The following is a 44,380-nucleotide window of genomic DNA, read 5'->3' as shown; positions in this document are numbered from 1 at the left end:
GGGCGGAAAGGTGACTTCGAGTCGCTATCGTAAATGGATATGCTTATATCTATAGATACCCACTTAACTTTGACTTTGACTTTCAAAGTATTGGCATTGAAATTCGTGAACATATCCATTCGCGATGGCGGCGCTGACTCACCTTTTCGCCTTTACGGCGACCTTCTTTTGCACGCGGGCAAAAGAAGGCAAAAACCGCTGGCTCCATTCATACGGCCCCTACGCTTCGCTCCGGGGTTCCCTCACTCCGGCCTTGCTCCCGCGTGGACGCACTGAAGGGCCATCCATGGCCCATCAGTGCTCGACGGGCATCCATGCCCGTCGCCCCGCTACGCAAGTCCTACGTTCGGCCTCCTGAAGTCGCATTTGGCGGCGCCTGAAATATCGCGCACTTAAAAGCAAGATCAAGATCAAGATCAAGATCAAGATCAAGATCAAGATCAAGATCAAGATCAAGATCAAGAAATTTGAAGTTAGTTGTCAGACTAGTAGTTATCTATTGGTCATTCCGGCCCATTCGCGGGCAAGCCCGCCCCCACAGGAACTATGCACGTCCTGTGGGAGCGGGCTTGCCCGCGAATGAAAAGACTAAGTTCAACGCGCCGGAGCGAGCTTGCCCTTGTCATCGGAGAAGACGATCTCGACCCGACGGTTCTGCGCCCTGCCCCGCTCCGAGGCATTGGCCTCCACCGGATACTGGTCGCCATACCCCTCAACCTGGATACGCTTCTCGTCGACCCCAAGGTCGACCAGCATGTCGGCAACCGACTGAGCACGATCACGGGACAGCTTGAGATTATCTTCCGGGTTGCCAGTGCTGTCGGTGTAACCCTCGATACGCACCACCCGACGCGGATTGAGCTGCAGGAACTGCACCAGCTTGAGCACGGTTCGGCTGGCAGAGTTCTTCAGATCCGCCTCCCCCGTGTCGAACAGCACATCACCGAGGGTCATCACCAAGCCACGGTCAGTCTGTTCGGATGCCAGCGCAACAATCTGCGCCTCGACCCATTTGCCCTGCTGCTGAACACTGGCGAGCTTGGCTTCGCGCAAGCCCAACTGCAGACGCTGGCGCTCGAGGTCGAGCTTGGCCAGGCGCTCCTGGTTCAGCGCCAGCTTGGCATGCTCACCGGCAATTTCGCTGTAGCGCTGGCTCAGGTAGGCATAGTGACGCACGTCGCTGCCCGTGCCGATATAACCGGCCAGGCGCTCCGCACGCCCCAGCGACTCACCTGCGCGAATCACATCGCGCGGTGCGCTGCGCAGTACATTGGAATCGTCCTTGACCTTCTGGAACGCTGTGCTGGCGTCATCCAGCGCCGACTCGCTGCGCTGACTGGCGCAGCCCTGCAGTCCGACCAGCGCCAGCAAGGCCAGCGCAGCCATGGGCTTCAGACGGTTCATGGCTGCACCTCCAGCTGCTTGCGCAAACGCTTGATCCGCGACTGCATCACCTGCAACTGCTCCTCGCTCTTCTGGGTCAGCACACGAGCCTCGGCCAGACGCGCGTCCAGCTCAGCCTGCTCGGCGCGCATGCGCGCATCCCGGTAGCTGTCGGTGGCCATGTTGGCCTTGGCCCGCGCCAGCTTGTCTTCGGCCAGTTTGTACTCAGGCACCTGGTCAGTGGCACCGACTGCCTTGGCCTGTTCCAATGCCTGCTCGGAAAGACGCAGTTGCTCATGGGGCGCCGGGTCGTTGGCGCAGCCGGCCAGGCCGAACACGACCAGGGCAAGAATAAGAGGTTGGATTCTCACGCAATCTTCCTACTGTTTAGGGGCGTCCAGCGGCGCCTGCATCTGTGCCTTCCAGCGCTCGACATTGCGCTGCAGCACGGCCTCGGTCGCCCCGGAGATCGGCAATTCTGTCAGTTTTTTCGCCAGTTGTCCGCGCAACCAGCTGTCGTTGCAGGCCGAGTTGTGCGACACCGCCAGATACAGGCCTGGGCGGTCTACTGGCAGGCCACGGGCGACCAAGTCTTTACCCACGCCCAGGCTCTGGGCCATGGCCATGCCCGAGTACCGGCCCGCCAATACATAGTCGACCTGGCCGAGCACCAGCTTCTGGAATGCCTGGGTGAGATTCTGCGCTGGCTCCAGCTTCAGCTGAGCCTTGGCGAACGCCTCGAAAGCCGGGGTCAACCGGGCCTTTTCCGATAAGCTGCCCCGATAATGCGCCAAGTCCGCTGGCCCTTCGAACGTCAGCGTCGCGTCATGCCGCGTCCACACCAGGTATTCATTGAGCTGCAACGCCGGGTGGATATAGTCCAAGGCTGTCAGTTGGGCGACCTGCATGGGCGTGTCGAGCAGCAGGTCCATGCGCCCGCTGCGCACTTCCTCCAGCGCCTGGTCACGCCGACCGGCATGCAGTACCTCCACCTTCACCCCCAGCTCGCTCGCAGCCTGGCGCAGCAAGTCGACGTTGGCGCCGATCAGGTGCTTCGGATCGCTCGGGTCCTGCCAGGAATATGGCGGCGCATCCGGGCTGCCCGTGGCCACCAGACGCTCGCATTTGCCCACCGCCCACACCGAGGTCGATAGCAGCGCCAGCGCACAGGCCAGCATCCCCTTGCTCGAGCGCAACGCCATGAAACACTCCTTGCATCCATAAAAAAAGCCCGGCCCTCATGATGAGGGCCGGGCTTCTTTATAAGTGAAGCCGCCGGATCAGACCAGCTTTTCCAGCTCCGGAACCGCTTCGAACAGGTCGGCGACCAGGCCGTAGTCGGCTACCTGGAAGATCGGCGCCTCCTCGTCCTTGTTGATCGCGACGATCACTTTCGAGTCCTTCATGCCGGCCAGGTGCTGGATCGCGCCGGAAATACCGACGGCGATGTACAGTTGTGGCGCGACGATCTTGCCGGTCTGGCCGACCTGCATGTCGTTCGGCACGAAGCCGGCATCGACCGCGGCGCGCGAGGCGCCGACTGCGGCGCCGAGCTTGTCTGCCAGGGCGTACAGGTGCTTGAAGTTGTCACCGTTGCCCATGCCGCGGCCACCGGAAACGACGATCTTGGCGGCGGTCAGCTCAGGGCGGTCGGACTTGGCCAGCTCTTCGTTGACGAAGGCCGACTTGCCGGCATCGTGAGCGGCAGCGACCGCTTCGACCGCGGCCGAACCACCTTCGGCGGCCACGGCGTCAAAGCCGGTGGTACGCACGGTGATGACCTTGACCGCGGCGCTCGATTGCACGGTGGCAATGGCGTTGCCGGCGTAGATCGGGCGCTTGAAGGTGTCGGCGGATTCGACCGCGATGATCTCGGAGATCTGGTCGACATCCAGCAGCGCGGCGACGCGCGGCAGGATGTTCTTGCCGTTGGTGGTGGCCGGAGCCAGCACGTGGCTGTAACCCTTGGCCAGCTCGGTTACCAACGGCGCGACGTTTTCCGGCAGGGCGTGGGCGTAGGCCGCGTTGTCCGCGACCAGCACTTTGGCCACGCCGGCGATCTTGGCGGCGGATTCGGCGACGCCACCGACGTTCTGGCCAGCGACCAGCACGTGCACATCACCACCAATCTTGGCGGCGGCAGCGACAGTGTTCAGGGTGGCCGGAGCTACGGCACCGTTTTCGTGTTCAGCGACAACCAGGATAGTCATTTAGATTACCTTCGCTTCGTTCTTCAGCTTCTCGACCAGTTCGGCCACCGACTTGACCTTGATACCCGCGCTGCGGGCGGCAGGCGCTTCGACCTTGAGGGTCTTGCTGGTGGAGGCGAGGGAAACGCCCAGCGCGTCTGGAGTGACGGTCTCCAGCGGCTTCTTCTTGGCCTTCATGATGTTCGGCAGCGACGCGTAGCGTGGCTCGTTCAGGCGCAGGTCGGTGGTGACGATGGCTGGCAGGTTCAGCGCAACGGTCTGCAGGCCGCCATCGATTTCACGGGTGACGTTGACCTTGTCACCGGCGACTTCGACCTTGGAGGCGAAGGTACCCTGGGCGTAGCCAGTCAGCGCCGCCAGCATCTGGCCGGTCTGGTTGTTGTCACTGTCGATGGCTTGCTTGCCGAGGATGACCAGCTGTGGCTGCTCTTTATCGACAACGGCTTTCAGCGCCTTGGCCACGGCCAGGGAGCTCAGTTCGTCAGCGGCTTCGACCAGGATGGCGCGGTCGGCACCCAGGGCCAGGGCGGTACGCAGTTGTTCCTGCGCAGCGGTCGGGCCGATGCTGACGACGACGATTTCGCTCGCCACGCCCTTCTCTTTCAGGCGGACGGCTTCTTCCACGGCGATTTCGCAGAAGGGGTTCATGGACATCTTGACGTTTGCAAGGTCAACGCCGGAGTTGTCCGCCTTGACGCGAACCTTGACGTTGTAGTCGACCACTCGTTTGACAGCTACAAGAACCTTCATGGATTCCTCGTTACTCTCCGGTGAAAAGAAGATCGCCTGGGGGCTGCCCGGCGAATGCGCGTGGGTACAAGGGCACCTCTAAAAACGTTCCGGGGCGGGAAAATTTCAAGTGACCGATCAGTCCTGTCGCGACCTTGGGTTCGAAAACCCTCGGGTCATTTTCTGTCGTGGCGTGTAGACTCCACTACAAAGCCTGATTCGGCCCGCAAACCCTGCTCCACGCCTGGTCTTTAGGGGTGCACCTGCGCCCGACGGTCAGCCTACGGCGAGCGTAAAAGCGCTCGTATCTTGACCGTAACACCCAATCCGGTCAATACGGCAAATTGGCCACCCTCCAGCCGCGTACCTTTGATTTTACTGGGCTCCGGCAAATTCAAACAAACGTTTGTATTGGACCCGCCAAGTGGTGTAGATATAATGCGCGGCCAAGACAAGACGGTGTAGTCCGTCATCCACGAAGCTACAGCAGCCGCACGCCGTGCATGACCGTCAAGCACCCATAAGACAAGCAACAGCGATGAGCCTTGAGTAGGAGAGAACCAGTGGAACGCGAATACATGGAATTCGACGTGGTCATCGTCGGCGCAGGCCCGGCGGGCCTGTCCGCCGCCTGCCGCCTGAAGCAGAAGGCCGCCGAAGCCGGTAGCGAGATCAGCGTCTGCGTGGTCGAGAAAGGCTCCGAAGTCGGCGCCCACATCCTCTCCGGCGCGGTGTTCGAACCCCGCGCCCTGAACGAACTGTTCCCAGACTGGAAAGAACTTGGCGCGCCGCTGAACACCGAAGTGAAGCGCGACGACATCTATGTGCTCAAGGATGCCGGCAGCTCGACCAAGGTCCCCGACCTGTTCGTGCCCAAGACCATGCACAACCAGGGCAACTACATCATCTCCCTGGGCAACCTGTGCCGCTGGCTGGCCCAGCAGGCCGAGAACCTGGGCGTGGAGATCTACCCGGGCTTCGCCGCGCAAGAGGCGCTGTTCGATGAAAACGGCGTAGTCCGCGGCATCGTCACCGGCGACCTGGGTGTCGACCGCGAAGGCCACCCGAAGGACGGCCTGTACACCCCGGGCATGGAGCTGCGCGCCAAGTACACCCTGTTCGCCGAAGGCTGCCGTGGCCATATCGGCAAGCAGCTGATCAAGCGCTTCGACCTGGACAATGAGTCCGACGTCCAGCACTACGGTATCGGCCTCAAGGAAATCTGGGAAATCGACCCGGCCAAGCACGAGCAAGGCCTGGTGGTGCACACCGCCGGCTGGCCGCTGGACGTGATCAGCAAGGACAACACCGGTGGTTCGTTCCTCTATCACCTGGAGAACAACCAGGTGGTGGTCGGCCTGATCGTCGACCTCTCCTACGCCAACCCGTACCTGTCGCCGTTCGACGAGTTCCAGCGCCTCAAGCACCACCCGGTGATGGCCCAGTACCTCGAAGGCGGCAAGCGCATCAGCTACGGTGCCCGTGCCATCTGCAAGGGCGGCCTGAACTCGCTACCCAAGATGGTGTTCAATGGCGGCGCACTGATTGGTTGCGACCTGGGCACCCTGAACTTCTCCAAGATCAAGGGCAGCCACACCGCGATGAAGTCCGGCATGCTCGCCGCCGAAGCGGTGGCCGACGCACTGATCGCCGGCAGCGAGGGTGGCGACCAGCTCAATGGCTATGTCAGCGCCTTCAAGGCCAGTTGGCTGCATGAAGAACTGTTCGCCAGCCGTAACTTCGGTCCGGCCCTGCACAAGTTCGGCCCGCTGTTCGGCGGCGCGTTCAACTACGTCGACCAGAACTGGTTCGGCGGCAAGCTGCCGTTCACCCTGCATGACACCAAGCCGGACTACGCCTGCCTGAAGCTGGCGGCGGACTCGAAAAAGATCGACTACCCGAAACCGGACGGCAAGCTCAGCTTCGACAAGCTCAGCTCGGTATTCCTCTCCAGCACCAACCATGAAGAGGAACAGCCCTGCCACCTGAAGCTGACCGACCCGAGCATCCCGATCGCCAGCAACCTGCCGCTGTACGACGAACCGGCACAGCGTTACTGCCCGGCCGGCGTGTACGAAGTGGTCACCCAGGAAGACGGCAACAAGCGCTTCCAGATCAACGCGCAGAACTGCGTGCACTGCAAGACCTGCGACATCAAGGACCCAGCCCAGAACATCACCTGGGTCACCCCTGAAGGCGCGGGTGGGCCGAACTACCCGAACATGTAAGCGTCGTCCTGATGGCAACAAGAAGCCCCCTGGCCCGTGAGGCCGGGGGGCTTTTTCATGTCCGGGGCTCCGGCTTCATGACTTGTACATAACCTTGGTATCCGTGGTGTCCAACCCTAGTTGTTCAAGCCGCTCGAGGACATGCCCAAGGCACTGCCCACCATCCGGCTTGTAATGACCCGAGGCATCGTTGACCAGACCCAGGATGTCGCTCACCGCATTGCTGGTGGTCATTCTGTCGATCCGCATCTCACCCGCACATACCACCGGCTGACCACCACCTAACTGACTGTGCCTGGTATAGCCCGAGCGATCCAGGGATTGGTCCCAGTACTTGACGAGGATGCTTTTCTGCGGGGTATAGACCCAAGTGTAAGAGTCCTCGGGACCATTGGGCCGCAAGTGAACCAACCTGCCACTCTTGAGTTCATAGGCCAGTACCTGCCCCCTCTCCTCACCAATCAGCTGGCAGACACCTTCGATGGTTTCAGGCTGATAGCTGCGCCACTTCAGCACATCGATCAACCATTGTTGCAACTGTACTGGATAGGTGTAGCCGGAAAAATCCAGCGGCACCCTGGAATCAGCTGTGTGCCAGTCCAGCCAGTTCACCCTGCCCTGCCATGCCACACCTTTCTTCGCCTCGATCCAGCGGTTGTCGCTGCCCATCACACGGTTGCCCAGCTCACCATTGACCTCAAGCCCCAGCAACTGCATCTTCCAGGCCGGCCCATACCCACCAGCACTGGCCTGATAGAGTTCGACCGTGTGCAGCTCATCGGCATAGATCACTTGGCTCTGGAACATCTTCGCCAGGTCGACTTCGACGGTGAAGTGCGCCCCGCGCTCAAAATTGGCGGCCAGTGGCTGACGGTACTGGCCGCCATTGATCGAAAAGGAAATGCTATCGCCCGTTCCGGCGCTGAAAGCATCTGAGACCGAGAGGCGCACGATCAGCTTGTTGACGGCCATGCTGGGGGACCGCCCACGCTTGGGAGTTTGCGGCAACTGCACTCGCCAGCTATCGGATGGCTGTTCGACGCCAGGTTGTTGAAGCCAGACCTCATTCGAGGTCTGCGCACTATGTAACGTACGGGTTCCGTCGCCATAGAGGAGCTCACCGGAAGCAGACAGGCACCAACGGTCATCTTGCGCGGCAACCACCTTGCCACATACCCCCAGCCCCAGCACCTGCCCCGTAGTGACATTGACCAACTGGCCATCCTTGAAGGTCCACAGCATCGCCTTGGGGTCCGGGTTGACCGCCATGCAGACACCCTCCTGATCTGCCATCAGGAAGTCATGTCCATTGGTCAACGCGAAGGGGATTCCACTGGGCAGCCCGTTCACGGGCGCGTCCCCGCCAGCACTCCCGTCCAGCGATTCCAGCAGCGTGAACTCGACCGTCTGCTCACGTCTCGAACGATCGATCAAGTGAAAGGCGTGGTTATTGGCAGCCACCTTTATATCGCTGATATGACGAAAGTCATGTAGAGGGTGCACGCCGGTAAGCTGCTTGCCATCACCATAAACCACGACCCAGGCTTGATCGTGGTGGCGCAAGGGTTCCAACACACACGCCAGGCTGCGCCCCCAGCGGATAACCGGTGTCATGGCTTTAGCGCTGGGGGCTGATTCTGAGTGATCCGAAGCGGAAAAAAACATTTGCGGTGGAAGCGCCGGCAGCTCGGCCTGCGTCATCCAGACAATATTGAAACTGGACATGAAAAGCGTCTCCTGACTGTATGAACGGAAGGCTCCGTCCACGATCAGTCGAAACTACGCGCTCTTCGCTGAGGGATGCTGCAGGCGAACGGAACTGCAAGCATTCAACATTTCAGTCAATTGCGTAGGACAACCGACGACCCCCGATATGTCAGGCAGCCTTGACCTCCTCGAACAACCCTGGATGTCGATCGAGCAGTTTGAACATTTTGATCAAGGCCAGTGGTGGCTTGGTCTTGCCGTTCTCGTAACGGGAAAAGGCATTGACGCCGCCGCCAAAAATCTCACCGGCTTCACGCTGATCGAGGCCGAATTTCCGGCGAACAGTGGCAATGAAACCGGGGTCTACAGCCATGGCATTGACGCGTTGATTGAATGCGCGCATTTCAGCGTTCACTCGTCGGGCCACCGGCACCGTCATGATTGCTTCGTCGCATGCCGAGCAGAACCCGGCCCTCAGCCCTACACCACCCTTACGGCCTCATTTGTCACCACACATGATCGGCATCGACTCCGCACCGAACACCAACGGTTCCCGACGCCCGAAATACAACGCCGTCAGCAACCCCACCACGCCCATGGCAAGACAAAAACCGACACACACCCACGGGCTCCACGGCATCAGCGCAATCAAAGCCAGCGGCGTGGTGCTCGCCCACAGCGCATAAGCGACGTTGTAGGTGAAAGAAATCCCCGACACCCGAATTTCAGCCGGGAACAACCCGACCATCACCGACGGCACCACCCCCACCACGCCACAGGACAACCCGGCCAGGGCATAGGCCAGCCAGGTCACACCCCACTGCTCCACCAGGCTGGCATAGAGCGCAGCAATCCCCAGCGGCAGCAGCAGGCTGTAGATCATCAGCGCACGCCAGGCGCCGATACGGTCGACCAGCAAACCAGCCAGCACGCAACCGACATTAAGGAAGACGATACCCACGCTGCTGAGGGCGAAGGTGTGCCCGGCGCTCATGCCGAAACGCTGCTGCATCACCGTCGGGGTGATCACCACCAGCACCACCACCGCCGACGTCAGCACGCAGGTCAGCAGCGCCGCGGGGATCAACGACCGGCGATGCTCGCCCAACACCTTGCGTAACGGGAATGCCACCGGACGCGCCTGACGCTCGCGCAGGGCCAGGAACACCGGTGTCTCGCTGAGCCAGCGGCGCAGCCAGACACCGATCACACCGAACACGCCACCCAGCAGGAACGGATAACGCCAGGCGTAATCGAGAATTTCCTGGGGCGTGTAGAGCTGCGCCAGCAAGGTCGCCGTCAGTGCCCCCAGCAGGTAACCGAAGGTCAGCCCGGCTTGCAGGAAGCCCAGCGCATAGCCGCGCCGTCCAGCCGGAGCATGCTCGGCGACGAAGGTCCAGGCGCTGGGTACCTCGCCACCCACGGCGGCGCCCTGGAGGATACGCAGCGCCAGCAGGATCAGCGGCGCGGCATAACCGATGTCGGCGTAGGTGGGCATCACGCCGATCAGCAGGCAGGGCAGCGCCATCATCAGGATGCTCAGGCTGAACACCCGCTTGCGCCCCAGATGATCGGCGAAGTGGGCCATCAGGATCCCGCCCAGCGGCCGCGCCAGGTAACCCGTGACAAAGATTCCGAAACTCTGCAGCAGGCGCAGCCACTCCGGCATCTCGGGCGGAAAGAACAGCTGGCTGAGGGTCAGGGCGAAGAACACGAAGATGATGAAATCATAGATTTCCAGGGCTCCGCCCAGCGCCGCCAGGCCCAGGGTCCGGTGGTCGCCGCGGCTGAACCGGGGCGCACGGGCGGTATCGATGGCAGTCATGACAGGTTCCGAAACTTGGCAAAAGGCCAGAGGATAGCAAATGCCGAGGGCATGGAACCGCAGGATGGCTCAGGACGGACGGCCAAACACTGTCTGGGCGAAGTTCATTCGGCGCTTGGGGTAACCGTTGCCACCGGCCAGGCTCGGCGGCAATGGTATCTCACCCACCCGTAGCGGCATGTCGATAATCGCCATGAAGGTTTCCATGGCTTGGTTGTCGGGCACACCGGGCAGGCTGATGCTCACGGCCTGGCGCTCGCCCGCCGGCACGGCAGGAATCTTCAGTTTCAGGGAGTGGTAGAGCAAGGCATGCTGGATCTGCGCACTGACCCGGCAGAAACGCGCCAGGTCGACACCCGCGTGGCTGGCCAGCTCGATGTTGCCGACCAGCAGATTGAACGGCTGCAGGGCACTGTGCACCAGACGCTGCAGGTCGTCGAAGCTCTCCACCGGGGCGATGCGGTAGTAGCCCAGGCCATTGAGCAGTTTCTCCAGCTGCAGCCGCTGGTCGGGGTGCTCATCCGCGATGAGGATGCGCAAGGTCTTGTTCGGCATCGTCCGGGCCCAGCCAGCAAGGTTATGAATGAGGCTCCATGACCGAACTGCGCCCGTGAAGGCAAACGTCAGGCGCAGCGCCTGAGCGGGGTCTTTATTGATAGTTGCCTTGAAACATCCAGAAATCAAGTTGCCACTACAGGAAATTTTCACCCGTGCTTCACGGGCTGTTCAGGATTCCCAGAGACGCATGCGCACGCGGCAGTGCTTCATGGCATTGACGATGTGCTTTTCCACCAGGCTGCGAGAGATACCCAGGCGCTCGGCGATCTGCTGGTGGGACAGACCGTCGATCTTGCGCAGCAGGAAGCTGTCGCGGCATTGCACACTCAACTCATTCAGGGCGCGCTGCATCAAGGCCAGACGCTGGTCGAGCTGCATGCCCTGTACAGGGGCCGGGCTGTGCCAGCGCTCGTCGCTGTCGAGTATTTCCAGCGGCTCGGCCTGGCGGATCTGCTGACGGCGATGGCGATCGACCACCAGGTTCAGGGCCGTGCGGTAGAGGAAAGCGCGCGGATGTTCGATCTGCTCGCCTGCGCTACGCTCCAGCACCCGCAGGTAGGCGTCATGGGCGACATCCTCCGCGGCCTGGCGATTGCCCAGGCGTGCGGAAAGGAAGCTCACCAATTCGCGATAGTAATGTTCCACGACGGCACCTGGCGTTTCCCTGCACACGCACTGACCTGCAGGGCGCGGGTCTGGATGATATCAACGTGCGATCTTACAAATTATAATTATTCTCAGCAACACGGAGTTCAGCCACCACCGCCGTTAAATCGCCCTGCCCGGCATTCGTTTAACTGGCACCCCCGGGAACGTGCCCCTGCCGTCCTCGGCCACTCCCTCCGGCTGGAAGTCCGCATGACTCGCACATCCAACACCCGCCGCCTGGTCTGCGCCACACTGGGCCTGCTCGGCCTGGGCAGCCTGCTGGCCTGGAAGGCCCTGCCCTTCGGCGGCGCCCCCGTCAGCACCGTGCCGGTGACCCGCGCCGACATCGAAAGCAGCGTCACGGCATTGGGCACCCTGCAACCCCGGCGCTATGTCGATGTCGGCGCCCAGGCGTCCGGACAGATCCGCAAGCTGCATGTGGAAGCCGGCGATGAAGTGCGCCAAGGCCAGTTGCTGGTCGAGATCGACCCCTCCACGCAGCAGGCCAAGCTGGACGCCGGACGCTTCTCGATCGAAAACCTCAAGGCCCAGCTCGCCGAGCAACGCGCCCAGTTCGTCCTCGCCCAACAGCAGTACCAGCGCCAGCACGACCTGGCCGCCGCCGGCGCCACACGCCAGGAAGACCTGCAGGCAGCCCAGGCACAGCTGAAAGTGACCCAGGCGCGTATCGACATGTACCAGGCCCAGATCCGCCAGGCCCAGGCCAGCCTGCGCAGCGACGAGGCGGAGTTGGGCTACACCCGCATCTATGCCCCAATGGACGGCACCGTGGTGGCGGTGGACGCCCGCGAGGGGCAAACCCTCAACGCCCAGCAGCAGACGCCCTTGATCCTGCGCATCGCCAGACTGTCGCCGATGACCGTCTGGGCCCAGGTCTCCGAGGCGGACATCGGCAAGGTCAAACCCGGAATGACCGCCTACTTCACGACACTGGCCGGCGGCAAGCGGCGCTGGAGCAGCACCGTCAGGCAGATCCTGCCGATCCCGCCCAAGCCACTGGAGCAGTCCAGCCAGGGCAGCGGCAGCCCGGCCAGCGCCACGGCCGGCACCAGCGCCAGCAAGGTGGTGCAATACACCGTGCTGCTGGATGTCGAGAACCCCGACGGCGCCCTGATGGCCGAAATGACCACCCAGGTGTTCTTCGTTGCCGGCCAGGCCAGCCAGGTGCTCAGTGCCCCGCTGGCGGCACTCGACGAAACGCCCGGCAGCGAACTGCGCCTGGCCCAGGTGCTGAACGCCGACGGCAAGGTCGAGGCGCGCCAGGTGCGCACCGGGCTGAGCGACCGGCTGCGCGTGCAGATCCTCGACGGCCTGCGCGAAGGCGAACGCCTGGTCATCGGCGCGCCTACCGCCAGCGGAGGCTGACATGAGTGCCCCCCTGATCGAGCTGAGCGATATCCGCAAGGCATATGGCGGTATCGATTCGCCCAAGGTGGAAGTGCTGCGTGGCATCAGCCTGAGCATCCACCCCGGCGAATTCGTCGCCATCGTCGGCGCCTCGGGCTCCGGCAAGTCCACGCTGATGAACATCCTCGGCTGCCTCGACCGCCCTACGTCCGGCAGCTACCGTTTCGCCGGCCGCGATGTGGCGGAGCTGGACAGCGACGAACTGGCCTGGCTGCGCCGCGAGGCGTTCGGCTTCGTGTTCCAGGGCTACCACCTGATCCCCTCGGGCTCGGCCCAGGAGAACGTCGAGATGCCGGCCATCTACGCCGGCACGCCACCCGCCGAGCGCCACGCTCGCGCCCTCGGCCTGCTCGAGCGCCTGGGCCTGGCCAGCCGCACCGGCAACCGCCCGCACCAGCTTTCCGGCGGCCAGCAACAGCGCGTGTCGATTGCCCGGGCCTTGATGAACGGCGGCCATATCATTCTCGCCGACGAACCCACCGGCGCCCTGGACAGCCACAGTGGCGCCGAGGTCATGACCCTGCTCGACGAACTGGCCAGCCAGGGCCACGTGATCATCCTCATTACCCACGACCGTGAAGTGGCGGCGCGCGCGCAACGCATCATCGAGATCCGCGACGGCCAGATGGTCAGCGATTCGGCCGCCGCGCAACCCGCGCCGACGCGACCCGAGCAATTGCAGGCCAACGACCTGCGCCAGCGCCTGGACCGCGGCGCCAACCTCGAGGGCGCCTGGAAAGGCGAGATGATCGAAGCCCTGCAGGCCGCCTGGCGGGTCATGTGGATCAACCGCTTCCGCACCGCCCTGACCCTGCTCGGCATCATCATCGGCGTGGCCTCGGTGGTGGTCATGCTGGCGGTGGGTGAAGGCAGCAAGCGCCAGGTGATGGCGCAGATGGCGGCGTTCGGCTCCAACATTCTCTACCTCAACGGCAAGCGTGCCACCACGCAGGAGCCAGGCGGCATCGTCACCCTCGACGATGTCGCGGCCATCGGCGAACTGCCACAAGTCCTGCATGTCATGCCGGTGATCGGTGGCCAGTTGATGGTTCGCCAGGGCAATAGCAGCCAACGCTTCTATGTCGGCGGTAACAACACCTGGTTCCCCGCCATCTTCAACTGGCCGGTGGTCGAAGGCACGTTCTTCAGCGAGGCCGACGAAGCCAGCGGCGCGGCAGTGGCGGTAATCGGCCAGAAGGTGCGCAACAAGATGTTCGGCGAAGGCAGCAACCCGCTGGGGCAGTACCTGCTGATCGGCAACGTGCCGTTCCAGGTGGTCGGCATCCTCGCGGCCAAGGGCGCCAGTTCCGGCAGCGAGGACAGCGACGAGCGCATCGTCGTGCCCTACTCCGCCGCCTCCATTCGTCTGTTTGGCAGCCAAGACCCGGAATACGTGGCCATCGCCGCCATCGATTCGCGCCGGGTGAACGAGACCGAAGCCGCCATCGACCGCCTGCTGCGCCAGCGCCACCAGGGCAAGCACGACTTCGAACTGACCAACGACGCCGCGCTGATCCAGGCCGAGGCCCGCACCCAGAACAGCCTGTCGCTGATGCTCGGGGCGATCGCCGCGATCTCGCTGCTGGTCGGCGGCATCGGGGTGATGAACATCATGCTCATGACCGTGCGTGAACGCACCCGCGAGATCGGCATCCGCATGGCCACCGGCGCCCGTCAGCGCGACATCCTGCGCCAGTTCCTCACCGAGGCGGTGATGCTGTCGATGGTCGGCGGCGTCACTGGCATCGGCATCGCCCTGCTCGTTGGCGGCGGCTTGCTGCTGGCCGACATCGCCGTGGCCTTCGCCCTGCCCGCCATCCTCGGCGCCTTCGCCTGCGCGGTGATCACCGGCGTGGTGTTCGGCTTCATGCCGGCGCGCAAGGCCGCCCGCCTCGACCCGGTCAAAGCCCTTACCAGCGAATAGCCCATGACAATTCCCAGCCGTATCAGCCTGCTGAGCCTCAGCCTTTGCCTCGCCGCCTGCAGCACTCCACCGCCACCTGCGACGGGCATCGACGCTCCGCCTACCTGGCAAGGCATGACCGACCCGACGCAGCCCTTGCCGGATCAGCAATGGTGGCAGGCGTTCGCCAGTGCCGAACTGGATCGCCTGGTCGAGCGCGCCCGCCAGAACAGCCACGACCTTGCCGCCGCAGCGGCGCGGGTGCGCCAGGCCCAGGCCAGCGCGGTGATCGCCGGGGCACCACTGTTGCCCGAAGTGCAGTCAGGCCTGGATGGCTCCCGCCAGCGCTTGTTGCGTGGCGAAGGCAACGACCAGCTCGACGCCAGCAGCCGCGAGCGCACCAGCACCTCGTTCGGTGCTCGGTTAAGCGCCAGTTACGAAATCGATTTCTGGGGCGGCCTGCGCGCTGCCCGTGACAGTGCCCTGCGCAACCTCGACGCCAGCCGTTTCGATCGCCAGACCGTGGAGCTGACACTGGTCGGTGCCGTGGCCGACAGTTACTTGCAGGGCCTGGCCCTGGAGGAGCAACTGCGCATCGCCCGCCTTAACTTGGAAAACGCCCGGGATGTACTCGGGCTGGTCGAGGCCCGTGAACGCTCGGGCTCGGCCACACGCCTGGAGCTGGCCCAGCAACGCAGCCTGGTGGCAGCCCAGGAACGCCAGGTCCCGCTGCTCGAGCAACGCCGTCAGGACAACCGGGTGACCCTGGCCACACTGCTGGGTGATCCGGTGCAAGCCCTGCCCACCAGTGCCGAGACGATCGACGCGCTGCGCTGGCCCGGCATCGGCAGCGGCGTGCCCAGCGAACTGCTCGGGCGACGCCCGGACATCGCCGCCGCCGAGGCGCGCCTGGCGGCGGCCAGCGCCAACGTCCAAGTGGCCAGGGCCGCCATGCTGCCGCGCCTGGTGCTAGGGGCGACCCTTGGCAGCGGCGCACGCACCTTCGCCAACCTCGGCGACAGCCCGTACTACACCCTCACCGCCGGCCTCACCGCGCCCATCTTCAACAATGGCCGGTTGAGCGCGGCCCGTGACCTGGCCCGCGCCGAACAAGAAGCGCTGCTTGAGACGTACCGAACCAGCATCCTGGCGGGCTTCGCCGATGTGGAAAAAGCCCTGAACGCCATCGGTGGCGTAGAGCGCCAGCGCCAGTGGCAGGATCAGGAAGTGGAGCAGGCGCGCCTGGCCTTCGACCTGGCCCAACGACGCTATGCAGCCGGGGCCGAGACCCTGCTGACAGTCCTCGAGACCCAGCGCACGCTCTACCTGGCACAGGATCAGCAGGCACAACTGCGCCTGGCGCGACTACAGGGGAGCGTGGCGTTGTACAAGGCGCTGGGGGGAGGATGGCAGGCGCCGAAGGCGTGAGAATCCGCAGCGCCCCTCTGTGAGGGCATCGCCCTCTTGCACAGCCGGGCTACCGATGTTCGCCGGCAAGCCGGCGCCTACGGGGATCTGTAGGAGCCGGCTTGCCGGCGAATGGGCCCTCAGGAAAGGATGTTCTTCATCGACAGGTGGCGCGCATACCAAGGCCGCTGCGGCACCTTGCGCAGGAACCCGTCGATCTTGTCGTCCTCGCCAAAGGTGATGCGCAAAGCCAGCTTCATGGTCTCGACGTCCATCTCCACCGACTTGCCCGGGCGCATGCCGGGCTGGGTGCTGCAACCATGGGTGTCCGGCCCCAGCCAAGGGTCGTCGACCTCCACCCAGCGCCCCGGCGCGAACCAGGGCACGCCATTGACCTCCTGCCGGCGTACCTGGCCTGGGTGATAGCGCTCGTGAGCACGGAACCAGTCGTCGATACGGTCGTCGATCCAGCCGTGGAAGCCCCAGAACACCGGGTTTACATGGGACGAGAACGGGTCGCCGAGGAAGTCATTCTCAGGCCCGAACCAGCGCGCGGCGAAGTCCGCCTGGTCGCGGGCAAACGGCACGGGCGCGGCATTGTTCGGATCGCGCGGCACCGACGCCCAGCACATGTGCAACCAGTCGTGCAGGGTCATCTCCAGCTCGGAACCGAACGCCCCCAGCGACAGCTTCGACAGGTACACCGGGTCCTGGTACTGCGACTCCCAGACCTGGAAGTTGCCGCAAAACGTCTCGTTCGCCTTGATTGCCGATACCCACTGGCCATAGGCATCGTCGCCCGGCGCCTGCCAGGCCGGCGGCACGCAATAGCCATCGTGGTTGTCGTGGTAACGGGCAAAGCCCTGGCGATCGAACTCGACATTGGGTTGCGGCAGCGGAAAGCGCGGCCAGGAAGGCAAATCCTGCAAGGTACGCGCGTACATCAGCATGTGCCGGTGCATGAACAGGAAGTCGATGCCGGAACCATTGCGGTGCTTGCGCGGGCCACGGGCGTCACGCTCGCGATCCCTTGGGCCGGGCTGCCAGCCCAGGCCGCGCAGGGCATTCTGTTTCTGGTCCGACAGGCGATGCCATTTGTCCCGGGTCGCGTGCCACAGCTGGTGGAACAACCGGTGCTCGGCACCGATCACCCAGGCCTGCATCTGCGGGTTGTAGACGATGCGCTCGCGGGCCTCGGGGAACAGGCGCTTGACCGCGACGAAGCGGTTGTCCAGCAGGGGCATGGTCAACGGGCGGTCCAGGCGCTGCAAGCGCCCGCTCAAGGTGCCCGTGCCGGCATTGGCGAAACGGCCCCACACCTCGTCCAGGCTGGCCACGCATTCGTAGACCGAGCGGCCGCGCGTGTCGACCAGGCGCCAGCGCACTTCACCCGAGCTGGCGCCGACCAGGTCGCCCAGCACGCGGTAGGCCGGCTCCCCGTCACCGCGCAGACGCTCACCGGTATCGACGTAACCGCGCAGGCCACGCCCCTTGGTGGCCACATCGAAAAACACCTCCAGGCCCTTGGCGGGCAACCCCTCCATGCCGGCGTCGGCGCCTTCGAGGCGCAGGTCCCAAACGCCACGCAAGCGATCCGCCAGCACTTGGCCGGAATAGTCGGCCAGCTCGACGCTCGCCTCGCCGGGCGTGACGATGTCGTCCTCCGGGTCATGGGTCAGCTTCTTGTGCGCGTAGTAGGCAGCCGTGCCCGTGGCGCCCGCCACGGCCAGGCCCGCGATGAATCCTCGTCGAGAAATTGTCATTGCGCCTCAGTCCATTCCCGCCATGCTGCGGTGTCTATCCAAGCTAGGACGTAGGCTGGGGCGGAAAATTTAGCGCCAGCCGGGCAAGCCTAATTCAAGCCCGCGCGGACTCGTCTGATCAGTACCCCCTACCGACAGAGGTACGACCATGACCTCCCTGCTTTCCCGGTTGATTCGCCCCACCAAGGCGACCCCCTACCGGATCTTCGATGTCGACCTGAAAGCCATCGAGCCCCTGACCCCATCCCTGTGCCGCTTCATCTTCAGCGGCCCGGAGGTGGCGCAGATGAACACCCTGGCCCCGGACCAGCGCATCAAGCTGTTCTTCCCGACACCCGCCGGGCAACCGCCATGCCTGCCCAAGAATGGCCAGTGGCAACAGGCGCGTCGCGACCTTGCACCTCAAGACACACCCCCCATGCGCACCTACACCATCCGTGCCCTGCGCCGTGAAGCCTGCGAGGTGGACGTGGATTTCGTGCTGCATGGGGTGAACGGGCCGGCGTCGGCCTGGGCGACCCAGGCCAGGGTCGGTGATCGCCTGCAGATGGTCGCCCCGAACCTGGCGTATATGGAGGATCCTGGAGGGTATGAGTGGAAGCCGCCGCGCAGTGCCCAACGCATCCTGCTGGTGGGTGACGAAACCGCCCTGCCAGCCATTGCAGGCATCCTCGAGCACTTGGCGCAGGACGCCGCGGACCTGCCCGTGGAAGCGTTCATCGAGGTGCCGCTGGAAGAGGACTGCCTTGCCCTTTGCCACGGCCCTGCCACCCGCCTGCACTGGCTGCCCCGCGATCTGCTGCGCTGCGACCACGGTCAGGCGATGCGCCATGCCGTGCGCGAACTGGCCAGCCTGCCCGGCGTCCGCGCCAGTGGTTCGGTGGAGTTGGAGGATGTGGATATCGACCAGCGTATTCTCTGGGAGCTGGCCAGTGGTGAAGGCAGCGATTTCTACGCCTGGATCGCCGGCGAGTCGGCGACGGTGATGGATATTCGCCGCTTCTTGATCAAGGAGCGCGGCCTGCCACGGGAAAGCCTGACACTGATGGGCTACTGGCGCGACGGCCGCACGTTCGATTGATGCACCTTCCTGTAGGAGCCAGCCTTGCTGGCGAACGGGAACACCGCCGTTCGCCAGCAAGGCTGGCTCCTACAGATTGCATGCAATCAGCCGACCGCGGCAGCCACGGCCTCGGCAAACCGCCCGGCGACCTCGTCGACCTGCTCGGCACTGATGATCAGCGGCGGCAGGAAACGCACCACCGCGCCATGCCGCCCGCCCAGTTCAAGAATCAACCCGCGCCGCAAGCACTCACGCTGCACCTTGGGCGCCAATGTCCTGCAAGCCGGTGGATGGCCCAACGCATCGACCTCGCCTGCCGGATCGACCAGTTCGACACCGAGCATCAACCCACGCCCACGGATATCCCCCAGTTGCGGGTAATCCCGCTGCAAGTGCTGCAGGTGCCCACGCAGTCGCTGCCCCATGGCTTCGGCATGCTCGCAGAGGCGGTGTTCAACCAGGTAGTTCATCACCGCCGACCCCGCCGCCATGGCCATCTGGTTGCCCCGGAACGTACCCGCATGGGCACCCGGCGACCATTTGTCCAACCAGTCGCGGTAGACCATCACCGCCAGCGGCAGGCTGCCACCGATGGCCTTGGACAACGTGACCACGTCCGGCACGATCCCGGCATGCTCGAAGGCGAACATTTTCCCGGTACGGGCGAAACCACTCTGGATCTCGTCGACGATCAGTGCCACGCCGGCCTGCTCGGTGATCCGCCGCAGGCCGCGCAGCCATTCGATATCGGCCGGGATCACGCCACCCTCGCCCTGCACCACCTCGACGATCACCGCCGCCGGCAAGGCCACGCCGGCCTCGGGGTCGTTCAGCAGGTTCTCCAGGTAGTGCAGGTTGGCACGCACGCCCGCCTCGCCGCCCAGGCCGAACGGGCAACGATAATCGTAGGGGTACGGCAGGAACTGCACGCCATTGCTCAACAACGCCCCCAACGGCTTCTTCGGCCCCAGGCTGCCCATCAGGCTCAGGGCGCCCTGGGTCATGCCGTGGTAGCCGCCCTGGAACGCCAGCACGGTGCTGCGCCCAGTGGCGGTGCGCACCAGCTTGAGCGCCGCTTCCACGGCATCGGTGCCGGTGGGGCCACAGAACTGGATCTTCGCCTCGCGGCGCAGGGGTTCGGGCAGCAGGCCGAACAGGTCCTGGACGAACTGATCCTTGACCGGCGTGGTCAGGTCCAGGGTGTGCAGCGGCAGCTCATCGGCCAGCACGCGCTGGATCGCCTCGACCACCACCGGGTGGTTGTGCCCCAGGGCCAAGGTCCCGGCGCCGGCCAGGCAGTCGATGAACTGACGGCCCTCGACATCCTCCACGTGAATGCCCCGGGCGCGCTTGAGCGCCAGCGGGATACGCCGGGGGTAGCTGCGGGCATTGGACTCCTGTTGCTGCTGGCGCAGCAGCAGCGGCGAGTCCGCGAATTCGTACAGGGCCTGGGGCGCGGAGGCCGGCAGCGCCTGGGCAAGGCTGGAAACGGTCGACATCGGAAAAGTCCTCGCAAGCAAGCGAAAGTGCCCGCCACGCGCCCTGGAACCGGATGTGTGTCGGGTAGTCATCGCTTGGAAAACGCTTCAGCGAGGAAAGGATTTAGCGGCTGGCGCAGGATTTGTGATGCCTTTGACCGGGTGCCTGGCGCCAGACCTGTAGGAGCCGGCTTGCCGGCGAAAGGGCCAGAGCAGGCTACACCGCTCAAGCGCCCGAACGCGCCGGCACCTGCAACCTCACCCGCAAACCATCGACCTGGCTGTCGAAGCGCAGGCTTCCCGCGCAACGCTGGACGATTGCCTGGACAATCGCCAACCCCAGCCCGCAACCACCACTCTGGCCATTGCGCCAGAAACGCTCGGTCAGGTGCTGCAGGTCCTCCTGCGCGATGCCTGGCCCATGGTCACGCACCAGGAAGTCCACCTGCCCCTCCAATGCCTGCACCTCCAGCTCCACCGCCGCATCGCCACCATGGCGCAAGGCGTTGTCCAGCAGGTTGCGCAAGGCCGCCACTGCCAGCGGCGCCGGCATCCCCAGGTAGACCTTGGCGGCATCCTCCGGCAAGCGCAGCAGAATGCGCCGGTTGTCACCCCCACCGGCATCCTGAATCGCCTGCAACGCCACCTGCTCGGCGCTGCACTGCACGCCATCGTCGAACGACAGGCTGCCCTCGACCCGCGCCAGCATCAGCAACTGCTCCAGCGTGCGGTGCATGCGATCTGCCCCCTGCTCGGCATGCTCCAGGGCCTGCTCGCGCACCGTGCCGTCGGTCATCCTCGCCACTTGCAGGTGGGTCTTGATCGCGGTCAGCGGGCTGCGCAGCTCGTGGGCGGCATCGTCGGTGAGGCGGCGCTCGCGCTCGATGGTCTGGGCGATGCGCAGGAACAGCTGGTTCTGGGTATCGAGCAGCGGTTGCAGCTCGCTGGGCAGGCCGGCCACCTGCAACGGCTCGACACTGTCCGCGCGCCGCCTGCGCAAGGCGTCACGCATGCGGTTCAGCGGCTCCAGGCCCTTGCCCAGGCCAATCCACAACAGCCCCAGGCTGCCCAGCAGGGCCATCAGCACCGGTGCCGACGCCGCCAGCAGGATCGACTGGTTCAGCGCCTCGCGCTCCTGGTGGCGGTCGGCGGTGGTGATGCGCACATCGCCGTGGTTGTAGGTGAAGGTTCGCCATGAGGCCCCGTCGATGGTCTGGTCGCGGAAACCGCTGCGCTGGTCGTCCATCGTGCCGTCATGCTTGTGGTTGCTGGCCAGGATCTCACCGCGCAGGGAGCTCACCTGGCAGGCCATGCCATCCGGCACGCTGAACTGGTCCGCAGAGAAATGCGCGTCCTGCCCCTTGGCCGTCAAGGGTTGCGGCAACTGATCGATCAGCCCGGCGACCATGCGCGCCGACGCCACCAGGCGTTGGTCGAGGGAGAACATCATCTGCTGGCGCAGGTCGCGCAGCATCCACGCCGCCGCCAGCACCCAGATAATGATGAAGGCGCTACCCAGGATCAGCGACAGACGAACGCGCAAGCTCACGACGACGCCTCCTGCGGCGCCTGCGCCGGCCCCAGCCGGTAGCCCAGGCCACGCACGGTCTCGACGATGCCGTTACCGAGCTTGCGGCGCAGGTGGTGGATATGCACGTTGAGGGCGTTGCTCTCGACCTCGTCGCTGAAGCCGTACACGCAATCTTTCAATTGCTCGCTGGACAGCACCCGCCCCGGATTCTGCAGCAGCGCCTGGAGCAGCGCCTGCTCGCGCCGCGACAAGTCCACCGGCGCGCCGGCCAAGGTTGCCACGCAACTGCTCGGGTCGTAGCACAGCGGCCCATGCTCGATCACATTGACCGCCCGCCCCGCCACCCGTCGCAGCAAGGTGTGCAGGCGCGCCGCCAGTTCGCGCAGGTCGAACGGTTTGAGCAGGTAGTCATCGGCCCCCGCCTGCAACCCGTCGACTCGGTCGGTGACCGCGTCGCGCGCGGTCAGCACCAGCACCGGCAGGGTCTCGCCCTGCTGGCGCAGGCGGCGCAACAGTTTCAGGCCATCCTCGTCGGGTAGCCCCAGGTCAAGGATCATCACGTCGAACTGCGCGGCCTGGAGCATCTGCCGCGCCTGCGACGCGCTCGCCACCCGGTCCACGGTCAGGCCCTGGGCCGAAAGCCCGGCGCAGATGCCGCTGGCGATCAGGTCGTCGTCCTCGCAGAGCAGAACGTGCATGGGGAAGTCTCCTGGGGTGGGGAAGCTGGCATTGCACAGGATGGTGATTAAGGGGGGATTATGACCCTTGGCGCGGGATTCGTCGTGGGGGGTGCCGTATTGGCGCACTGTAGCCTTGCAGCGCGGTTGGGATCGAGCGCCGCTGCGCGGATGAATCCGCTCCTACACACAGGGCATGATTGTCCGCCTTGTTGGTACAACGCTATATTTCGAGCTGGCAACCCTGGCCTGTAGGAGCGGATTCATCCGCGATGCGCCGCGCAGCGGCGCTCAATCTCAACCGCGCCACAACCGCTTCGTCGAGCCCCTCGCAAGCGCCATGCTCAAGGCTGGAAATGATCAAATGAGCGATATCTATCAAGGCAGCTGCCTGTGCGCGGCGGTACGCTATGAATTGCAGACCGCGCCAAAGGCGGTGAGCCATTGCCACTGCAGCCAGTGCCGCAAGGGCCATGGTGCGCTGTTTGCCACTTACGGCAGCGTTCCCCGTAGCACGTTGCAGATACTTGAAGGGGCTGACTGCCTCACCGAATACCCCTCTTCCGAGTCAGTACTGCGCACATTCTGCGCACGTTGCGGATCGTCCTTGTTCTGGTCGTGCTCACAGGGCGAGTTCGCCGACTGGATTTGCGTGGCGTTGGCTACGCTCGATACACCGTTCACGCCGCAGAAGGAGAAACACATTCATCTCGACTCAGCGGTTCACTGGTACCCACACACCTGAGCGCACGTCACCGGACAAGGATGAACGACATGGTTTCGCTGACCCACGAGCGGGTATTGGAAATCGCCCTGGAGAACACCACCAACCGCGCGTTGCTCGCGCTGCTGCCTGTGCTGGACCTGCCCAACTGCATGCTCACGGCGGGCTGCCTGTTCCAGACGTTCTGGAACGTCCGCTCGGGTCAAGCAACTGATTGGGGCATCAAGGACTACGACATCGCCTACTTCGATGAAGACCTGTCGTGGGAAGCCGAGGACCGGGTGATCGCCCGGGTTCGTGACGCTTGCGAACACCTTGGGGTCAATGTGGAAGTGCGCAACCAGGCCAGGGTTCATCTCTGGTATGAAGCCAAGTTCGGAGCGCACTATTCGCCGTTGAAATCGGTGACCGAGGGGATAGACCGCTACCTCATCCGTTCGACTTGCCTCGGCGTGGATGTGGGTACTGGTGAGTTGTACAGCACTCACGCCCTCGATGACCTGCAGGATGATGTGTTGAGCATGAACGATCGCAACCCGCAGCCGGTACTGTTCAGGAACAAGGCCGACAGCTATCGGAAACGGTGGCCTTGGCTGAAGATCGCCAGCTAGGCCAATACCTGGCCTTGCCAGATTCCCTTCGCTGTCAGCGCCTCACACAAATAGGCCAGCGCCCGCTGAAAGACGGGATGACAGTCCGCGTAGGGCAACTGGCCGAGTGGTGCCCAGAAAAACTCGAAAACGTGGCCATGGTCGTCCAGGGTCTGATGAGACCATTGCTCGGGCAGTCCCGCCTGCGCCTGGCACAGTTGGAACGACCAGATCTGATCGAGGTGTCCGGACGCCCAGCAACCCAGGTCGTCCTTGATCATTGCGGCATCGATACCCGACTCCTCCGCCAACTCGCGCAACGCGGCCTCATTTGGTGTCTCGCCCTGTTCGATGGTGCCCTTTACCAGCTGCACCCCGGCCAAAGGATGGCGAAACAGCAGTATTCGGGGCTGTGGGGTGGATGAGAGCACTACGGCACAAGCCTTGTCTGGCAGCATGGCGACGCCCTTTTCGGCAATGATGGCCGGCCATCATACGTCCCAGCGCGCAAGCCGACCTGTAACCCTGGATGGATGCCACGAGCGAGCCACTGCCAAGCACTCGATATCACTGTAGAATCTCGCCCTTTTGGCAGACCGCCAGACGATTTGCCGGCGCTCCGGAAGGTACCCATGAGCAAAACCCAGCACTCCCCCGCTTCAAGTGGCTTCAGGACCGACATCAATGGCTTGAGAGCCTGGGCTGTCGTCGCCGTGATGTTCTACCACTTTGGCGTGTCCGGCTTTGAAGGTGGTTTCGTCGGCGTCGATATCTTTTTCGTGATATCCGGATTCCTGATGACCTCGATCATCGTGTCCGGCCTGGAAAGCCGTGACGGGTTCTCGCTGTTGAAGTTCTACCTCGCTCGGGCAAAGCGAATACTCCCGGCGCTGATAGTGCTCTGCGCCTCGCTGCTGGTGTTTGGCTGGTTCTTCCTGGTACCGGGCGACTACAAGACCTTGGCGTACCACACGGTTTCGGCACTGACCTTCAGCTCCAATTCGAGATTCTGGCAGGAGGCCGGGTATTTCGATGTGGCATCGTATGACAAATGGTTGTTGCACACGTGGTCACTCTCGGTCGAGTGGCAGTTCTACCTGATATTGCCGCTGCTCCTGTTGGCGGTATGGAAAATACGCCCCGGGCGCCTCGGCATACTGGTTGTGCTCTCGACAGTACTGGCAGGCTCACTGGCTGCCTCCCTTGTTTTTTCACCCCTCTTCCCTTCAGCCTCTTTCTACCTGCTCCCCATGCGGGCATGGGAAATGCTGTTCGGCAGCCTGGTGTTCCTGATCGGAGCACAATTCCCTATCGGCCTGCGAACTGCAAAGTATCTCGAGCGTGCCGGGTTTGTGCTCATTCTCTACTCGATTACCTTGATCGACCCCAGCGTAACCTGGCCAGGCTGGCATGCGCTCATTCCGGTGCTGGGAACATCGTTCATCATTGCTGCCGCCAATCAAGGCTCGCTGTTCACGCGGAGCAAGGCCTGCCAATGGCTTGGTGATCGCTCGTACTCTCTTTACCTCTGGCACTGGCCCATCGTTGCGGCCCTGGTATTCCTTGAGCTGCGCCAGGATGTCGTGGCCACCGCGACAGGCTTGAGTATCACCCTGCTGCTGGGTCACCTGTCGTACGTTGCAGTAGAACAGCCATCCAGAACGCTTTTCACCCACCTGGGCACAGCCAAGGCCTACCTGGCCATTTTCGCGCTCTTGCTGCTAACCGCGATCCCGAGCCAGCTCATCAAGCATGAAGAAGGCGTGCCGAGCAGGGCGCTTGCCCAGCGGGTCGATAGCATCATGCGGGAAAGCGCGGTCAGGAACCCAAGGCTCACCGAGTGTTTTGTCAACGCCACCAAAAACAAGGTGACCAACGCCCAATGCACCTATGGCGGAAACGAACTGGGCGCCATTGTTATCGGCGACAGCCATGCCGCTTCAATTGTCCGCGCGGTGGAACGATCACTCCCGTCCAAGAACCTGAACGTGCTGGATTGGGAGCTGCACAGTTGTGCAACTATCCTGGGGCTCAAGCTCTCCACCGACCCGAACAATACGTGCAGTGAATTCTTGGCCCTGGCGCTGGACAAGCAGAAGACGCTACCTGCGAACGTCCCCCTCATCATTGTCAATCGGCAGTCTGTCTATCTGTTTGGTCCGAATGAACCTGACAGACAGGGTGAGGTCGCTGTCCCGCTTTTCTACATCGACAAACCGTACCCATCGGTGTCCCCTGAGTTCCTGGCCCACATGCGAGAAGGGATGATCAATACCGCCTGTGAGTTTGCCAAGACTCGACCGGTTTATTGGGTGCGTCCAATCCCGGAGCTGAAGATCGACGTACCGAAAACCATGGTCCGGCGAACGATCATTCCGGGTGGAGAAAAACGCGTATCCATCAGCCTCGATGAATACATGCAGCGCAACGCGTTCGTGTGGGAGGCACAGGATGCAGCCAGCAAGCAATGCGGTGTCAAAATCCTGGATCCGCTTCCCTACCTGTGCAGCGATGGAAGGTGTTTTGGTGACCACGAAGGCATGCCGATCTACGTCGATGACGATCATTTGAACGAACATGGCGGCGACGTCTTGATCCCCATGTTCTCTGAAGCGCTCAAGCCCCACACTGAGCAGCAGATGGCCACACACCCTTGATGCAACCACCGTGTTTTTTCGATGAAGCAGATGACCTTCGCTGACGCCGAGTACCCAGGCAAGCGCAAGCAGACTCTCAAAGAGTTGTTCTTGATCGGGATGGATCAGATGGTGCCGTGGAACGGCTTGATCAAACTGGTCGAGCCGTTCTACCCCGAAGGGTGAAGGTGGTCGTCCGGCTTGTCCGTTGGTGACGATGCTGCGTGTACATTTGATGCAGAACTGGTTCGATTACAATGATCCGGCGATGGTGGAAGCGCTGTACGAGACTGCCATCCTGCGGCAGTTCGCCGGGCTGAACCTGGAGCGCATTCCCGACGAAACCACCATCCTCCACATCCGCCGACTGCTGGAGAAACACGAACCAGGAAACCTCCAAGCAACTTGCCATCACCGTACGGTAAATTGCTCGAAGATCCTTTAACAGCACAAGCACAAGTTTTTACTAATACTAGTCGTTGACTGTAAGCTCTTGAGCTCACCCGGGGGGGCTTGAATATAAATTCCTTCGAGTAACTACTGATGCCCGGATCAGTATTTTCTTTGCCGCGAAGTCAATCTTCCCTTCCCCAGGCTTCAAGCGTATTAATAGCTACCCCCTCATCGAAAATCAAACTGGAACCGGGCTCCCAGCTATCATATCCTACTGCGTACGGATAGCCTTTAACCTTGGCTTGCCCGTCCATTTCCCTACGATACACCTCGTTAGTCCTATGAAGTTTGTGTTCATCTTCTAGACGGCGCCCCCGATAAAGGTATCGCTAACTGTTATACGATCAGAAAACTTTACCTTGCCGTCTCTTTCCCCGATCGCCATATCTGACCAAAGAGCGTTAGCCTTTGCTACATCGTCAGTGCGCTTTGGTCGCCGAGCAAGATTAGAGTGATATAGGTTGTTACTGTGTCCATCCAGCTCCCGCCAACCGACTTCTGTTCTGACGGGCGTCAGATCAACAGAGGGATTTTCTTTCAGTCGCGCAGCCGACTTCTGGGCATCAGGCTCGAATTCGGGCAACACATAACTCGGGATGCCGAGCGCTTGCGCCTCACGCAGTTCACTTAAAGTTACATTACCGCCGCCCAAAGCATGGAAAGTACCATTTTCTTTAGCCACATACGTCATGTAGGAAGCGCCTGCGTCATCAAGCACCTTCCAGCTTCCTGTAGGGTCCGGCACGTAAACAACGTTCCGGTAATCGGGTGAGATGCCGCAGGTGGAGCCTCGGACGTTGCATTAAGCCGTTATGTCGTGAGTTGTCTGGGCGGGCCCTGTTCGCCGGCAAGGCCGGCTCCTACCTGGGGCGCGATTTGCCTGTAGGAGCCCGCGTTGCCGGCGAATAGGCCAGGCCAGGCACCGAAGATTTCAGGGAGATTGAGCCATGAGCACAGACGACACCACGCCCCACACCACCGTGGGCAAGACCAAGTTCTACCAAGGTGCAAAGCACACCGACCCGCTGTTCTGCATCGAACCCGGCATCCCTTGCCAGCACGCACGGGAACAGGCTTCGGAGTTGATGGGCTACGTGTGCGACCTGACCATCACCGGGATCATGGAGGACAAGCCTCAGCTGATCTGGGCGTCGTATTACCTGAGCGCGCTCGCCAAGGCGCTGATGGATGATGCGGAGTTGGGGATGAAGCATTAAGGGGTTGTTCTTTCGAGGGTTTGACGGAAGGGTTGCAGCGCCTGGGAGATTGAGCGCCGCCCGCGCGGCGCATCGCGGATGAATCCGCTCCTACACCGGTTGCAACGTGCCGCATCTGTCAGGTCATGGTTGCCTGCCTTGGCGCCAGCCGAAAAATCGCGTCGTACAAACAAGGCGAACATCCATAGCCTATCAGGCATAGGCACGTTGCAACGAATGTAGGAGCGGATTCATCCGCGATGCGCCGCGCGGGCGGCGCTTGGTCTTGAATGCGGTACATGGCTACCGCCCTGCACCTGACTGCCAACACACGATCAAAAACACTTCACCCCCGGCCGGCACCTTAATCGCCGATCGGACCGGACGAATCCCACCATGCTTGGTAAACTGGCGCCCATCAACCTATCCATCGCCTGCCAGCGTGACTCTGCGCCTGGCTTCGCTGAGTTCGTGCCCCAGACTTATGCATCCTAACGCCACTTCATCCACAGCCTTGCACCCCGAGCCATCCCGCCGCTTCAGCGTTGCGCCGATGATGGATTGGACAGACCGCCACTGCCGCTTCTTCCTGCGCCTGCTCTCCAAGCACGCCCTGCTCTACACCGAAATGGTCACCACCGGCGCCCTGCTGCACAACGACGCCCACCGCTTCCTGCGCCACGACGACAGCGAGCACCCGCTGGCCCTGCAACTGGGCGGCAGCGTGCCGGCGGACCTGGCGGCCTGCGCGCGCCTGGCACAGGAGGCCGGCTACGATGAGGTCAACCTCAACGTCGGCTGCCCCAGCGACCGGGTGCAGAACAACATGATCGGCGCCTGCCTGATGGGCCATCCGGCGCTGGTGGCCGATTGCGTCAAGGCGATGCAGGATGCCGTGAGCATTCCGGTAACGGTCAAGCACCGCATCGGCATCAACGGCCGCGACAGCTACGCCGAACTGTGCGACTTCGTCGGCCAGGTGCGCGACGCGGGCTGCCGCAGCTTCACCGTGCATGCACGCATCGCCATTCTCGAAGGGCTGTCGCCCAAGGAGAACCGCGAGATCCCACCGCTGCGCTACGACGTGGCGGCACAGTTGAAGGCGGACTTCCCGGACCTGGAGCTGGTGCTCAACGGCGGGATCAAGACCCTCGAGGAGTGCCGCACGCACCTGGAGACGTTCGATGGCGTGATGCTGGGGCGCGAGGCGTATCACAACCCTTACCTGCTGGCCGAGGTCGACCAGCAGTTGTTCGGCAGCAGCGAGCCTGTGATCAGCCGTGCCGAGGCGATGGCCAAGCTGCGCCCATATATCGTCGCGCACATGGAAAGTGGCGGCGCGATGCATCACATTACCCGGCATATCCTTGGCCTGGGCCAGGGTTTCCCGGGGGCGCGGCGCTTCCGTCAGCTGTTGTCGGCGGACATCCACAAGGCCGACCAGCCGTTGGCGGTACTGGACCAGGCTGCGGAGTTGCTGCAAGGACGCTGATGCCTGTAGGAGCGGCCTTGTGCCGCGAAAGGGCCGCAAAGCGGCCCCAATGATGTTGCGCCAAGGCAGAAATCCCGGGACCGCCTTGCGGTCCTTTCGCGGCACAAGGCCGCTCCTACAGGGGTGCACGTAAAATCCGAGCACCCGGCAGGCCAGTTGCCCCTGGCGCCCATCGTGCGGGTTACTCGGCGTACTCGGGAACCTCCACCGCGCATTCGACTCGAACCCTCACCTTCCACGCAGCCCCACACGTGTCAGGCCCGTTGCCGGGCCGCCGGGGCTCGGGTAATGTCGAGTCATTGCACAGGACAGAGCACGCCCATGACCTCCAAGCTGGAACAACTCAAGCAGTTCACCACCGTGGTCGCCGACACCGGCGACCTGGACGCCATCACCCGCCTCAAGCCGGTCGACGCCACCACCAACCCGTCGCTGCTGCTCAAGGCCGCCGCCATCCCGGGCTATGCCGACCTGCTCAAGCAGGTCAAGGCCGATAGCAAAGGCAATGTCGACCTGGCCTGCGACAAGTTCGCGGTCTCGGTGGGCGCGGGCATTCTCAAGGTCATTCCAGGCCGGATTTCCACCGAAGTGGATGCGCGCCTGTCGTTCGACGAGCCGGCGCTGTTGAAGAAGGCCCGCCAGCTGATCGAGCTGTACGAAGCCGCCGGGATCAAACGCGATCGCGTGCTGATCAAGCTGGCTTCCACCTGGGAAGGTATCCGCGCCGCCGAGAAGCTGGAAAAGGAAGGCATCCAGACCAACCTCACCCTGCTGTTCTCCTTCGCCCAGGCCCAGGCCTGCGCCGATGCCGGGGTGTTCCTGATCTCGCCGTTCGTAGGGCGTATCTACGACTGGTACAAGAAAAGCACCGGCAAGGACTACGTCGGTGCCGAAGACCCCGGCGTGCAGTCGGTCACGCGCATCTACGACTACTACAAGACCAATGGCTACAACACCGTGGTCATGGGCGCGAGCTTCCGCAACATCGGCCAGATCGAGCAACTGGCCGGCTGCGACCGCCTGACCATCAGCCCGGAGTTGCTGCTGCAACTGTCCGATGACCACGGCGAGCTGCCGCGCATCCTCAAGCCGGGCAATGCCGGCGAGGCGAAGCAGCAGCTGAACGAAAGCCAGTTCCGCTGGGCGATGAACGAGGATGCCATGGCCACCGAGAAACTGGCCGAAGGTATTCGCCAGTTCGCTCGGGACCAGGAGAAGCTCGAAGCCTTGATGACTGACAAAGCCTGATACATATTTGGGTTGATCAACGGGCGGTTAATGCAGAGCATTTGCCGCCCGTTTTCGTTGGGGCGGCCGATGACGCTATCGCGGGGCAAGCCCGCTCCCACGATGGCGTTACTCGCCACACCCGATAGAGCCGAGCCTTAGATGACCCCCAGCGCCACCCTCCCCCTCGTCCTCGCCGGCCCTGTACTCCGCCGCCTGGAGCCCCAGCGCCTGGCCATCTGGCTAGTCGGCTCGCAACCGCTGCGCCCCGAGTTCATCCTCGAACATGCAGGCATCAACGCCCAGATAACCGTTGAAGTGATCCCAGTCGGCGCGCACGCCTTCATCCATCTGCTGGACATCCACTTCGACAACCCACTGCCCAGCAATACAGCCCTCGAATACGACCTGCGCCTGGACAACGGCCAAGGCATCGCCGACTGGGCGCCGCACCTGCTCTACCCCGGCGCCAGCCGCCCCAGCTTCGTGCTGCGCGACCGCCTCGACCAACTGCTCCACGGCTCCTGCCGCAAGCCCCACCACCCGGCCACCGACGGCCTGCTCTGCGCAGACCGCCTGCTTTTGGCGGGCCCGCGACCCGAAGAGCGCCCGGCCATGCTGCTGATGACCGGCGACCAGGTTTACGCTGATGACGTTGCCGGCCCCATGCTGCGCGCCATCCACGAGTTGATCGAGTGCCTCGGCCTGTTCGACGAAACTTTGGAGGGTGCCGTGGTAGACAGTGGCGCGGCGCTCTACCGCCACCCAGCCTGCTACTACCACCGCGCCGACCTGCTACCGGCCCAGGAAAGCAACGAAAGCCTGCGTGAGCGCTTCTTCGGCGGCAAGCGCAAGCCGATCTTCTCTTCCAGCAACGCCGACAACCACCTGGTGACCTTTGCCGAAGTCATGGCCATGTACCTGCTGGTCTGGTCGCCCATACCGTGGGCGCTGGTGCGCATGGAGATTCCACCCGGTTTGACCGACAAGCATCAGGCCCGCTATCGCCATGAGCTGCCGCTGATCGAAGCCTTCCGCGCAGGGCTCGGCCAGGTGGCCCGGGCGATGGCCCACCTGCCCTGCCTGATGATCTTCGACGACCACGACATCACCGACGACTGGAACCTGTCGGCGCAGTGGGAGCAGACTGCCTACGGCCACCCGTTCTCCCGGCGCATCATTGGCAATGCGCTGGTGGGCTACCTGCTGTGCCAGGGTTGGGGGAACGACCCGGATGCCTGCGCGGCGCTGGTCGGCCGTTGTCGGCAGTTGGCCGAGGCGCGGGACGAACTGATCGGCGAACTGCTACGCTTCCAGGGCTGGCAATACGCATTGCCCACCGAGCCGCCACTGCTGGTGCTGGATACCCGCACTCGGCGCTGGCGCAGCGAAAACAGCCTGCAGAAGCCCTCCGGCCTGCTCGACTGGGAAGCCCTGTGCGAACTGCAACAGGCGCTGCTGGACCACCCTTCGGCGATCATCGTGTCACCGGCGCCGATCTTCGGGGTCAAACTGATCGAAACGGTGCAACGGGTGTTCAGCGCACTGGGCTATCCGCTGCTGGTGGATGCCGAGAACTGGATGGCTCACCGGGGCGCGGCGCAGGTGATCCTGAATATTTTCCGTCATTCGCGCACGCCGGGGCACTACGTGATCCTTTCCGGGGATGTGCATTATTCGTTCGTCTACGAGGTGCTGATCCGCCATCGCCAGCGCAGCCCGCACCTGTGGCAGGTGACCAGCAGCGGGATCAAGAATGAGTTTCCAAGGCGCCTGCTGGATGTGCTGGACCGGCTCAACCGCTGGTTGTACTCACCACGCTCACCACTCAACTGGTTCACCCAGCGTCGGCAGATGGAGGTGGTGCCGCGCACGCCCAGCCATAGCAAGGCGGGTGAGCGACTCTGGAACAGTGCGGGGTTGGGCTGGGTGTTCTTCGATGGCGAAGGGCGGCCGGAGCGGGTGTATCAGCTGAACGCCGACGGCCGAGAGACAACCGAGTTTGCTCGGCGAATGGGTGCTGGTGGTTAGGGCTTGTGTTGGCTTTCCGGGTCGCGGGTAAACCCGCTCCTACAGGGCTTTCATCAGCCTGTAGAGCGGCGTAACACCCGCAAATTGCAAAGGTCAGGAACGCTCTAGCGCGCTCACCAGGTCATGGAAGGCTTCGCGGTTGGAGTCGTTCAGCCCCATCAGGATCTTGTGCGCCTCCAGCACCTTGGAGCGCACCACGCTCTCGTCTTGATCTTGCGATGGCAGGTCGGTCAGGCACTCCGGGCAGGGTACCGGGCGATCGACGATGTTGAACACCTGGTCGAAACCCATGGACTGCAGCAACCGGGAAATATCCGGATTAGTGGTGACGACTGTCGGCAGCAGGCCGACTTTCTGCCGGGACAGGATCGACAGCTTGGCCAGCAGACCCAGCGTGGTGCTGTCGATGCTTTCGGTCTCTGTCAGGTCGATGACGATGGCCGAGAAGTTCAGCGCGGTGAAAATCTTCTCGATCGTCGCATCCAGCGCCGAACACAGGGTCAGGCGCACTTCACCGACGAATTTCAGAACGAAGGTCCCGCTCTGTTCGGCGAACTGGATTCTACCGGTACTCATTCAAGGTTCCTGCTCAACACCAATAGGGCGATATCATCCGGCATCTCCCCAAGCGTAGCCAATTCGAAACGTTGGCGCAGCCCTTCCAGGCTGCCCCCTGCTTCCTTGACGATCTCCGGCAAGGACGCTTCCTTATCTTTGAGTGTGCCCCCCGGCAAAAGGTCCAGAATGCCATCGGACATCAGGGTGAGGCTGAACTGCGCCGGCAGCTCCAGCTCCTGGTCCTGGTAGCTGGCCTCATCGAACAGCCCCACCGGCAGGCCACGGCCTTCCAGATAACGTGCCTGGCCGTTGGTGTACAGCACAGGCAATGGCAAGTGGCCACCCACGCTGTAGGTGAGCAGGCCGGTGTCCTCATCGATGACACCGCCGACCATGGTCACATGCTTGCCCAGCTTGCAGTTGATCAGCCCGCGGTTGATGTGGCTGAGCACCTGCGAAGGCTTGAACTCGCGCATTCTGCCGCTGCGTTTGATTTCGAACAGCAGGCGCGTGGTCATGAACTTGAGCAGTACCGTGACGAACGCCGAGGAGGCACCATGGCCGGACACGTCCGCCAGGTAGAAGGCAATGCGCCGCTCGTCCACGCGGAAGTAATCGGCAAAATCACCCGACAGGTACAACGACGGGATGATCTGGTGTTCGAATGCGTATCCACCGGCCTTCCAGGGGCTCTCCGGGAGCATGTTCATCTGCACCTGGCGCCCGGCGTTCTGGTCTTCCTGCAGCAGGTGCAGGCTAGCCTCGAGCTCGCGGTTGGCTGCCTCGAGCTTGTCGCGATAACGTTGGTTCTCAAGCACCAGCCGGGAACGGTCAAGGGCACGACGCACCGAGTGCTCAAGCACCGCAAGGTCTTCCAGGGGCTTGATCAGGTAGTCTGCGGCGCCCAGGCGCAAGGCTTCGACCGCATCGCTCATGACACCTGCGCCGGACACCACGATCACCGGCAACTGCGGCGCGCGCTCGCTGACCCGGCGGATCAGTTCGAGGCCGCCCATCTGCGGCATGCGCAGATCGCAGATCACGAGGTCGGGCTGGTGTTCTTCGAAGACCTGGAGGCCCTGCTGACCGTTGGCGGCCTGGAGGACGCTGAAACCGCTGTCTTCCAGATAGGCGGCGAGGCTTGCACGGACCACGTCGTCGTCATCGATGATCAGCAGCGTTGCACTGGTTTTCTGCATGTGGGCGAACGGCGCCAGATTTGGGTTGGCGTAGCGGCTGCGGATACCCCGCCAGACGCTACTGGAATGCTCTCTAGCCACTCTCTATTTGAGTTGTAGGACAAGAAGACTGGTCCGGCAAATAGTAGAGGTGCCCTGTAAGGCGCTGACGGTACTCCCATCCGCCTGGCGTTTCAAGCGTGGGAAGGTAGACTTCCCTGCACTTTACAGGGCAAATCACCTGGCGTTATAAGAAAGCCGACCCGTGCGATCCGATGAAAGGAAGCAGCCATGTCCCAGCCCCCCGTGAACTACAGCGAAAAACGCGATTTCATCCGCATGCGCATAGACACCGAGGTCAGCCTGCTGCATGCCGGCCAGGTGATCGCCGCCGTTTGCCTCGACCTGTCCAGCAGTGGCATGCAGGTGCAGGCACCGCACCGGTTCCAGGTTGGCGATCGCCTCGAGGTGCGCATCGATTCCGAACTCCCTGCACTCAAGGGCCTGCACGCCAGTACCGAGGTGGTGTGGATTGCCGACCAGCCTGGTGGCGAGCAGAAGCTCGGCCTGCGCATCCTGGCCATGCACTGAGCCCGACGGTGTTACAGGATAAAAAAAGGCGACCCGAAGGTCGCCTTTTTCACTCGCCGAATCAGAAGTCGTCTTCGACAGCGCCGTCCTTGACCTTGAACTCGCGGTTCTGCAGGTAGGCGTTGCGCAGGAAGATGTACTTGTCACCCTGGATCAGCTTTTCAGCCTGCAGCAGGCTGGCACGGGTGTCGATCACGTCCAGGGCGAAGATCGAGTTGCGCGTGGGCACGTGGTCGATATAACGGTAGGGTTCGGTGTAGGTGTCCGGGTACTTGGCCAGGCCGTCACGTACGGTGCTGGGGCCAAGCAGCGGGATGACCACGTACGGGCCGCTGGGCACGCCCCAGTAGCCGAGGGTCTGGCCGAAGTCCTCGTCATTGCGCTGCAGGCCCATCTTGGTGCCGACGTCGAAGAAACCGCCGAGGCCGAAGGTGGTGTTGACGATCAGGCGCGCGGTGTCGACACCGGCAGCATGCGGCTTGAGCTGAAGCACGTCGTTGGCCAGGTTGGTGACATCACCCAGGTTGCGGAAGATGTTGTGGATACCATCCTCGAGGAACTGAGGCGTCACAGCCTGGTAGCCCTTGGCCAGAGGTTTGAGGGCATAGGTGTCCAGTGCATCGTTGAACTTGAAGATCGGTCGGTTGACCGCCTCCCAAGGGTCTTCTTCTGTGGCCGCCTGAGTAGCCGCCACAGGCGCCAGCAACAGGCTGGCACAGACACAGGCCTGGGTGATTCGCTCGATCACTCCGGCACCGATCCTACGCATAGATGTCTCTCCATCGGATTTCACGGCGGCAACGGCCTTTGGCGCGCTGCTGAATTAGGCGCCAGTATAATGGCTTGCTGGCTTAGGGATAGTCTTACATATCTCTGTCAAGATTTTGTGAACACGAGTCATCGTCATCGAGAGGTCATAAAGGCGGGCTAGCCTGCGGAGTATTTCAGGGAAGTTGCCATGCAAGACGCCCCCTCCTTCACCGCCGTGTTGTTCGGACTGCGCGGCTGCCTGGTCCAGAGTTCGGATGGCAATCACTTGCCCGCGCCCGGCGCACTGGACTCCCTCGAGCGCCTGCGCAAACAGCAGGTACCTTGCATCTGGCTCGACGAGCTCGATGCCGCTCATGGCCGGCAGCTCACCCGCGCACTCCCCGATTGGTTGCCCGGCCATGCAGTCAACGAGGGCACCTGGCCGGCGCCCGACGCTTGCTGGCAAGCGCTGATGACCCTGGAAAGCCAACGGCTGGAAGGTTGCGTTCTGGTCAGCGGCGAACCGCTGTTGCTGCAATCGGCGCTCAACGCAGGCCTGTGGACTGTCGGCCTGGCGGCTTGCAACCCTTCGTGCGACCTGAGCTCCAGCCAATGGCAAGGCATGACGCGGCAAGAACAGGAACTGGCCCGCGGCAAGGCCACCCTCGCACTGTTCGGCATGGGTGTGCATTCAGTCATCGACCACCTCGAGGCGCTCGACACCTGCCTGGCCGACATCGCCCAACGCCGGCACAAGGGCGAGAAACCCTGATACATCACAGTTGATGCGAGTCATGCAAAGCGCCGGCAGGTGGATTACGCTAGAAGGCAGGCAAGAACCTTTGGCGCTTCACCGAGGTCCATGCCTTGCCAAGCCATTGATGGAGTATGACCAATGCCCGCCCGCGAACTGCAAGAGCAACTCGATAGCCTGCGCGAGCAACTGGACCGCAATCCACCGCTCTCGCTGGAAGAGCGCGACCACCTGCGCGAACTGATGCAACAGATCGAAGCCCAGATCAAGCTCGAAGAAGCCACCCCGGACAACAACGTCGTCGATGGCGTGAATCTCGCCATCGAACGCTTCGAGGCCGATCACCCCGACCTGACAGCCACCCTGCGCAGCATCGTCAACTCGTTGCACAGCATGGGCATCTGACCCCTCTGAATACGATTGGGGCTGCGTTGCAGCCCATCGCCGGCAAAGCCGGCTCCTACAGGGATTGGCGTTTGCCAGGTAGGAGCCGGCGTTGCCGGCGATGGGCCGCAACGCGGCCCCAATTGCCTTACTGACGCACCAGACGCTGGTTGTTCGGCGAAATCGCGCCGGTGCTGCGATACGGGTTGATATCCAGCCCGCCACGGCGCACATAGCGCGCATACACCGTCAGGTGCTCAGGCTGCAGCAGATTTTTCAGGTCAAGGTAGATGCGCTCCACGCACTGCTCGTGGAAATCGGCATGCTGACGGAAGCTGATCAGGTAGGTGAGCAGGCTGGCATGATCCAGCGCACGCCCTTTGTACTCGACCACCACGCTGCCCCAGTCCGGCTGGCCTGTGACCGGGCAGTTGGACTTGAGCAAGTGGCTGTGGACTGTCTCTTCCACCACACGCTCGGTTGAGCAACTCAGCAGCTCGGGTTGTGGCTGCTCGTAGTTATCGATTGCCACGTCCAGCGCGTCGATGCACTGCCCCGGCAAGGCGGTGACACCTTGAGCCTCGATATCGGCCAGAGTGCTGACCTTGACCGCCACCGGCTTGCCCGCAGCAGTGGAAAGATCCTTCACCAGGCACGCCTGCAACTGCGCCACCGACTCGAACTTCGTCTGGTTCAGCGAGTTGAGGTACAGCTTGAACGACTTGGACTCGATGATGTTCGGCGAGTCGCACGGGATGGCGAATTCACCAATGGCCACCACCGGCTTGCCCGACGGCAGCAGCCAGGACAGCTCGAAGCAGTTCCAGTAATCCACGCCCTGCCAGGGCAGGGCGTCACCGCTGACGCCCAGTTCGGCCCACTTGGCCAGGCGTGGAATCGGGAACAGCAGCGAGGGCGTGTAGGTGGCGATGTATTCGCTGGACTTGCCCAGCGGAGAGTGTTCGGCGGCGGGATGCATGGAAACTGACCTGAGGGTTCGAAATTGCCCTTAGTCTACCGGTTTTGCACCCCGCCTTGGGGCGCTTGTTACTCGATGGTCAGCGGCCCGACCATACCGGCTTGATAGTGCCCCGGCACGTTGCAGGCAAACTCGATAGGCGCGGACTTGCGGAAGGTCCAGGTCAACTCGGCACGCTGGCCGGGCTGGACCAGCACGGTATTGCCTGCCCCGTGAGCATGCGCATCCATGTTCATCTGACCGTGATCCATGCCCTCATGGTTCATGCCGGCGGTGAACAGCTTGCCCTGCATCGCCACCATCTCCTTCTGGTGCTCGACATGCATGGCCTTGTCACCCAGGTTGAACTCGTGGGGCAGCTTGCCTTCGTTGATCAGCACGAAGCGCACGGTTTCGCCAGCCTTGACCTTGAGGCTCTTGGGCTCGAAGGCGATATCCTTGAGCACCACCTCGACGGTACGGCTGGCCTTGGCCGCTGGAGCTGGCTCACCGAAGGCGAAGGTCTTCGACTCGTCGGCGAAGGTGGGCAGGCTGAGCAGCGCGAGCGCGGCGGCGACAAACAGGTGTTTCATCAGTGGCTCCGAAGGGTGCGGGGAGAATGTGGTCATTCTCGAAAAGGCTGGCTGGCAACTGGCTGACGGGAAGATTACAACTTTGTCAGCTTGGGCGAGGCGGCGGATCGTCACGTATGATTTCAGGCACCATCCTTGGGGGGCGGGTTTACCCGCGAATGCTGCCGTGAATGCCCCAACATTTTTCGCGGATGAATCCGCTCCTACAAGGCTCGCGTGAACTTCCGGAATTGTGAACGCCCATGAAACTACTGATCGTCGAAGACCAGGCCAAGACTGGCCAATACCTGTGCCAGGGCCTGAGCGAGGCCGGTTTCGCCACGGAACTGGCCACCGACGGCGACACCGGCCAGCACCTGGCGCTGACCGGGGACCACGACCTGTTGATCCTCGACGTTATGTTGCCGGGGCGCAACGGCTGGCAGATTCTCCAGGCCGTACGCCAGGCCGGGCTGGATACACCCGTGCTGTTCCTCACCGCCCGCGACGCCGTCGAGGACCGCGTGCACGGCCTCGAGCTGGGGGCCGACGACTATCTGGTCAAGCCATTCGCCTTCTCTGAACTGCTGGCACGGGTGCGCAGCCTGCTGCGCCGAGGCGCCAACGCCAGCCAGGACACCAACCTGGCGCTCGCCGACCTGCGCCTGGACCTGATCCGCCGCCGCGCCGAGCGCAGCGGCCAACGCATCGACCTGACCGCCAAGGAGTTCGCCCTGCTCGAACTGCTGCTGCGCCGCCAGGGCGAAGTGCTGCCCAAGTCGCTGATCGCCTCGCAGGTGTGGGACATGAATTTCGACAGCGACACCAACGTGATCGAAGTGGCCATCCGCCGCCTGCGCCTGAAGATCGACGACAGCCATCCGACCAAGCTGATCCACACCGTGCGCGGCATGGGCTACGTGCTCGAGGAGCGCCAGGACTGATGCGCCGCCTGTCCCTCGGTGGCCGCCTGGCCCTGCTGTTCGCCGCCTGTACCGCGACCGTTTCGCTGACAGCCGGACTGCTGTTCAACCGCGCCAGCGAACGTCACTTCGTCGAGCTCGACCAGCAACTGCTCAGCGGCCGCCTGTCACTGATGCGCAGCCTGCTCGACGGCGTGGTCACCCCTGAACAACTGAGCGCACGCCTGCCTGATCTGAGCAACGAACTGAGCCATCAGTCCGACCTGGCCCTGCGCGTACGCGGCATCGATGGCACGATCTGGTTCGACAGCCGCGAAGGCCTGCCGGACGACCTGCGCCAGGCCGGCCTGGCCACCCTGCATGCCAGCGGCGTCGACTACCGCAGCCTGAGCGTCCCGCTCAGCGATAACCAACCTGCGTCACCGCAGCTCACCCTGTTCCTCGACATCACCCACCATCAGCATTTCCTCCAAGGCATGCAGCGCCTGATCTGGCTCACCGTGGGCTTGTCGGCCTTGGCCACCGCACTGCTGGGCGCCTGGGCCGCACGCCGGGGCCTGAAGCCGTTGCGACGGATGGGCAAGGTCGCCGCCAGCGTCAATGCCCGGTCGCTGACCACTCGCCTGCCTGTGGCACAGATGCCCGAAGAACTGGCGGAGCTGGCGAGCACGGTCAATGCCATGCTGCAGCGCCTGGACGACGCCTTCCAGCGCCTGTCGGCATTTTCCGCCGACATCGCCCACGAATTGCGTACGCCGCTGTCCAATCTGCTCACGCACACCCAGGTCACCCTCACTCGCCCGCGCAGCCTCGAGGAATACCGCGAGGCCCTGCATGGCAACCTGGAGGAACTGCAGTGGATGGCCCAGCTGGTCAACGACATGCTTTATCTGGCCAAGGCCGATCACGGTTTGCTGATGCCCAATCGCCAGCCGCTGGACCTGGCCGTGGAAGTCGATGCGCTGCTGGAGTACTACGCCCCGCTGGCCGAGGAAGCCGAGGTGCGGCTGTCACGCGCGGGCGAAGCGCGCACCGAAGGGGACAGGCACATGCTGCGCCGGGCCCTGTCCAACCTGCTGGATAACGCATTGCGCTTCACACCGGCCGGCGGTGAGATCCGCGTGACACTGGAGCCAGGATTATGCGTCAGCGTGACCAATACCGGGCCGGCCATTGCCCCACACCTGCTGGAGCGGCTGTTTGACCGGTTCTATCGCGCGGATCCGGCTCGCCAGGAAGGCAACAGCGAACACGCCGGACTGGGGCTTGCGATCACCCGCTCGATCGTGCAGGCGCATGGGGGAAGCATCAGGGCGAAGTGTGAGAATGGCTGGACGTGGTTCGTGATCGAGCTGCCTGAACGGCAGTGAAAAGGGGCCGCTTTGCGGCCCATCGCCAGCAAGGTTGGCTCCTACCAGCGCACACAGCGCCTGTAGGAGCCAGCCTTGCTGGCGAATTGCGCTACTCGTAGCGCAAGGCCATCGCCGGTTCGATCTGCGAGGCCCGGTAGGCCGGGTAGATGGTCGCCAGGAAGCTCATTACCAAACCCGCCACGCAGATGATTGCCACGTCGCCCCACTGCAATTCGGACGGCAGGCTGCTGATGAAGTAGATGTCGGACGTGAAGATGTGCTGGCCACTGACCCGCTCGACCCAACCGACGATGGCGCTGACGTTGAACGCAGCGACCACCCCCAATACGCCACCGATCAGCGTGCCGACGATACCGATCAAGCTGCCCTGGACCATGAACGTGCCCATGATCTGCGCCGGCGTGGCGCCGATGGTGCGCAGGATGGCGATGTCCGCGCCTTTGTCGTTCACCACCATCACCAGGGTGGCGATGATGTTGAACGCCGCCACCGCGATGATCATCATCAACAGCAGACCGATCATGGTCTTTTCCATCTTCATCGCGCTGAACAGGCTGCCCTGGGTGTGCGACCAATCATCGGCGCGGTAACCCTCGCCCAGGCCAGCGGCGATCGCTTTCGACACCTGTGGCGCGGCATACAGATCTTGCAGCTTCAGACGCACGCCCTGCACCTGGCCCGGCGCCCAACGCTGCATCTCACCGGCATCGGCGACATGGATGTAGGCCTGGGAGCCATCCAGCTCGGCACCGACCTTGAAGATGCCGACCACCGTCAAACGCTGCATGCGTGGGGTGATGCCGCCGGGTTCCTTGCTGATCTCGGGGACGATCAGGGTCAGCTTGTCGCCGGTGTTCAGGCGGAAGCGTCGGGCCGTCAGCTCACCGATGACCACGCCGTACTCGCCAGGCACGAGGTCCTGCAAGCTACCTTGGACGATATGCTGGGTGACGATGGAGACCTTGCCCTCTTCGGCCGGGTCGATACCCGCCACCTGAATCGGCTGCATGGCACCTTTGTACGACAGCATGCCTTCCAGTTCGGTAAGCGGCGCGGCGGCCAGCACCGCCGGGTTGCCTTCGGCGGCACTGGCCACCTGGCGCCAGTCGTCCAGCGGCTGCACGCCGAGGATGCTGGCGTGGGGCACCAGGCCCAGCACGCGCGAGCTCATCTCGCGCTGGAAGCCGTTCATCACCGACAGCACCACGATCATCGCCAGCACGCCGAGCGACAGGCCGATCATCGAGGTCATCGAGATGAACGAGATGAAATGGTTGCGGCGCTTGGCACGGGTGTAACGAGCACCGATGAACAAGGGCAAGGGTCTGAACATGAACGGCAACACCTAAGAAGAAAGTGAACCGGGGCGCGCTTCATGGCGCCCCGCGCAAGCGACTCAGATCGCCACCAGGTGCCCGTCTTCCAGGCGCAGCACACGGTCCATCTGGCGCGCCAGGTTGAGGTCGTGGGTGACCACCAGGAACGCGGTCTGCGAGTGGCTGGACAGCTCCTGCATCAGTTCCTGGATGCCCTGGGCGGTGTGGTGGTCGAGGTTGCCAGTTGGCTCGTCGAGCATCACCAGGCCCGGGCGGTTGACCAGGGCGCGGGCGATCGCCACGCGCTGGCGCTCACCACCGGACAGCTCGGCCGGCTTGTGATTCAGCCGATGGCCCAGGCCAACCCGCTTGAGCAGCGCCTCGGCGCGCTCGCGGGCCTCTGGAATAGGCGTCTTGCCAATCAGCAGGGGCATGCAGGCGTTTTCCAGGGCGGTGAACTCCGGCAGCAGGTGGTGGAACTGGTAGACGAAGCCCAGCGCGCGGTTGCGCAGCAGCCCACGCGCCCGCTCGCCCAGCGCCGACAGTTCTTCGCCGGCCAGCCAGACGCTGCCTTGGGTCGGTGTATCCAGGCCACCCAGCAGGTTGAGCAAGGTACTCTTGCCCGAGCCGGAGCTGCCGACGATGGCCACCCGCTCGCCCGGCTGCAGTTCCAGGTTCAACCCGGACAGCACCTGCACCGACTCCGGGCCCTCTTCGTAGCTCTTGCCCAGGTTGCGGCAACTCAACACGGCTTTATCACTCATGCGCGACTCACTCATAACGTAGCGCCTCTGCAGGCTGGGTGCGCGAGGCGCGCCAGGCCGGGTACAGGGTGGCGAAGAAACTCAGGACCAGCGCCGCGCCGCAGACCATCCACACGTCCTGGGCCTGGAGTTGCGAGGGCAGGTAATCGATGAAATACACGTCGGCGTTGAGGAACTTGTGCCCGATCAGCGTCTCGATGCCGGCGATCGCCGCGCTCACATTGAGCGCGCCGAAAATGCCCAGCACGGCGCCGACCAGGGTGCCGACCACGCCGATCACCGTGCCCTGGACCATGAAGATGGCCATGATCTGCGCGGGGGTCGCGCCCAGGGTGCGGAGGATGGCGATGTCGCCACGCTTGTCGTTGACCACCATCACCAGGGTGGAAATGATGTTGAACGCCGCCACCGCCACGATCAGCAGCAACAGCAGGCCGATCATGGACTTCTCCATGCGAATCGCCTGGTACAGGTTGCCGTGGGTGCGGGTCCAGTCACGTGGGTAGAACTGCTGCTCGCCCAGCTGCTGGGCGATGTCCCAGGCCGCGCGCGGCGCCTGGAACAGGTCGTCGAACTTCAGGCGCAGGCCCTGGACTTGATCCGCTTTCCAGCGGTGCAGGCGCGACAGGTCGGAGAGGTTGGTCAACCCAAGATAGCCGTCGATCTCGCCGGCACCGACGTGGAAGGTGCCGACCACGGTGAAGCGCTTCATGCGCGGGAACATGCCGGCCGGGGTGACACTGACCTCCGGGGCGACGAAGGTCAGCTTGTCGCCGACAGCCACGCCCAGCTTCTGCGCGGCCTTGTCGCCGATCATGATGCCCCACTCGCCCGGCGCCAGCTTGTCAAGGCTGCCGTCGAGCACGAACTTGTCGATGATCGACACCTCGCGCTCGCGGGCCGGGTCGACGCCGTTGAGCAGCACCTTCTGCACCTTGCCCTCGTGCGTCAGCAAACCCTGCATCTGGGTGAACGGCGCAACCGCCAGCACCTGCGGATTCTGCTTTACTTTAGAGGCGAGGGCCTGCCAGTCATCGATGGGCTGGCCGGTTTCCAGGGTGGCATGAGGGATCATCCCCAGCACGCGGGTACGCATCTCGTGGTCGAAACCGTTCATTACCGAGAGCACCACGATCATCACCACCACGCCCAGGGCGAGGCCGATCATCGAGGTGAGCGAAATGAACGAGACGAAGTGATTGCGACGCTTGGCACGGGTGTAGCGCGTACCAATGAATACGAAAAGAGGTCTGAACATGTCGGGGCTTGTTCGGATGAAAGGGAACGTCCTTGTGGCGAGGCGCCTACGGCGGCTTTACACTCGGACAACCGCCGTAACCTTGGGTTCGCCATGACGACATTAGACGAAGAA

40 protein-coding genes and 2 pseudogenes are annotated in these 44,380 nt (G+C 63.1%); 18 read left to right on the top strand and 24 right to left on the bottom strand.

All coding sequences use genetic code 11. The features are described from left to right. Positions 1-594 precede the first annotated feature (594 nt). From P5705_RS20665 to P5705_RS20645, 5 genes are all read right to left on the bottom strand, one after another. Positions 595-1,404, bottom strand: coding sequence for an OmpA family protein (locus P5705_RS20665; protein WP_213657604.1), 810 nt, complete (start codon positions 1,402-1,404; stop codon positions 595-597). Continuing rightward, complete coding sequence (locus tag P5705_RS20660; RefSeq protein ID WP_277462771.1) at positions 1,401-1,754, bottom strand: DUF4398 domain-containing protein; 354 nt, start codon at positions 1,752-1,754, stop codon at positions 1,401-1,403. The genes P5705_RS20665 and P5705_RS20660 overlap by 4 nt, the downstream gene beginning before the upstream one ends. 9 nt (positions 1,755-1,763) lie before the next feature. Further along, positions 1,764-2,585 (bottom strand): substrate-binding periplasmic protein, encoded by an 822-nt coding sequence (locus P5705_RS20655; protein ID WP_277462770.1) that lies wholly within the window; start codon positions 2,583-2,585, stop codon positions 1,764-1,766. Between the two features lie 78 nt (positions 2,586-2,663). After that, positions 2,664-3,593, bottom strand: a complete 930-nt coding sequence (locus tag P5705_RS20650) for an electron transfer flavoprotein subunit alpha/FixB family protein (RefSeq protein ID WP_277462769.1) — start codon at positions 3,591-3,593, stop codon at positions 2,664-2,666. After that, entirely contained in the window at positions 3,594-4,343 is a 750-nt protein-coding gene (locus tag P5705_RS20645) for an electron transfer flavoprotein subunit beta/FixA family protein (protein WP_011534765.1), read from the bottom strand. Positions 4,344-4,885: 542 nt separating this feature from the next. Here P5705_RS20645 and P5705_RS20640 point away from each other — a divergent pair. Continuing rightward, entirely contained in the window at positions 4,886-6,550 is a 1,665-nt protein-coding gene (locus P5705_RS20640; RefSeq protein WP_277462768.1) for an electron transfer flavoprotein-ubiquinone oxidoreductase, read from the top strand. 75 nt (positions 6,551-6,625) lie between these two features. Here P5705_RS20640 and P5705_RS20635 read toward each other — a convergent pair whose 3' ends face one another. The 5 genes and pseudogenes from P5705_RS20635 to P5705_RS20615 all read right to left on the bottom strand — a co-directional run bounded on the left by P5705_RS20635 (position 6,626) and on the right by P5705_RS20615 (position 11,285). Beyond that, positions 6,626-8,275 (bottom strand): hypothetical protein, encoded by a 1,650-nt coding sequence (locus P5705_RS20635; RefSeq protein WP_277462767.1) that lies wholly within the window; start codon positions 8,273-8,275, stop codon positions 6,626-6,628. 151 nt (positions 8,276-8,426) lie between these two features. Beyond that, positions 8,427-8,738 (bottom strand): annotated as a pseudogene (locus P5705_RS20630) (type II TA system antitoxin MqsA family protein); the annotation flags it as partial. A gap of 18 nt (positions 8,739-8,756) precedes the next feature. Then, positions 8,757-10,082 (bottom strand): MFS transporter, encoded by a 1,326-nt coding sequence (locus P5705_RS20625; protein WP_277462766.1) that lies wholly within the window; start codon positions 10,080-10,082, stop codon positions 8,757-8,759. Between the two features lie 69 nt (positions 10,083-10,151). Then, positions 10,152-10,637, bottom strand: coding sequence for a histidine kinase (locus P5705_RS20620; RefSeq protein ID WP_277462765.1), 486 nt, complete (start codon positions 10,635-10,637; stop codon positions 10,152-10,154). A gap of 171 nt (positions 10,638-10,808) precedes the next feature. Then, the gene (locus P5705_RS20615; RefSeq protein WP_277462764.1) at positions 10,809-11,285 is read right to left on the bottom strand and encodes a sigma-70 family RNA polymerase sigma factor; all 477 of its coding nucleotides are present in this window, start codon (positions 11,283-11,285) and stop codon (positions 10,809-10,811) included. 213 nt (positions 11,286-11,498) lie between these two features. Here P5705_RS20615 and P5705_RS20610 point away from each other — a divergent pair, with 213 nt between their 5' ends. Genes P5705_RS20610 through P5705_RS20600 form a run of 3 tightly spaced genes read left to right on the top strand, consistent with a single transcriptional unit; the run spans position 11,499 to position 16,047 of the window. Continuing rightward, positions 11,499-12,674, top strand: coding sequence for an efflux RND transporter periplasmic adaptor subunit (locus tag P5705_RS20610; RefSeq protein ID WP_277462763.1), 1,176 nt, complete (start codon positions 11,499-11,501; stop codon positions 12,672-12,674). Position 12,675: 1 nt separating this feature from the next. Beyond that, positions 12,676-14,640: a MacB family efflux pump subunit gene (locus P5705_RS20605; protein WP_277462762.1), complete on the top strand. Its 1,965-nt coding sequence runs from the start codon at positions 12,676-12,678 to the stop codon at positions 14,638-14,640. Positions 14,641-14,643: 3 nt separating this feature from the next. Then, complete coding sequence (locus tag P5705_RS20600) at positions 14,644-16,047, top strand: efflux transporter outer membrane subunit (RefSeq protein ID WP_277462761.1); 1,404 nt, start codon at positions 14,644-14,646, stop codon at positions 16,045-16,047. Positions 16,048-16,166: 119 nt separating this feature from the next. Here P5705_RS20600 and P5705_RS20595 read toward each other — a convergent pair whose 3' ends face one another. Continuing rightward, positions 16,167-17,789 (bottom strand): twin-arginine translocation signal domain-containing protein, encoded by a 1,623-nt coding sequence (locus P5705_RS20595; RefSeq protein ID WP_277462760.1) that lies wholly within the window; start codon positions 17,787-17,789, stop codon positions 16,167-16,169. A 148-nt stretch (positions 17,790-17,937) separates the two neighbouring features. Between P5705_RS20595 and P5705_RS20590 the strand changes: the two genes are divergently transcribed. Continuing rightward, on the top strand, positions 17,938-18,870 hold the full coding sequence (locus P5705_RS20590) for a siderophore-interacting protein (RefSeq protein ID WP_277462759.1): 933 nt from the start codon (positions 17,938-17,940) through the stop codon (positions 18,868-18,870). An 86-nt stretch (positions 18,871-18,956) separates the two neighbouring features. Here the strand turns inward: P5705_RS20590 and P5705_RS20585 are convergent, their stop codons facing one another. The 3 genes from P5705_RS20585 to P5705_RS20575 all read right to left on the bottom strand — a co-directional run bounded on the left by P5705_RS20585 (position 18,957) and on the right by P5705_RS20575 (position 22,559). Beyond that, complete coding sequence (locus tag P5705_RS20585; RefSeq protein WP_277462758.1) at positions 18,957-20,351, bottom strand: aspartate aminotransferase family protein; 1,395 nt, start codon at positions 20,349-20,351, stop codon at positions 18,957-18,959. A 205-nt stretch (positions 20,352-20,556) separates the two neighbouring features. Beyond that, entirely contained in the window at positions 20,557-21,879 is a 1,323-nt protein-coding gene (locus P5705_RS20580) for an ATP-binding protein (RefSeq protein WP_277462757.1), read from the bottom strand. After that, a complete protein-coding gene (locus P5705_RS20575; RefSeq protein WP_213657619.1) occupies positions 21,876-22,559 on the bottom strand; it encodes a response regulator in 684 nt (227 codons plus the stop codon). The genes P5705_RS20580 and P5705_RS20575 overlap by 4 nt, the downstream gene beginning before the upstream one ends. A gap of 343 nt (positions 22,560-22,902) precedes the next feature. On the opposite strand from P5705_RS20575, the gene P5705_RS20570 reads away from it, so the two are divergent. Together P5705_RS20570 and P5705_RS20565 are read left to right on the top strand one after the other, a co-directional pair. After that, on the top strand, positions 22,903-23,283 hold the full coding sequence (locus P5705_RS20570) for a GFA family protein (protein ID WP_277462756.1): 381 nt from the start codon (positions 22,903-22,905) through the stop codon (positions 23,281-23,283). 29 nt (positions 23,284-23,312) lie between these two features. Further along, a complete protein-coding gene (locus tag P5705_RS20565; protein ID WP_277462755.1) occupies positions 23,313-23,873 on the top strand; it encodes a nucleotidyltransferase family protein in 561 nt (186 codons plus the stop codon). Here P5705_RS20565 and P5705_RS20560 read toward each other — a convergent pair. Continuing rightward, entirely contained in the window at positions 23,870-24,310 is a 441-nt protein-coding gene (locus P5705_RS20560) for an NUDIX hydrolase (RefSeq protein WP_277462754.1), read from the bottom strand. The genes P5705_RS20565 and P5705_RS20560 overlap by 4 nt on opposite strands. Before the next feature lie 174 nt (positions 24,311-24,484). On the opposite strand from P5705_RS20560, the gene P5705_RS20555 reads away from it, so the two are divergent. Together P5705_RS20555 and P5705_RS20550 are read left to right on the top strand one after the other, a co-directional pair. After that, the gene (locus tag P5705_RS20555; RefSeq protein ID WP_277462753.1) at positions 24,485-26,509 is read left to right on the top strand and encodes an acyltransferase family protein; all 2,025 of its coding nucleotides are present in this window, start codon (positions 24,485-24,487) and stop codon (positions 26,507-26,509) included. A 21-nt stretch (positions 26,510-26,530) separates the two neighbouring features. Next, positions 26,531-26,873: pseudogene (locus P5705_RS20550) on the top strand (transposase); the annotation flags it as partial. Positions 26,874-27,242: 369 nt separating this feature from the next. Here the strand turns inward: P5705_RS20550 and P5705_RS20545 are convergent. Next, positions 27,243-27,659, bottom strand: coding sequence for a hypothetical protein (locus P5705_RS20545; protein ID WP_277462752.1), 417 nt, complete (start codon positions 27,657-27,659; stop codon positions 27,243-27,245). 229 nt (positions 27,660-27,888) lie between these two features. Between P5705_RS20545 and P5705_RS20540 the strand changes: the two genes are divergently transcribed. From P5705_RS20540 to P5705_RS20525, 4 genes are all read left to right on the top strand, one after another. After that, entirely contained in the window at positions 27,889-28,158 is a 270-nt protein-coding gene (locus P5705_RS20540; protein WP_277462751.1) for a DUF3077 domain-containing protein, read from the top strand. 463 nt (positions 28,159-28,621) lie between these two features. Beyond that, positions 28,622-29,629, top strand: coding sequence for a tRNA dihydrouridine(20/20a) synthase DusA (gene dusA / locus P5705_RS20535; protein WP_277462750.1), 1,008 nt, complete (start codon positions 28,622-28,624; stop codon positions 29,627-29,629). 321 nt (positions 29,630-29,950) lie between these two features. After that, on the top strand, positions 29,951-30,877 hold the full coding sequence (tal, locus tag P5705_RS20530; RefSeq protein WP_277462749.1) for a transaldolase: 927 nt from the start codon (positions 29,951-29,953) through the stop codon (positions 30,875-30,877). 141 nt (positions 30,878-31,018) lie between these two features. Continuing rightward, the gene (locus tag P5705_RS20525; protein ID WP_277462748.1) at positions 31,019-32,887 is read left to right on the top strand and encodes an alkaline phosphatase D family protein; all 1,869 of its coding nucleotides are present in this window, start codon (positions 31,019-31,021) and stop codon (positions 32,885-32,887) included. A gap of 93 nt (positions 32,888-32,980) precedes the next feature. Here P5705_RS20525 and rssC read toward each other — a convergent pair whose 3' ends face one another. Then, positions 32,981-33,463: an anti-sigma factor antagonist RssC gene (gene rssC / locus P5705_RS20520; protein ID WP_023631332.1), complete on the bottom strand. Its 483-nt coding sequence runs from the start codon at positions 33,461-33,463 to the stop codon at positions 32,981-32,983. Beyond that, positions 33,460-34,644, bottom strand: coding sequence for a two-component system response regulator RssB (gene rssB, locus P5705_RS20515; protein WP_277462747.1), 1,185 nt, complete (start codon positions 34,642-34,644; stop codon positions 33,460-33,462). Before rssB ends, rssC begins: the two co-directional genes overlap by 4 nt. Positions 34,645-34,914: 270 nt before the next feature. Between rssB and P5705_RS20510 the strand changes: the two genes are divergently transcribed. Continuing rightward, positions 34,915-35,214 carry a PilZ domain-containing protein gene (locus tag P5705_RS20510; RefSeq protein ID WP_277462746.1) on the top strand — a complete coding sequence of 100 codons (300 nt, stop codon included), beginning with the start codon at positions 34,915-34,917 and terminating at the stop codon, positions 35,212-35,214. 61 nt (positions 35,215-35,275) lie between these two features. Here P5705_RS20510 and P5705_RS20505 read toward each other — a convergent pair whose 3' ends face one another. Next, positions 35,276-35,983, bottom strand: coding sequence for an MlaA family lipoprotein (locus P5705_RS20505; protein ID WP_213657632.1), 708 nt, complete (start codon positions 35,981-35,983; stop codon positions 35,276-35,278). 189 nt (positions 35,984-36,172) lie between these two features. Between P5705_RS20505 and P5705_RS20500 the strand changes: the two genes are divergently transcribed. Together P5705_RS20500 and P5705_RS20495 are read left to right on the top strand one after the other, a co-directional pair. Continuing rightward, positions 36,173-36,736, top strand: coding sequence for a phosphonoacetaldehyde phosphonohydrolase-related protein (locus P5705_RS20500; RefSeq protein WP_277462745.1), 564 nt, complete (start codon positions 36,173-36,175; stop codon positions 36,734-36,736). A gap of 123 nt (positions 36,737-36,859) precedes the next feature. Further along, positions 36,860-37,123 (top strand): DUF4404 family protein, encoded by a 264-nt coding sequence (locus P5705_RS20495; protein ID WP_277462744.1) that lies wholly within the window; start codon positions 36,860-36,862, stop codon positions 37,121-37,123. Between the two features lie 127 nt (positions 37,124-37,250). On the opposite strand, the gene queF is transcribed toward P5705_RS20495, so the two are convergent. Next, positions 37,251-38,081, bottom strand: coding sequence for an NADPH-dependent 7-cyano-7-deazaguanine reductase QueF (gene queF, locus P5705_RS20490; RefSeq protein WP_277462743.1), 831 nt, complete (start codon positions 38,079-38,081; stop codon positions 37,251-37,253). Positions 38,082-38,149: 68 nt separating this feature from the next. After that, positions 38,150-38,653, bottom strand: coding sequence for a cupredoxin domain-containing protein (locus P5705_RS20485; protein ID WP_277462742.1), 504 nt, complete (start codon positions 38,651-38,653; stop codon positions 38,150-38,152). Positions 38,654-38,895: 242 nt separating this feature from the next. Here P5705_RS20485 and P5705_RS20480 point away from each other — a divergent pair, with 242 nt between their 5' ends. Both P5705_RS20480 and P5705_RS20475 read left to right on the top strand, forming a co-directional pair. Next, complete coding sequence (locus tag P5705_RS20480) at positions 38,896-39,576, top strand: heavy metal response regulator transcription factor (protein ID WP_240065378.1); 681 nt, start codon at positions 38,896-38,898, stop codon at positions 39,574-39,576. Beyond that, on the top strand, positions 39,576-40,925 hold the full coding sequence (locus P5705_RS20475) for a heavy metal sensor histidine kinase (protein WP_277462741.1): 1,350 nt from the start codon (positions 39,576-39,578) through the stop codon (positions 40,923-40,925). The genes P5705_RS20480 and P5705_RS20475 overlap by 1 nt, the downstream gene beginning before the upstream one ends. Positions 40,926-41,016: 91 nt before the next feature. Here the strand turns inward: P5705_RS20475 and P5705_RS20470 are convergent, their stop codons facing one another. The 3 genes from P5705_RS20470 to P5705_RS20460 all read right to left on the bottom strand — a co-directional run bounded on the left by P5705_RS20470 (position 41,017) and on the right by P5705_RS20460 (position 44,266). Next, positions 41,017-42,261 (bottom strand): lipoprotein-releasing ABC transporter permease subunit, encoded by a 1,245-nt coding sequence (locus tag P5705_RS20470; RefSeq protein ID WP_277462740.1) that lies wholly within the window; start codon positions 42,259-42,261, stop codon positions 41,017-41,019. A gap of 63 nt (positions 42,262-42,324) precedes the next feature. Further along, positions 42,325-43,008: a lipoprotein-releasing ABC transporter ATP-binding protein LolD gene (gene lolD / locus P5705_RS20465; protein WP_193383909.1), complete on the bottom strand. Its 684-nt coding sequence runs from the start codon at positions 43,006-43,008 to the stop codon at positions 42,325-42,327. A 7-nt stretch (positions 43,009-43,015) separates the two neighbouring features. Further along, positions 43,016-44,266 carry a lipoprotein-releasing ABC transporter permease subunit gene (locus P5705_RS20460; RefSeq protein WP_277462739.1) on the bottom strand — a complete coding sequence of 417 codons (1,251 nt, stop codon included), beginning with the start codon at positions 44,264-44,266 and terminating at the stop codon, positions 43,016-43,018. Positions 44,267-44,380 lie beyond the last annotated feature (114 nt).

Origin of the sequence: Pseudomonas entomophila, assembly GCF_029478665.1 — a bacterium.
GTDB classification, from domain to species: Bacteria; Pseudomonadota; Gammaproteobacteria; order Pseudomonadales; family Pseudomonadaceae; genus Aquipseudomonas; species Aquipseudomonas entomophila_F.
The sequence above is the reverse complement of the archived record's forward strand: the minus strand, read 5'-3'. Positions and strand labels throughout refer to the sequence as shown.

Bases quoted from the DNA above. Each gene is read 5' to 3' on its own strand.
- P5705_RS20665 (WP_213657604.1), bottom strand. From the start codon at position 1,404: ATGAACCGTCTGAAGCCCATGGCTGCGCTGGCCTTGCTGGCGCTGGTC.
- P5705_RS20655 (WP_277462770.1), bottom strand. From the start codon at position 2,585: ATGGCGTTGCGCTCGAGCAAGGGGATGCTGGCCTGTGCGCTGGCGCTG.
- P5705_RS20650 (WP_277462769.1), bottom strand. From the start codon at position 3,593: ATGACTATCCTGGTTGTCGCTGAACACGAAAACGGTGCCGTAGCTCCG.
- P5705_RS20645 (WP_011534765.1), bottom strand. From the start codon at position 4,343: ATGAAGGTTCTTGTAGCTGTCAAACGAGTGGTCGACTACAACGTCAAG.
- P5705_RS20635 (WP_277462767.1), bottom strand. From the start codon at position 8,275: ATGTCCAGTTTCAATATTGTCTGGATGACGCAGGCCGAGCTGCCGGCG.
- P5705_RS20625 (WP_277462766.1), bottom strand. From the start codon at position 10,082: ATGACTGCCATCGATACCGCCCGTGCGCCCCGGTTCAGCCGCGGCGAC.
- P5705_RS20620 (WP_277462765.1), bottom strand. From the start codon at position 10,637: ATGCCGAACAAGACCTTGCGCATCCTCATCGCGGATGAGCACCCCGAC.
- P5705_RS20610 (WP_277462763.1), top strand. From the start codon at position 11,499: ATGACTCGCACATCCAACACCCGCCGCCTGGTCTGCGCCACACTGGGC.
- P5705_RS20605 (WP_277462762.1), top strand. From the start codon at position 12,676: ATGAGTGCCCCCCTGATCGAGCTGAGCGATATCCGCAAGGCATATGGC.
- P5705_RS20600 (WP_277462761.1), top strand. From the start codon at position 14,644: ATGACAATTCCCAGCCGTATCAGCCTGCTGAGCCTCAGCCTTTGCCTC.
- P5705_RS20595 (WP_277462760.1), bottom strand. From the start codon at position 17,789: ATGACAATTTCTCGACGAGGATTCATCGCGGGCCTGGCCGTGGCGGGC.
- P5705_RS20590 (WP_277462759.1), top strand. From the start codon at position 17,938: ATGACCTCCCTGCTTTCCCGGTTGATTCGCCCCACCAAGGCGACCCCC.
- P5705_RS20585 (WP_277462758.1), bottom strand. From the start codon at position 20,351: ATGTCGACCGTTTCCAGCCTTGCCCAGGCGCTGCCGGCCTCCGCGCCC.
- P5705_RS20575 (WP_213657619.1), bottom strand. From the start codon at position 22,559: ATGCACGTTCTGCTCTGCGAGGACGACGACCTGATCGCCAGCGGCATC.
- P5705_RS20570 (WP_277462756.1), top strand. From the start codon at position 22,903: ATGAGCGATATCTATCAAGGCAGCTGCCTGTGCGCGGCGGTACGCTAT.
- P5705_RS20565 (WP_277462755.1), top strand. From the start codon at position 23,313: ATGGTTTCGCTGACCCACGAGCGGGTATTGGAAATCGCCCTGGAGAAC.
- P5705_RS20560 (WP_277462754.1), bottom strand. From the start codon at position 24,310: ATGCTGCCAGACAAGGCTTGTGCCGTAGTGCTCTCATCCACCCCACAG.
- P5705_RS20555 (WP_277462753.1), top strand. From the start codon at position 24,485: ATGAGCAAAACCCAGCACTCCCCCGCTTCAAGTGGCTTCAGGACCGAC.
- P5705_RS20540 (WP_277462751.1), top strand. From the start codon at position 27,889: ATGAGCACAGACGACACCACGCCCCACACCACCGTGGGCAAGACCAAG.
- dusA (WP_277462750.1), top strand. From the start codon at position 28,622: ATGCATCCTAACGCCACTTCATCCACAGCCTTGCACCCCGAGCCATCC.
- tal (WP_277462749.1), top strand. From the start codon at position 29,951: ATGACCTCCAAGCTGGAACAACTCAAGCAGTTCACCACCGTGGTCGCC.
- P5705_RS20525 (WP_277462748.1), top strand. From the start codon at position 31,019: ATGACCCCCAGCGCCACCCTCCCCCTCGTCCTCGCCGGCCCTGTACTC.
- rssC (WP_023631332.1), bottom strand. From the start codon at position 33,463: ATGAGTACCGGTAGAATCCAGTTCGCCGAACAGAGCGGGACCTTCGTT.
- rssB (WP_277462747.1), bottom strand. From the start codon at position 34,644: ATGCAGAAAACCAGTGCAACGCTGCTGATCATCGATGACGACGACGTG.
- P5705_RS20510 (WP_277462746.1), top strand. From the start codon at position 34,915: ATGTCCCAGCCCCCCGTGAACTACAGCGAAAAACGCGATTTCATCCGC.
- P5705_RS20505 (WP_213657632.1), bottom strand. From the start codon at position 35,983: ATGCGTAGGATCGGTGCCGGAGTGATCGAGCGAATCACCCAGGCCTGT.
- P5705_RS20500 (WP_277462745.1), top strand. From the start codon at position 36,173: ATGCAAGACGCCCCCTCCTTCACCGCCGTGTTGTTCGGACTGCGCGGC.
- P5705_RS20495 (WP_277462744.1), top strand. From the start codon at position 36,860: ATGCCCGCCCGCGAACTGCAAGAGCAACTCGATAGCCTGCGCGAGCAA.
- queF (WP_277462743.1), bottom strand. From the start codon at position 38,081: ATGCATCCCGCCGCCGAACACTCTCCGCTGGGCAAGTCCAGCGAATAC.
- P5705_RS20485 (WP_277462742.1), bottom strand. From the start codon at position 38,653: ATGAAACACCTGTTTGTCGCCGCCGCGCTCGCGCTGCTCAGCCTGCCC.
- P5705_RS20480 (WP_240065378.1), top strand. From the start codon at position 38,896: ATGAAACTACTGATCGTCGAAGACCAGGCCAAGACTGGCCAATACCTG.
- P5705_RS20475 (WP_277462741.1), top strand. From the start codon at position 39,576: ATGCGCCGCCTGTCCCTCGGTGGCCGCCTGGCCCTGCTGTTCGCCGCC.
- P5705_RS20470 (WP_277462740.1), bottom strand. From the start codon at position 42,261: ATGTTCAGACCCTTGCCCTTGTTCATCGGTGCTCGTTACACCCGTGCC.
- lolD (WP_193383909.1), bottom strand. From the start codon at position 43,008: ATGAGTGATAAAGCCGTGTTGAGTTGCCGCAACCTGGGCAAGAGCTAC.
- P5705_RS20460 (WP_277462739.1), bottom strand. From the start codon at position 44,266: ATGTTCAGACCTCTTTTCGTATTCATTGGTACGCGCTACACCCGTGCC.